Source organism: Candidatus Poribacteria bacterium (genome assembly GCA_028820845.1).
Classification (GTDB): domain Bacteria; phylum Poribacteria; class WGA-4E; order WGA-4E; family WGA-3G; genus WGA-3G.
This window is the reverse complement of sequence record JAPPII010000067.1, coordinates 57,672-115,342: the sequence shown is the minus strand read 5'-3', so window position 1 is coordinate 115,342 and position 57,671 is coordinate 57,672. Positions and strand designations below refer to the sequence as shown.

Genomic DNA, 57,671 nt, shown 5'->3' with positions numbered 1-57,671 from the left:
TGGCACAGTACCTCGTTTCCGACAGGTGGAGAAGGTTCTTTCCAGTCGGTAGCAACAATCTTTTCACGTCGATTATCTGGCAATAATTTGACAACAAGTGCTCTCACGATATTAATAACTCCTTACAAAAATTTTTAATACCGAATCCCGCTTTTTAGTTTATACAAGGCTCTTAGATTTGTCAAGGATTTTCAGAATCTCTATTCTTTAAAAAAAATCCGTTGACAGATTATCAGACTTTCTATAAAATTCAAATTATAAAAAATTGGTTCCGAAACGATCGACCCTTTTTATGTATTGCACCTTCAAAGTAAGGAGAACGGGAATGCCGAAACGCATTAATAAAGCGATCGAGTTACTCGAAAACGATCTGCCTGTCTTCTACACTGGCAGTCACACAGGCGCGGCTCTCAACTATGATGCCGGCGTCGCGATGGCGAAAACTTGGGCAGATTATATCAACGTCGGCATGGAGCACGGGGCTTTTGATCTTGCTGGATTGGATAGTTTCATGCGCGGACTCGTTGATGGTGGACCGACCAATAGTGGACATACAACGCCGGCTATCATTGTTGAGTTACCCGTAGATGGCATCAGTGCAGACGTGATTCGTGCCAACGGTTGGCAGATGCGGCAACTCCTTGCGCGTGGGGTCCACGGTCTCTTGCTTTGCCATGCTGAATCTCCAGAGGCAGTCAAAGCGTTTGTTGAAGCATGCCGCTACCCCTTCCAAACTGTCGGGGTTGGTACACAATTGAATGTCGGACGCCGCGGGTCTGCAGGGCAAGGTTCCGCCGCACCCATCTGGGGCATTTCCGCTAACGAATATCTTGAGGTCGCCGATCCCTGGCCACTGAATCCGAAGGGTGAACTCTTGCTCGGACTCAAATTTGAGAATAAGCGGGCATTAGCAAACGTTGAGATTACCGCACAGGTTCCGGGAATTGCCTTCGCAGAGTGGGGCCCCGGTGATATGAGCATGTCGTTTGGCTACATGAACCCGCCGAGTCCGCGCCCACAAGAATTAGAAGATGCCCGAAATCGCGTCTTTGCTGCATGCCAAGCCTCTGGCATTCATTTTTTGGAGAGCACGTCACCTGATACAATTAAGGAAAGTATTGACGCGGGTGTGCGAATTACCGGGGGTGGCGAAGAAGCTGCACGCATCGGACGTGCGCACGCCGGTAGGGAAATGGCTGTTTAACTGGCTATCAGCTGTCAGGTCGCTTCGCTTTCAGCAAAGTGGCTATCGGAAATAAAGAAAAGAGACATTTTATAACGCTTGCGTCTTTGCTGAGGGCTGACAGCCGATGGCTGATGGCTATAATGCTGACCGCTGATAGCCAGAAAGGAAAATATACTATGGCATTAACAGAACAGGAAATGTTGGCAGAACTCCGTAAATATGATACACCCTCGATTACGAATGTGGTCGCTACGTATCCGACGAGTCCGCTCTGTCTGGGACTTTACAATCCGTGGACAGAAAATTGGTATACAGATACGACTATCCGTTGTATGTACCCTGAACTTGGTGCTGTTGCTGGGTATGCAGTGACATGTGTCTACGGTGTGCCCGATCCGAACTATCCCGGGCTCTCCTTTATGGATGTTATTGATGCGTTAGGTGCCTCCAAGCAGCCAACAATTCTGGCATTTGAGCAAAAATTTCCGCCTGAATTCGAGAACAAGGTCGGCTTGGCAGGCGGTAACATGACTGCAGCGATGAAAGCGATCGGTTGCCTCGGTGCGATCTCAAATGGTCCGTCACGCGACATTGACGAAATCCGTCCTATGGAATTCCAATACCTGTTAAGTGGCATCACACCCGGACACGGCGCGATGGCGGTTCAGGCTGTCAACGTTCCAGTCTCAATAGCCGGTATGGACGTCGCACCCGGCGAAATTATCCACATGGATGAGAATGGCGCGTGCAAGTTTCCCGGTGACAAACTGGAAGCAGTGCTGACAAACGTCAAGGCTTTACTTAAAGAAGAAGGCGATCGGATTGGGAAATTGCTCTCAGGTCCAAAGACAGCAAAGCAGGTCCGCGCAATTTTTAGCGGACACTCTTATGCAGAGGATGATGAGGAATAGACACGTTTTTTGTTAAACTTGTAGTGGCGATCTCAAGATTGAAATCGCCACTCATCTGGAATGGAATCTATGGAGGTACGCATGTCATCTCTTGCGGTACAAACCTATCTGACCCCTGAAGAGTACCTCGCTTTTGAACGCAAGGCGACGACAAAACATGAATACATCAACGGACAGATAGTCGCCATGTCCGGCGCAAGTTTCGCCCATAATTTCATCACAGCGAATATAGTAACGTATCTTAATATTCAATTGATGGATGGAGAATGCCGAGCCGTCGCAAGCGATATGCGGGTGAAGGCACAGCAAACAGAATCCTACTTTTACCCGGATGTTGTCGTTGTTTGCGGGGAACCGCGCGCTGAAGATGATACTTTTGACATTCTCCTGAATCCCACTGTCGTCGTGGAGGTCCTGTCACGCTCAACTGAAGCTTACGATAGAGGTGAGAAATTTGAGCATTATCGGCAAATTGGTTCTCTAAAAGATTACATTCTCATTTCGCAAGATGAGGTTCGCGTTGAACATTATTGTCGTCAAGAGTCGGGGTGGATGCAAACCGAGTTTCGGGAACTTGAGGATGTCCTCTCGCTTTTCTCTATAGGCTGCGAACTCCGTTTACAGGATATTTATAGACGGGTCGAACTCGTCGCCAGTTAATCTCAAAAGTTTGAAAAACGTCTAAAATCTTAAAAAATTATTTGGCAAGGACATAAAAATCTTATATACTATTTAAAAAAAATATAAATTAAGACTGAAATAGGATAAAAAATGCACAACGTTTTTGAAACCCTAAATGAGCGGGGTTTTGTTAAACAGACTACGAATGCAGAACAGGTTGCCCAGCTTCTATCCGAAGGACAGGTTACCTACTATGTCGGTTTTGACCCAACAGCATCCAGCCTGCATGTCGGGAGTCTTGTTCCCATAATGGCGATGGCACATCTGCAACGCGCCGGACATAAACCGATCGCAATCATCGGTGGCGGCACAACCATGATTGGTGATCCAACCGACAAAACCGAGATGCGTCCGATGCTGTCACAGGAAAATATCGCAGCAAATGGAAAAAGTATTCTCACGCAGCTCCAGCGTTACCTAAATCTTGATAACGGCATAGCAGATGTTGATGATTCACAGGATGTCTCGGAAGTAGGGAGATTTCTCAACAACGCTGATTGGTTGCTTTCTATAAATTACATCGAATTTCTACGTGACATCGGTAAACACTTCCGAGTCAATGAGATGATTCGAGCGGAAGGGTATCGACAACGGCTTGAGCGCGAACTCGGACTCTCGTTCCTTGAATTTAACTATCAACTCCTCCAAGCGTACGATTATTTGTGTCTTTTTCGGGAGTATGGATGCCGCCTCCAGTTCGGCGGAGACGACCAGTGGGGTAATATCCTTGCCGGTGTCGATCTCGTCCGCCGGATTGAGGGTGCGCGCGTACATGGACTCACTTTTCCATTGTTGACTACGGCAAGCGGCGCAAAAATGGGAAAAACCGCAGGCGGTGCAGTCTGGCTCGATGCTGAACGGACATCACCTTACGAGTTTTATCAATACTGGATTAACACCGACGACCGAGATGTCTCTCGATTCCTCGCTTATTTCACCTTTCTTCCCATGGACGAAGTCCAAAGACTTGGGAGTTTGAAGGATGAGGCGATTCGGGAGGCAAAAGAAGTCCTGGCTTACGAAACCACACAACTTGCCCATGGAAAAGCAGCGGCGGACAAAGCACAAGCAGCGGCACGTGCCGCATTTAGTGGTGGCAATCTTGATGACATCGCAATGCCGACTTCGGCTATCGCTTCCGAGCGACTTGAGAAGGGCATTCCCATCATGGAGTTGTTTCATGAAGTCGGGTTAGCAAATTCCCGCAGCGAAGCACGACGACTTGTTCAGCAAGGCGGCGCATACATCAACGAAGAAAAATGTGATGCAATAGGTACAGTGATCCATACGGGTCTGCTTGAGGAGAATGCTTTGCTTCTCCGTGCTGGGAAGAAACGGTATCACAGAATTATTATTGAAAAAGAATAATTATAACCGAAGATTTTTATAATAGGCGTGCTTTATGGCGCGCATCATACAATGGTTATCCGGGTTCTCGCTTTAGAAACTGATAACCGTAAAGAGAGGTGAATATGACTGTCGATAATCCCAAGGGAGTTGAAGAGGCGACAACTTCTCCGAAGCATTCTAACGAGGGTGATCGGATGGGACTCACTTTCACACCCCATTTTACGACCCCTGGCGTTCATCCCTACGATGTGTTAGAGTGGGAACGCCGCGACGCGGTCATTTACAATGAAAAGGGTGATGTTATCTTTAAACAGGAGCAGGTCGAAGTACCCGCAAGCTGGACCCAACTCGCGACAGACATCGCCGCGTCAAAATACTTCCGAAAAGCTGGGGTCCCCGGGACAGAAGCTGAAGATAGCGTCCGTCAACTCGTTACCCGTGTCGCACGTACCCTTCGCCGCGCAGGTGAAGAACTTGGGGGCTATTTTGCCACCCCTGAGGATGCACAGACCTTTGAGATGGAACTGACACATATCCTCGTTACACAACGGGGTGCTTTCAACTCGCCTGTCTGGTTTAATTGCGGTTTATGGCACGAATATAATATTGAAGGCGGCGGCGGAAATTACTATTGGGACCGCGACGCGAAGAAAGTCGAGGTCACTACCAATGCGTATGAGCACCCACAAAATTCCGCTTGTTTTATCCAAAGCGTTGATGATTCTCTGGACTCCATGTTGGAGCTCCAGAGATCCGAAGTCCGACTCTTTAAATATGGCAGCGGTACAGGGTCTAATTTTAGTCAAGTACGTGCTAAGGGGGAACTCCTTTCCGGTGGTGGTGAGAGTTCTGGAGTCCTCTCCTTCCTTGAAGGTTTTGATCGTTGGGCAGGCAGCATTAAGTCCGGTGGCACTACCCGACGCGCGGCCAAAATGGTCATCCTTGACATGGACCATCCCGAAATTGTTGACTACATTGACTGGAAACTCCGGGAGGAAGATAAAGCAAAGGCACTCATCGCTGCTGGATATCCCGCTGACTTCAACGGTGAAGCGTATAGCACAGTCAGTGGACAGAATAGCAATAACTCTGTGAGGATCCCTGATGACTTCATGAGTGCTTATCTCCAAGGAGATTCGTGGAAAACTACCTATCGCACAACCCAGGAAGTCGCCGAGGAGTATGATGCCAGAACCCTCATGGAAAAAATTGCTTATGCGGCATGGGCATGTGCCGACCCAGGCGTTCAATTTGATAGCACGATTCAGAAATGGCATACTTGTAAAAATACAGATAGGATTAACGCAAGTAATCCATGTAGTGAATACCTCTTCTTAGACGATTCTGCTTGCAACCTCGCCAGCATTAACCTCGCTAAATTCTTGGGAGATGATGACAGCTTTGACATTGACGGTTTCCGCGCTGCGGTGCGTGTGTTCATCACTGCTATGGAAATTATAGTCGGTTTCTCTGCGTATCCGACCTCACGGATAGCACAACGTTCTCATGAGTATCGTCCTCTCGGACTCGGTTACGCTAATTTAGGCGCCCTTTTGATGCGCTTAGGGATTCCTTACGATAGCGCACAGGCTTGTGCTTATGCTGGTTCTATTACTGCTATGCTGAGTGGACACGGCTACCGGACAAGTGCAGAGATCGCTAAAAGCGTTGGAACTTTTGATGGCTATCCCGAAAATCGGGATTCGATGTTGAACGTTATGCAGCTCCATCGCGATGCTGCTTACAGCATTGATTCCGCTGCGTGTCCACCAAAGCTTCTGGACGCAGCGCAAACAGATTGGGATATTTGTCTTGAAAAGGGTGAGCAGTGGGGTTATCGGAACTCCCAAATTAGTGTTATCGCGCCTACAGGCACGATCTCTTTCCTGATGGATTGTGACACAACCGGGATTGAACCGGAATTCGCTCTCGTCAAATTCAAGAAACTCGCAGGCGGCGGATACATGAAAATTGTTAATCAGAGCGTCCGCGATGCCTTACATAACCTCGGGTATACGCTACAACAGACTGAGGCGATCATTACCTATCTCGTCGGAACGGGGACCTTTGATGGAACGCCTCATATCAATCCAGAGACGCTGAAACAGAGAGGCTTTACCCAAGAGGATATCGCTCGCGTCGCAGAGACGTTACCGAGCGCGTTTGACTTGAATCTCGCCTTTGCTCCCGGTTTCCTCGGGGAAGAGTGCCTGCGACGCTTAGGTATAACCGAGGAAATGGCGGCAGACCCAAGCTTTAACCTGCTTTCTACGCTCGGATTTACCGAAGATGAGATTGTTACCGCAGAAGAGGTCGTCTGCGGCACGGGGACGGTTGAGGGCGCACCGCACCTCTCGCCAACGCACTATCCTGTTTTTGATTGTGCCGTCCAATGTGGTAAGCACGGAACCCGTTATATAAACCACATGGGACCCTTGAAAATGATGGCGGCTGTCCAACCCTTTATTTCTGGTGCTATTTCTAAGACTGTTAATGTCCCAAATGATGCAACAGTAGATGACATCAAAACGCTATATGTGGAAGCGTGGCGACGCGGTGTGAAATGTCTCGCTGTGTATCGCGACGGTAGCAAAGGGAGCCAACCCCTCTCGACCCGAAGCCAACAGGATTCGGAAAGTGAGGGAACAGATGTGACCCTATCGGATGCCGAACAACCCGCTGCCCACCCTGTCAGACGACGTTTGCCAGATGAGCGACGCGCCATCGCACACAAATTCAGTATTGGGGGGCATGAAGGCTACATACACGTCGGGCTTTATGAAGATGGGAGCCCCGGTGAAGTCTTCCTCCGCATGAATAAGGAAGGCTCCGTCATTTCTGGATTGATGGACTCCGTTGCAATCCTCACCTCTGTTGCTTTACAGTACGGCGTTCCCTTAGAATCGCTTGTCAATAAATTCAGCCATGTCCGGTTTGAACCCTCTGGTTTCACGTCTAATTCTGAGATCCCAATGGCGAAATCCATTATGGACTATGTCTTCCGTTGGCTTGGTACCAAGTTCCTCTCTGGGGAACCCCAAGAGAGTCCGGAAATTCCGGACTTTGACGAACAGATGGTACCGCCTGAAGAACTTCATCCCTTCGGACATGGCAGCAACGGTGAAACGGATACTTGGCTGGAGCGTGAGAAACAGATTGTCCTCCAACATGCAGATGCACCCCCATGCCCCGAGTGCGGCGCACTTATGGCGAGAAGCGGGGTCTGCTACCGCTGTGCCAATTGCGGTGCGACGAGTGGTTGCTCCTAATTTCTTTTTTCAACAGTTGGAGGCGCGGTTAAATACCGCGCCTCTTTTCTTTATAAGCGCAGTTAAGAATCCTGCCGGATAACTTTGGGTTGTCAACGTTTTCCTTGCCTCTAAGCTGTCAGATACAGTATAATAGAAAGGCTTGAGTTGAGTAGATGATCGCGTCCCGAATGTAGCTTACAATCGGGATGAGGAAAGTCCGGACTCCGCAGGGCAGGATGCTGGGTAACCCCCAGGAGCGGCAACGCTATGGAAAGTGCAACAGAGAGTAGACTACAACGCCTCAAAGCGTTGTACAGGTGAAACGGTGCGGTAAAAGCGCACCAGTCCATAAGGTGACTTATGGAGCTTGGTAAACCCCATCTGGAGCAAGGTAAATGGCGGAATATAAGGTGTGCTCGCCTTTTCCCCAGGTAACCGCTTGAGGTGGATGGTAACATCCATCCCAGATGAATGATCATCGCATACAGAATCCGGCTTATTCTCAACTCAAGCTTTTTTAACGATAAAAAAACCGCCCCCACCGGGGGTCTCTATCCGAATGATGTCGCCGTTGCTTGTAGAAATAGACACCTTACCCGCCAACGGTTGTGCCTCTCCATCAGAGATAAGCACGTTACGTCCCGGTTGTCCCGGTTCCCCGTCTTGCAAACCATAAGGACCTCGCGTCCGTCGCTCTGAAAGGATTGTAACCTCAGCGTCTGTGAGCATCTGTACTGCTCGAACAACGCCGTCACCACCGCGGAATTGACCCACACCCCCTGTGCCTCGTCGGATCCCATATTCCACCACTTGCATCGGATAGTTCGTCTCAATTGCCTCTATCGGGGTATTCATCGTATTCGTCATGTGCGTATGGATAGCATCAATCCCATCCGAATTCGGACGAGCACCCATCCCACCCGCAATCGTTTCGTAATAAGTAAATTCCTTTCCGCGTGAAGCATCATAACCGCCTATTGTGAGGTTGTTCATAGTGCCAGAACTCGCAGCAGGAATCTGGTCCGGACAGGCTTGTGCTAAGGCACCGAGAAGAACATCAACAATACGCTGCGATGTTTCGACGTTTCCACCCGCAACCGCTGCTGGGAACTTGGCGTTCACAACGCTACCTTCTGGCGCAATGACCTGAATCGGCTCTAAACACCCCGCATTCGCGGGTACATCCGCACCAGCAATGCATCGGAAAACGTAAAAGACCGCCGAGAGGGTGATGGCATAAATCGCGTTGACAGAACCGCGGGCTTGCGGAGCAGTACCCGTAAAGTCAACGACCGCCGTATCCCCCTTAATTTCAATAGCAACGCGGATTTCAATCGGTTCATCAGTGATGCCGTCGTTATCAAGCACATCGGCGTATGCGTAGCGTCCATCGGGAATTTCCCGTAAACGCGCACGCACCATTCGACTTGCATATCCACGCAATTCTTTCATATAGACCGCAATCTCTGTCGTCCCATATTTAGCGACCATCTCTTGTAAACGGCGTTCGCCGACGCGATTGGCAGCGAGTTGTGCCTCTATGTCGCCACGACGTTCCTCCGGGGTTCGTACGTTAGCGAGGATGAGTTCCCAGAGATCAGTGTCCAACGTACCGCCGCGAACGAGTTTGACCGGTGGAATACGGATACCTTCCTGAATGACACTCGTTGCAATCGGCATTGAACCAGGACGCATGCCGCCAACATCTGCATGATGTGCCCGGTTCGCGACGAAAAATACCGGGCGGTGCTTTCCCTGCTTTTCTTTCTCATCTGACCCGCTCCGCAAGAAGGAGCTAAAGACAGGCGCGACCAGTGTAATGTCCGGCAAATGCGTGCCGCCACGATACGGGTCGTTGAGAGCTATCATGTCACCGGGCACCATCTCAGTGTGTGCAATCGCAGCGAGGACTGACAGCGGCATAGAGCCAAGATGCACCGGAATGTGTGCGGCTTGCGCCACCATTTTACCGGTGTCGTCAAACACGGCACATGAAAAATCGAGTCGTTCTTTGATGTTAGGGGAAAATGCGGTGCGTCGGAGCGTTACACCCATCTCCTCCGCAACGGAGGTGAGCATGTTTTTGTAAAGTTCTAATTTGATAGGATCAGTATTCATTTGACGGCGGTGAGTTATGTGGACAGGTTGATGTAGGCAGTAGAAAGCATTATCAAGCGGGTATAATAATGCGTAATCATGACAGCATTTTGCTCTTAATCTTGGTTTTGTCTGTGAGTTGTGGAAATTAGAGCTTGTTTTCGCCGCAATACTTCAGTGAGAGTAATGTTCTCATCTACTATATTGTAAGCCGTAGCAGGATCGATGTCGAATTCTTTAGCAAGTTGTAATGCTTGCTCTCTTCTCGGTTTGCCTTTAACAACCGTATGGTCGGAGAGTTCAACAATAGGAGGATAGCGTTTATCTATTTCGTTAAATAGCGTATTTACTAATGATTGACATAACTTTTTATACTTATATTCTTTTCGTTTATACTCCTCTGTCCTCTGAAAGTAATAATATCTGTAGCAGATAGAAGCAACGAAATCAGCAAACTGTATGAATGGATTTTCATTAGAATGGACAAAAACACAGTTTTGAAAACTTGGACTTTTATTTAAGCGATTGAACGCATCTAATAGTTCGCCCTGTTGACCACGACTGTCTAATTCGTCGTGCAAAATCATAGCACGGTGGTTAGATGGTAAGGGGTCCGCACAGAGCTCAAGCGTTTTTCTAAATAGAGCTAGGCGGAGGTCACCACCCTTACGTCGCATCTTTTTTCTTATCGCTTTTACCCGAATAATCCCAGCATCTTCTATCTTAAAAAAACTCGCCAATAGTGCCCGACATATCTCCTCAGTTTCTTCTCGATAATTTCTATCGAACTCATTCAAAAGAGGTCCATATTTTATTTCTCTACCAGAAGTAGGCACCAAAGGATTAACAATCTGAGGATAAGACTTTAAGAATTCCTGTTGGCTATTAAAAGGCACGCAAATAGCAACATAAATGAATTCAGGATTATCTTCATTGACTCCTGATTCATCTATATAGATACACCATGTTGGCATTTTTTTATGTGAATTTGTTCCACCTAACAAATAGTGGAGGTAGAGTCGGTACTCTCAAAGCATTATAAATGCACCCTTAATTTTTTGAGGACTCAGTGATCCTCTGGTGAATAGAGTCGGTACTCTCTAAAGATCAATGACCTACTCCACCAAAACTTGAGTCAGATTGAAAAATGTAATCTATACGCAGCACTTTTGATTTCTGAAATGTGTCAAAACACGCGCGGAGTATAGGGTATAAGAGGGGGATGATTGTTTCCCCCTCTTTCTTCTCTTAACTAGCTGAGGTAGAGTCGGTACTCTCAAGGCGTTGGTCCGCATCCCTCATTTTTTGAGGACTCAGTGATCCTCTGGTGAATAGAGTCGGTACTCTCTAAAGATCAATGACCTACTCCACCGAAACTTGAATAAGATGACCTCTTTAGATCCTTATTCCTTAAGGACTTACGCAAGACACAGCGAATTGCACGACTACAAACTGCGACTCTTTGGAAAAGCACTTATATTTACAAGAGGTTTGTATTTGTAGTGATAGCGATTTATCGCCTGCCTACGTAAATTTTAAGTGTTATCGCGAAAATACAGCGTTTCAACCCATGTATACTATCAATTCTACACTATATAAACGCTTTTTGTCAAATTAAAATTACAAAAGATTGTGTTTTTTCGGCAAAAAAGTGTAAAATGGAATACTGGTAGTCGGTTAACGGATAAAAAAGGCTTTGTTTAACTCATAACCTCTTCAAACGACAATTGACAACTAGGAACACCTATCTTCTGTAGGCGCGAGCTCTGGCTCGCGACTTTCTATGAAAATCAACCGAAACCACGAAAACGAAATGCCCTTTATTAGGAGGACCCCACATGAAAACAATTAACATCGCCCTAATCGGCGCAGGTGGAATGGCAAATGGCGTTCACTACCCATCTCTCACGGAATGTGAGGATGTGAATCTCGTTGGGTTGTGCGATCTAATCCCATCAAAACTTCAGGCGACAGCAGAACGCTTTGAGATTGAACAGACATTTACAGACTATAAGCAGATGCTTGAAAAGACGAGTCCCGATGCAGTTTATGTCCTCATGCCTCCTCAGCACTTGTTTCCGCTTGTTATTCATTGTCTGTCACAGCAGCACCACGTCTTTATAGAAAAACCGCCCGGTGTTACACTCCATCAGACGAAGGAGATGGCACGCGCTGCGGAAAAGAACGGATGCAAAACGATGGTAGGCTTCAATCGCCGTTTTATTCCACTGTTGCAACGGGTCAAAACGATAGTTGAGGAACGCGGTCCGATTATCCAAGGCATGTCGACTTTTCATAAGAACACCCCAGGGGCACTCTATTACGATGGCGTCATAGACGTTTTGACCTGTGATGCAATTCATGCTGTTGATGCCCTGCGATGGATCGGTGGCGGCGAGGTGAAAGCTGTCGCAAGCGACATTAACAGCTTCTATTCCGAGCGCGAAAACAGCTTCAACGCGATTGTTAAATTTACGAGTGGTGCCTCTGGTTATCTTTGCACCAATTGGGCAGTTGGGGCACGCATTCATATATTTGAGATGCACGCCCGGGAAATTTCTGCCTATATCAATCCTGATGCCGGTGGGAGCGCGGTCCTTCATACACCTGAAGGCATAACCGAGATCACACCTGAAGAAGCAGCTGGGTCTGACGCAACACATAGAGTTTACGGGTTTTATGGAGAGAGTCGGCATTTTGTGGATGCTATCCTGCAAGACCAACAGCCCGACACCTGTTTCGCCGATGCAGTCAAAACAATGGAACTTGTGTCAGCCATCTATCAAAATCGAATAGATGCCTAATCTCACGGCAAATGGCAAAATAAATTGGCATGTTTCTTGCTACATACAGTTATAAGATAACGATTGTATTGAGACGGGGATTATGGATAGACAGCACATACCTGTTTTATGTGACAAGGTGCTTGAATTTCTCAAACCGAAATCGGCGGGTATTTATGTAGATGGCACTGCCGGATTGGGTGGACATAGTTCCGCTATCTTGAACGCCTCTGCACCAAATGGACGCGTCATTGGCATTGATTTGGATTCTGAAGCCCTTGTTATTGCAAAGGAGAGGTTACGCGCCTTCGGTGACCGGTACTGTCTCATTAACGGCAATTTCGCAGAAATGCCTGTTCTGCTTGAGGCGTACTCAATTTGTGCTGTAGATGGTATCCTGCTTGATTTAGGGGTGTCATCGCTACAACTTGATACACCAGACCGAGGATTTAGTTTTAACCATACCGGGCCATTGGATATGCGTATGGGAATTGGACGCAAGTTGGATGATAATCAAGAAGTTATTCCTACAGCGATGCAGGTAGTCAACGATAGTCCAGTGGACACTTTGGTTGATATTTTTAAGCGATATGGTGAAGAAAGGTTCGCGAAACGGATTGCTACCCGCATTGTTACGGCGAGGCAGCAGATGCCTATAACGACAACAACGCATTTTGCCGAGATTGTCAAGGCGGCGGTTCCGCAAAAGACATCCAAGATCCATCCTGCCACCCGCGTATTTCAAGCACTGCGGATTCATGTTAATAAGGAATTGGAAAATCTTGAAGCCGGTTTAGATGTTGCCATATCGCTTTTGAAACCCGGCGGACATCTCTGTGTTATTGCCTTTCATTCGCTTGAGGATAGGATAGTCAAACGGCGATTTCAAACATGCGCGACGACATGTATCTGTCCACCCAAAATCCCAGTCTGTATTTGTAACCATGAACCGTCTCTGCAGATTTTGACAAAACGTCCTGTTGTTCCAGATGTGTCTGCAGTGCAGCATAATCCACGAGCGAGAAGTGCTAAATTGCGTGCGGCGCGTAAGTTGTAATCTGAGATTGTCAACAAAAGCGGTACTAATTGGTAGAAGTAAAAAAATGTACCTTAAATATGAAATTCAACGTTAAATAGATAGGCAGTTGTCACCCTGTAACCATATATTAGGCGTAAGCGCAAAGGAATTGTAACGTGAGGTAAGCGACGGAACTCAACATTCCTATCCATAATTTGGATTGAAAGCGAAATAGATGCAGATATCAGATCAACATTCAGCGCGCATCACGAAACCTGAAGAAACTCAAAGAAAAAAAGGATTTCCGTTGGTCTATACCCTCTTGGTATTGTCCTTCTGCACTTTTGCCGGAAGTATCTGGTTTTCATCTTATGCTAAAAAAGTTGCTTTACAACGCCAACCTGTCTATGAGAGACAGAAACATCGAATTCAGGATGAAATTTATCAGCTTGAATTAGAAGAATCGACGTTAACCTCTGTTCAGAGAATCAGGAAGATTGCTACTGAACTCGGAATGGTTGAACCTACCGAAACCCCACAGATCATTTGGGACAAGTAATTTCGATTTCTCCCTTTCCTGAAAGGACCCGAAACTATCTTGGTTTAATGTATGATAAATAACAAAAATAACTCGCATTTATCTATACGTCGTCTTGTTTTTACATTTATTTTGATGCAGGTCGGGTTTCTGTTGTTAGTTGGCAAACTATTCAAGATTCAGATCTCTGGTGGTGATTTACAGCGGGAATCGAATGAACAAGACTGGCTTTCTCCCCGTACAGCAGAGATAAAACGTGGAAAGATTCTGGATAGACACGGAAACGTTTTAGCACTCAGTCGCCATAGTTTGTCTGTCTATGCCGATCCAAAATATATGAAGATGGATCCACTCACAGCTGCACAAAAGTTGGTGCCAGTTTTAGGGGTGCCCGAGGCAGAACTGCTTTCCCAACTCCGTCGAAAGGATAAGCGGTTTGTCTGGCTAAAGAAGGGCCTTGATTACGGACGGCTTGATGAGATTCGCGCGATTGAGAAGGATATTCGCGGTATAAAATATGAAGTTGAACAGAAGCGATCCTATCCTAAAGACGCTCTCGCCGCTCAGGTCATTGGTCATATGAACGACCAGAATATGGGTGAAGGTATTGAATACCAATACAACAATTATCTGCTAAATGCGCAGGCACGGCAAGCCGCCCATCGCGCAGCTTTGGCTCGCAATGAACCGATAAACTTATTAACTGATGGCAATTCCACGAGTGATTACGGATACAGTGTCGTTTTAACACTTGACGAGTACGTTCAATATGTCGCTGAAAAGGAGTTAGCTGCAGCTTGTCAGCAGTGGAACGCACCACGCGGGACAGTCATCGTCTTGGCATCAAAGACGGCAGAAGTATTGGCACTTGCGAGCTACCCATCTTACGATCTGAATACCTACGCACGTGCCAATGAGGAGGCTAAACGGAATATCGGGGTCTGGTTCGCGTATGAACCCGGATCGATTTTTAAAATTATCGCTTCCTCTGCTGTCCTCAATGAAAGGATCATGACATCTGAGTCGACAGTTTTTTGTGAAAATGGACGCTATCGACTCTCGAACGGTAGAATTATCCGAGATGTTTCAGCAAAAGGATGGCTGACCTTAGAGGAGGTACTACACAAATCCAGTAATATTGGGATGATTAAAGTTGTGAAGCAGTTGGGACATGAGAACTTTGCTACTTACATTGAGAGTTACGGCTTTGGGAAAACAACAGGGGTTGATCTTCCCTATGAACACAGTGGGAGCCTTTTTGCAGTCAAGCGTTGGGACACCCATTCGCTCGGAGCCGTGCCTTTTGGACAAGGAATTATGGTGACACCGCTTCAGATGGTGAGCGCATTGAATGTCATTGCCAACGATGGTAAACTCCTCCGTCCATACATTACACGAGAAATTCGAGACAATAGTGGGAAAGTTTTTAAAAAGATGTATCCGATTGAAGTTCGACAAGTACTGCGTCCGGAAATAGCAAGACAGATGGCAGACATACTCGTTGGGGTTGTTGAAGGCGGGAGCGGACGACGCGCGCGTGTTGAAGGTTATAGGGTCGCTGGAAAGACTGGAACAGCACAAAAAGCTGAACCAAATGGCAAGGGATATCTCGGCAAAGAAATTATGTCCTTTATGGGGTTCTTACCCGCGGAGAATCCAGTGATTTCGGTAATCGTCATGCTTGATGAACCCAAAGGGGCACGCTTCAGTGGTCAGATCGCAGGACCGCTTTTTCAAAAGGTTGCCACCCAGACAATACAATACTTGAAGCAAACTGAATTTTTCGGTACTGCGATTCAAAAAACTTCCCAATACGCGCCTGCTATAACAGAAAAAGTGTCGAAACAGCACCTTACTGTGGAAGGAGGTGGGCTGTGAAACTTCGCACGCTGCTCCACAAATTAAATATTGTTGCTACTACCGGACCACTTGATATTGATATTACCGGTGTCGTCAGTGATAATCGACAGGTCAAACGTGGTAATGCGTTTGTCTGCTATCAAGGTGTCAACGTTGACAGCCACATCTTTATTTCAGATGCGATTCAGAAGGGAGCGGTTGTTGTTATCGGTGAAAAACCGATCGCTGAACTAACGGTGCCAACGCAGCAATTTACATACGTCCAAGTACCTAACGGGCGACGCGCAATCTCCTTGCTGGCTGCCAATTGGCACGGAAATCCCGCAAAACAACTCAAACTCATCGGCATTACGGGCACAAACGGTAAGACATCAACAGCACATCTCATATATGCGATACTCAAAGCGAGTGGGCGAAAGGTAGCACTCATCGGAACTGTTGGACACCGATACACGAACGCCCACGGCACTGAGAAGAAACTACCGGCTTTCCTCACAACTCCTGATGCCTTTGCCCTCCATGCCCTCTTTAAGCAATTCGCTGAAGAAGGTGTCGAATACGTCACGATGGAAACCTCCTCACAGGGATTGGCGCTGCAGCGACTTGCAGGGCTTATTTTCGATACAGCCATTTTTACCAATTTTACACAGGACCATCTTGATTATCATCAGACAATGGAGGAATACCTCAAAGCGAAATTAATGTTGTTTGAGCAACTTGGGGATGACGGGGTCGCTGTTTTGAATGTTGATCTACCTGTAACAAAACGTTTCTGGCATGTTTGTGCAGATTTAAAACGTTTAATGTATGGGTTTAGACTGCAGGCAGATTTACGCCCCGAAGGTGTTGAACTCTCTCGGAACCGATTGGCGTTTACAGCGTTGATGCCGTCTGGCGAATTCCCAGTGGAGCTTCGGTTGCTCGGTGAGTATAATATTTACAATGCCCTTGCTGCGATTGCTGTTGGCATCCGTTATAATTGTTCTATTGCGGCGATTCAGGAAGGTCTCGCTGCGACTGTTGTACCTGGACGGTTTGAACTCGTAGACCGCGGACAAGACTTTGCTGTGATCGTTGATTATGCACATACCCCCGACGGTTTGGAAAATATTCTGATTGCAGCGAAGCATATCACGGAACGTAAACTGATTTCTGTCTTCGGATGTGGGGGTGATCGCGATAACGGAAAACGCCCAAAAATGGGGAATATTTCAACCCGAATCGCAGATTACAGCGTGATTACTTCCGACAATCCGCGCACCGAAGACCCCAATGAAATCATTGCACAAATTGTGTCAAATTTGCCACATGATGCAAAGTATGTGTGTATTTCGGAGAGGCGGGAAGCGATTCAGCACGCCATCGCAACGGCAAAATCGGGGGATGTCATTGTGATTGCGGGGAAGGGGCATGAAGATTATCAGGAAATTCACGGCAAAAGAGTCCCTTTTGATGATAGGGTCGTGGCTGCAGATATTTTGGAGTCCTTGTGATTGCCCTATCTATGGATTGTCCTGCCTTTAGTAAATCTAACCTCCGAAGTTTTTTCAATACGGCATATTTCACGGAAAACCAGACGTAGGCGACGGATGCAGCGTACGGAAATTAACGGTCTCAACATTTCATATCAGGTCGCGGGGGATGGCAAGGTTGTCCTCCTCTTACACGGTTGGGGTGGAGAAGCTGCAAGTTTCCAGCCGGTTTTTGAATGGCTTGCACAATCCCACAAAGTCTACGCCCTGGATTTGCCCGGCTTCGGCGAAAGTCAGGTGCCTCCAACAGCATGGAACACATCCGACTATGCGCAATGTGTTGCAGCCTTTTTGGAGAAAATTGGTGTCCCAAAAACGCACCTCATCGGACACTCCTTCGGCGGTAGAATTTCGATCATCCTTTCAGCCGAGTATCCTGAAAAAGTGGATAAACTTGTTCTTGTTGATAGTGCTGGGATCAAGCCACCCCGAACTGTGAAGTACTATTTTCGTGTAGGTATAGCAAAAATCGGCAGGTTATTGCGCCGGTCTGGAAAGTATGGCGATCGTCTCGCAAATGCCGTTTCTCAGCGCACAGGGTCCAAGGACTACCGAGAGGCTGGCGATATGCGCCCTACGCTTGTGAAGGTTGTCAATCAAGACTTGCGTCCGTTCTTACCACGAATAGTCGCATCTACGCTGTTAATCTGGGGTGAGAACGACAAAGATACACCTGTGTCCTTCGGACGGACTATGGAGAAAGAGATACCTGATGCTGGGTTGGTTGTCCTAAAAGAGGCAGGACACTTTTCCTATCTCGACCAGTTTCCGCAATTTTGCCGGATTGTGGCAAGTTTCTTGAAAATCTAAATTTAAGAGTTAGAAAATGGAAACAATAAATACCACGCTTTTCTACTTCGTAATATTAACTTGTGTCGCGAGAGCGATCATCAGAACAGCACGTGGACTTCATATACTTCAACTCGACGGTTATAAAACAGGTCGATACCTGAAGTGGATGGGGCAGCATCTGAAAAACTGCTTTGAGATCAGAGAGATTCTCATCGTCGGGGGCTTACTGATTCTTACCGGCGTTATATCTGCACTGTATCCACAGTATCACAGCACTTGGTTCTTCCCAGGCGTGTGTATCGCTTGGAGTGGATTCCAAATTTATATGCTCACACGCCGAGAGAACGTTGCGGCGAAAAAGCCTCTCGTTTATACAGCACGCGCGAAACGGGTGTTCGGACTATCAATCGTTCTCCTTATTGGTTTGGCGGTCGTGATTGTCCTCACAATAAAGGAGAGCCCTTGGCGCGTCGCAGCCTTCCTGTTTAGTGAGGTGAGCGTGGTCAATTTAACATTCGCGAACCTGCTTATCTATCCTTTGGAACGGACGATAAATGAGGCATATCTCTTTTCGGCAAGGAAACGGATTAAAGCGTTTAATCCCAAGGTTATTGGAATTACTGGAAGTTACGGCAAGACGAGTACAAAGTATATTTTGCATCGAATTTTGTCCGAAAAATTTAACACTTTAATGACTCCCGATAGTTACAACACGCCAATGGGTATCTGCAAAGTCATTCGCGGGCAACTTGCTCCTGAACACGAAGTATTTGTCGTCGAGATGGGTGCCTATAAGCGTGGCGACATCCGCGAGTTGTGCAATTTAGCCTCACCCCAAATTGGCATTCTCACAGCTGTCGGTCCCCAACACTTGGAGCGGTTTAAAAGCGTAGAGAATATAGCCAAGACAAAATATGAGTTGATTGAGTCGCTGCCATCCGGTGGCCTTGCAGTCTTCAATTGTGACAACGAGATCTGTGCTAAACTTGCTAATAAGCGGGAAGAGGGCGGCAATCCGGTGTCCCGCTATGCTACAGAGCCTTCCAAGGTTGAGGTTTCTGAACACCCGCAGCTAACTGCTACCAACATTCGACACACCAACGACGGACTCGCTTTTACGGTGCATGCATCAGTCAATACCCAGAAGGCTACCGAAGTAGAGATTCGCACGCAACTTTTAGGTAGGCATAACGTATCTAATATCCTTGCCGCAATGGTAGTTGCGATAGCGTGTGGAATGACCCTTGAAGAGATTCGCACAGCAATTGCAAAGGTTGAACCTGTACCACATCGTTTACAGTTGGCATCTGGTGCCGGGGGTATAACAATCATTGACGATAGTTTCAACGCCAATCCTGTCGGCGCGAAGGCAGCGCTTGAGGTGCTCTCTGAGATTGGAAAGGGAAAAAAGGTCTTGGTGACACCCGGTATGGTAGAACTCGGTGAGATGGAGTACGAGAAAAATAAGAAACTTGGTGAACACGCCGCCGATGTCTGTGATCTGGTCATTTTAGTCGGACCTATGAGGACTGTCCCAATTTTAGATGGCTTGAAGGCCTCCGCGTATCCGAGCCAACAAATCATTGTCGCACTCAACTTGGAAGAGGTCAAAAAACATTTAGCAACGCGAGTACAGCCGGGGGATGTCGTTCTTTTTGAGAATGATCTTCCTGACAACTACAATGAGGAAAGAGTCATCTCCTAATATTGATGTTTCAATTGTTAGGTCTGACCTAAGTTTCCGTTCATAGTCCAGAATCGGTTGGAATTAACCTAAAACCACCGTGAAACGTAGTGGAGCGGTGCCCAGATTTAATCGTTAAAAAATGTCAAAACATAATATAGCCCTCATATTTGGTGGATGTACGCCTGAACACGAAGTCTCAATCGTAACCGCACATCAGGTTTACCTCGCTTTAAAAGAAAATCATCATGTCATCCCAATTTACGTCACGAAAAATGGAGAATGGTTAACTGGCAACGCATTACGCGATTTATCCAGTTTTACTGATGGAACACTCCCACATCCTTCCGATTTTGACAAAATTACTATCGAATTTTATCCTGAGCCAAAATTTGTTATTACCAGCAAACACTGGCTCGGCAAGAACGTTCAGAAAAGGACACTTCTTCCTGTAGATGTTGTTTTTCCGTCGATACACGGCATGCATGGGGAGGATGGGACGCTCCAAGGGTTGCTCGAGCTTATGAACCTACCTTATGTCGGCGCGGGTGTTGTCGGTTCTGCTGTGGGTATGGATAAGATTATGATGAAGGCGATTCTTGGTGAGAACACGCTTCCAGTACTTCCATATTTGTATTGGACGCGTCACGACTGGGATACGCGACGCGATGAGGTTCTCAAAGAGGTAGATGCAACGCTATCCTATCCGCTCTTTGTCAAGCCTGCAATGAGCGGCTCAAGCATTGGAGTCAGCCAGGTCAAAAATCAAACTGAACTCTGTGCTGCTGCTGAGGTGGCGGGACAGTACTCTCGTAGGATACTCGTTGAAAAAGCTGTTGAGAGACCTCTTGAGATCAATTGTGCTGTCATGGGACTTGATGAACCGACACCATCTGTTTGCGAGCAACCTGTCTCACAAACTAATTTTCTCAGTTTTGATGACAAGTATATTCATCAGGAGGGCGAAAATGCAGGAATGGCAGGTGCTGAGCGCAAAATTCCTGCACCCATTTCCGAAGAACTAACGTCACATATACAAGGTCTTGCTGTCCGCACTTTTCGGGTCTTGGATTGCGCAGGTGTAGCACGTGTCGATTTTCTCGTGGATGCAGAATATAACGTCTATGTGAATGAGATCAACACTATTCCGGGTTCATATAGCTACTATCTGTGGACCCACCAAGATATTGCATTTCCGAAGTTGGTGTCGGAACTTGTTGATTTGGCATTTAAGGCACACGCAGAGAAGAATGCATTAAACTATACTTATACGACGAACCTCCTAAGCCAAGCTGGCGCGAGTCTCGCGAAATTAAAAAACGGGGAGAAACTTGGGGGCACGGCGTAATGTGCTACCGTAAAATCGCCATCGCTTTTTTGTAGGAAAATATGTTTTACCATCTCCTATACGAAAACCTCGTTGAAATCTTTTCACCATTCAACATTTTTCGTTATATCAGCTTCCGAGCAATTTATGCAACAGCAACCTCCCTCGTCATCGCTCTTGTTTTGGGACCTTTTATGATACAGAGGTTGAAGCAGCTACGCATCGGAGAACATATTCAGGAGGAGGTAGCTAACGCCCAAAAAAGTACTGAAAATCAAAACAAAGCCGGCGTGCCAACTATGGGAGGCGTGCTCATCATCGTCTCTGTGCTGATATCGGTTGTCTTCTGGTCGCGGTTAGACCAGCCTTATATCTACTTGATGATATTGACAACGCTTTGGTTTGGTGGCCTCGGGTTTCTTGATGATTATAACAAACTCGTGAAACAGCAGTCCTTAGGACTTCGTGGATGGCATAAAATTGGACTTCAGATCGTAGGTGCTTTGGCGATTGCAGTGTATCTTTACCAATGGGGGGGTGCCCACGGTGGGGATGTTGTGACACGTTCTTCGCTGAGTTTGCCATTTTTCAAAGAACTACAGCCCGATTTAGGGATATTCTTTATTCCTTTTGCCACATTGGTGATCGTCGGGGCATCCAACGCTGTCAATTTGACAGATGGGATGGATGGGTTGGCGATTGGGTGCACCCTCTTTGTTGCCGGTACGCTCGGTATAGTTGGGTATATGACCAGTCACAGCGAGATTGCCGCGTATCTGAACATCTTTCATCTTCCTGTTAGCGGAGAGGTTACCGCAATTTTCTGTACAGCGTTAGTCGGAGCAGGCTTGGGATTTTTATGGTATAACGGTCATCCGGCACAAGTCTTTATGGGAGATACTGGGTCACTGGCACTCGGTGCTACCCTTGGAACCGTTGCGGTGCTTATAAAGCAGGAATTTCTGCTCCTGATCGTCGGTGCTATTTTCGTCGCAGAGACACTATCGGTTATTATTCAGGTCTGGTCGTTCCGTACATTTGGCAAGCGTGTGTTTAAGATGTCACCGATTCACTACCACTTCCTACTTTCGGGATGGAAAGAATCTAAAGTCGTTATCCGATTCTGGATTGTCGGGTTTATATTGGTCTTGATAGCTTTAAGTACCTTGAAGCTCCGGTGAAATAAACCGTTTGATACACACGGAGCGTCATAGACATCACGCTTTTTGTTAAAAGAAATACACTCGCTGGGTCTTGGAAGAAAAAATGAGGTTACAGGGGAAACATGTTACGGTTTTTGGCTTAAATCGGAGTGGTGTTGCCGCTGCAAAGTTGTTGCATGCACGAGGTGCGGCTGTCACACTTACAGATACGCGTACATCCGAAGTGTTGTCAGCGGAAATTGCTGAACTCAATGCGCTTTCTGAACCAGGCGATATCCAAAAATATCTTGGGGGGCATCCTACAGAGTGCATCGTTGATGCTGATTTCATTGTTGTTTCACCAGGGGTGCCGCTGAATATTCCAATTCTGTGTGAGGCACGGGCGTGGAAAATTCCCATTCTCGCCGAATTAGAAATTGCTGCGAGGGTATGTCCAGCACCGATTGTGGCTATTACCGGAACGAAGGGCAAATCCACCACGACCTTGCTCACAGCAGCGATGTTAAAAGAGAGGGATCGGTTCACCAAGGTCTGTGTCGCAGGAAACATTGGTGTTCCCCTCGCAGCAGAGGTTCAGAACCTAACGGATCGAGACATAGTCGTTGTTGAGGCGAGTAGCTTTCAGTTGGAAAGTACTGTCGCTTTCCATCCAGTGGTAAGTGTTGTGCTTAATTTTTCGCGCGATCATTTGGATAGACATGGAACGATGTCTGCCTATCGCGAGGCGAAACAAAAGATTTCCGAGAACCAGACTTCTGATGACTGGATGGTTCTCAACGGTTCGGATGCCTCTGTCAAGGGTTTCGCTGCATCTACGGCAGCAAGAGTTGTCTATTTTACAGATGAGGTTGTGAGGGAACACTCCTTGTTTTCGGGAACGTTTAAGAACGGTTTAGGACTTTTTGCACAGGACGATGGTGTGCGAGAGAAGATTTGTGATGTAGGGGATATTCCGCTTCCAGGGGCACACAACTTACAGAATATACTCGCAGCAGCGGCAGTCGCACGAATTTTCGGCGTTACAGGAACGCAGATTCAAGCCGCACTCCAAAATTTTGACAGATCGCACCCGGCTTTGGCACACGCTTTTGAACCGGTAGGGACCTTAAATGATATTGAATTCATAAACGATTCAAAAGCGACAAACGTAGCGTCAGTCAAAGCGGCACTTGAATCGATACAGGGGCATCGAGTTATCCTGATAATGGGCGGTTATGATAAGGGAAACGACTATACCCCCCTATCTGAAATCGTTCAGAACCGTGTTAAAGCCGCTGTTATGCTCGGAGAATACACGCAACAGATTGAAAAAACGCTCGCCAATACAACAGACATTGTGAAGGCAAAGACGATGGCGGAAGCGGTGCGGATCGCCTATAGGCACGCTACTGCTGGTGATGTTGTTCTCTTATCCCCTGCGAATGCCAGTTTTGATATGTACACTGACTATAAAGCACGCGGGATAGCCTTTAAGGAAGCAGTTCAGGCACTTCAACGCCTTATTAATTAGAGGATTAAAAAACGCTACAATGGCACTCAATTTCCAAAGACGAGACCGCAATAAGCAGAACTCCCCGGCTAATGTAAAGTCCGGACGCAATTATTGGACGAACACACGCGCTTATAGTGTTGTCGAAGAAAACCAGAGACGGGTGATGGAAGAAACCTCTGCGTCAAGACCTGGACGAATGGATCGAGGCATAATTGCCCTGACTTTCTGCCTCATTGCCATAGGTGTTTTGATGGTCTACAGTTCGAGCCATCTTCTCTCTTCAAGACACTATGACGGCTATAGTTACCGGTACTTGCAGATACACATTATTGCTTGTGCGATTGGTTTAACAGGGATGTTTGTGGCTTCCTATTTACCCTATAGATTTTATGCGAAGCATGCCAATCTTTTTTTGATCCTCTCTTTTGTAGGCTTACTCCTGGTCTTTGTACCGAGTTTGGGCGCAAGTGTGCAAGGGGCAGAGGGTGGGAGGTTTAACCGTTGGATTCGTATAGGGAACTTACCTATTAATTTTCAGCCTGTTGAATTTGCAAAAATAGCATTGGTCATCCATGTAGCGCATTTTATAAGCAGAGATCCAGAGCGCGCCAAGAGTTTCTTTAATGGTGTATTGCCGAATATATTGATTGTTGGTGCCGCTTTCGGATTGGTCGCAAGTCAACCTGATTTTGGTTCTGCTTTCTTATTAGCAGTGACGGTTTGTATCGTCCTTTTTATTGGAGGCATCCGAATTCTGCATGCCCTTGCACTTGCTGGCGCAGGCGTTGGACTCCTCAGCCTTCTCATAATTCGGGACCCTTATAGACTCAAGCGGTTCTTGGACTATTTTGCTATGTTGAAGTCGCCGGATGCAGCAAACTATCAGTTAACCCGATCCTTGGATGCACTTGAAGGTGGTGGATTTCTTGGCGCAGGAATTGACAGTAGTCTACAGAAAATATCGCGGCTCCCTTATCCGCATACAGATTTTATCTTCGCTGTGTTGGGCGAAGAATTCGGATTCATTGGTGCTGTGACAGTAACAATCCTTTTTATGTTGTTTATATGGCGTGGGTTACATATTGCCCGACGTACAAATGATCTCTTCGCGTCTCTGCTCGCTACCGGTCTTACGGTCCTAATCGGTTTACAGGCATTCATCAACATTGGTGTTGTGACAGGATTATTGCCAACAAAAGGCATTACATTGCCCTTTGTCAGCTACGGTGGCTCATCAATTGTCCTCAGTTTGGTTGGGGTCGGTATACTTTTGAATATCTCGCGAACCACCAATCCAGCAAGGGATTAACGTCGTCCTGTGGTTTCGTAGGTTTTTTGTCCCACACGATTGAGTAGATTCTGATAAACTTAACTATGACAGATTCTAAATTTTACGATACAAATTTATCAGACGCAAATAGTCTTTATCAAACAACTGTTGAGGAATGGGCAACAGAGAAAAAAGTCGTTATTGCTGGCGGTGGAACAGGCGGTCATATCTATCCTGCCATCGGAATTGCTCAGGCACTACGACGCTTGGATGCTACGGTGGATATTGTGTTCATCGGCGGTCGAGATCGCTTGGAGTCAAAGTTAATTCCACAGCACGGCTTCCGTTTCATGCCTATTTCTGTTGCCGGTTTTCCGCGACGCTTGACTTTACAATGGGTTCCAGTGCTCTGGAAAGCCTTTCGCGGTCTCCTCCAGTCGTTGCACTACATGAAAGAACTGAAGCCGGACATCGTTATAGGAACCGGCGGGTATGTCTCAGGTCCAGTGCTTTTAGCTGGCCTCCTGTGCCGAATTCCGGTAGCTATTCAAGAACAAAACGCTTCAGTCGGTTTAACAAACGGGGTCTTGGCACGCTGGGCAAAAATGGCATACCTTGCTATGGAGTCTGTTCGTAATAGGAACTCGTTCCGACACACCGAGAGTGTCCAAGTTACGGGAAACCCGATTCGTCCTGCAATCGCCACGTTCCATAAATCTGAAGCGACTTATCGGAAATTCGGATTGTTGCCGGAGCGGAAGACGATCTTTGTGATGGGTGGAAGTCAAGGCGCACACGCTATCAATGACGCAATCGTGGCTGCATTGCCGCATTTACTGGAATTTGCTGACCGACTCCAAATAGTGCATCAGACAGGCGCAGCTGAGGCACAAACTATTCAGGCTGTGTATCACGACAAACTTGAATCACATCCCGAATTTCGATATTGTGTCCAACCCTTCTTTGATACTATTGAGGAGATCTATAGCATAGCAGATGTTATGGTATGTAGGGCGGGTGGAATGACTGTCGCTGAAGTTACTGCTTGTGGCATTCCCGCAATTTTCATTCCTTTACCCTCGCAAACAGGGAATGACCAGGTATTGAATGCTCATGCTGTCGCAGAAAAGGGCGGTGCTGTTGTCCTTGAACAGGGCATGTTTACAGTAGAAGCCCTTGTTCAAAATCTTGTGAATATCGGACTTGATGAAAATACACATGAAAGAATGGTAGCTGCAAGTCGAGCACTCGGTAAACCATACGCCAGTGATCACATTGCCAGGTCTATTCTTTCGTTCACTTAGTTGTTTTTTGTAATTAAGGTTGATTTCTTGCCTCGTAATAGGTTAAAAAATTAAAAGATACTATTAAGTAAGGGCAAAACAACTGTATGTTTGGAAAAACGCGACATATTCATATCATCGGCATCGGCGGTGCTGGCTTAAGCGGTATTGCTGAAATCTTGCTCGACCTCGGATTTAAGGTGACCGGTTCGGATATCAAAAAATCTGATACAACGGAACACCTACGAAACATTGGAGCCACTGTCTTCTATGGACATGCCGCAGTGCAGATGCAAGGTGCCGATGTTGTCGTTGCTTCCCCCGCTATTCCGCCTGAAAATTCGGAGCTCCTCGCTGCACAGGATCAAAAAATCCCTATCGTTAGGGGTGCTGAGATGCTCAATGAAATTACCCGGATGCGCTATAGCGTGGCAGTCAGCGGAACACATGGAAAAACAACTACGACTGCAATGACTGCTACGGTCCTGAGCAGTCTTGATCCAACGGTCGTTGTGGGCGGAAAACTCGTGAACGGCAGCCATGCCCGGAGTGGTGAAGGCGATGTCATGGTAATTGAAGCCGACGAGGCTTATGGTTCTATTGAGATGTTCTATCCGACTGTGGCTGTTGTCACATCGGTCGATGCTGACCATCTCGATTATTATAGTAGTGTTACCGAAATTGGGGAGACCTTTCTCAAATTCATCAATAAGGTGCCTTTTTATGGCACAGCTGTTCTCTGCTTGGATGCAGAGAATATTCAGAAATTTATTCCCAGAATCGAGAAACGCTATCTTACCTACGGGCTTGAAACTGGGGCTGATTTGGTCGCTGAAGGAATCGTTGTTGAGGGACCTACATCCCGCTACCGAATCCGGAAAGATGGACATCTCTACGGTGAAATCCATCTTAAAATGCCCGGACGTCATAATATCTCTAATTCCTTAGCAGCCATAGCAGTCGGACTTGAGTTGGATATCCCATTTGACCAGATTCGCGAAAGACTTGAGTCGTTTGCTGGCGTACACCGGCGTTTTGAAATACTTGGTAAGGCTAATAATATTATCATTGTTGATGATTACGCACATAATCCAGCGAAATTAAAAGCAGCACTCAGTGGTGCCCGAGATGGCTACAAACGGCGTATCGTCGCAGTTTTTCAACCGCATCGCTACCAACGTGTCAGGGACTTGGCAGATGAATTCTCCCGCTCCTTTTATCAGGCAGATGTACTTATTGTTACTTCAATCTACGGTGCTGGCGAAGCTCCTATTGAAAATGTCACCGCTGAGAAATTGGCACAAGCAATACAGGCGCATGGGCATCGACAAGTCCTGTACGTACCAGACACAGATGAAGTTACGAATGTTCTTATGGAGATAACCCAGCCAGACGATATTGTTATTACACTCGGGGCTGGAGACATCAGTAAGGTAGGACGAGAATTTTTAACAAGACTTCAGGCGAAAAATTAATCATTTTCTTCTTGTTTTGTATCTTCTTTTATAATCTTCTCGTTTTTACCTACAACTTTTGACTTAATCGCGCACCGAAAAAATAGAAAATTATTTAGATAGGTCTGCTATTGACCTTGAGCCGAGAACGCATCATTAAAACCAACGACGCACGAATGTTTGCTCGATCACAACGCAAAAAATACGGCACTTATGTGCGCGAGACTTCAATGCCTACAAGGCGACTTGGTAAACATCCTAACGCTAAGGTATACACGTACCGGCGCGTGATTTTTGTCGTCGCTATTCTACTTACTTTCGCTTTTATCGCGAGGATAGTACTCAGTTTTTTTGGCACTGAATATGTCTCTCTTGAATTGTCTGGAAATGTACACTATACAGAAGTACAAATCTATGATATATTGGCTGAGCAGTTGGACAACATCGTTACAGATTCTGAAGGACAAACGGAGAATTATCTCAAAGAAAACCTGAGTTATATTAAAGAGGCACACGTTTCCAAGCATGTCATGAAACGTTTGTTTACTGTTGAAATTACTGAGCGTGAACCTTTTGTCTTACTCAGGTTTTATGAGGGTTTTAAAAATCCGCCTGTCCTCGGTACAAGTGTTGATCAAGATTGTTCGTTTTTCTTGCTGGATGTTGACGCACATGTTTTGGAGCGTATAGAGGTTGGAGAAGCGGGGGTGCCGGTGGAGAAGCGATTTCAAGGAATGGTTATGCTTATTGCAGCGGGTGATAAGTTCCCAAAAGTTGGCACTGTCGTCCAAACTTCTGGAGTCCCCGTGGCTGTGAAAGTCTTAAAAAGTGCTGTGATACAGCAACCCGAACTGGCCAAACAAATAGAAACTATAGACGCGAGCCGTCCACAGCAAATTAAAATGCAAATTGAAACGTTACCTCTGCCAGTTTGGATTGCATCGGATACGGTTGAAGCCGGACTTCATCATGTTGCGTTGCTTTTGAAACAGCATAGGGGTCGTATACTCGAACTTCTCAAAGTGCCTCCAGATGCAACGCAACCGTACTTGGACGCGAGATTTGAAGATTCGATCTACTTAGGCGGTTATACGCAAAAGCAATAACGTCTATCTCGTAAATACTGGATCGTGCGGAGTGTGAAATCTCCACCTCTCAGTCGTATTCAGAAAAGAGAAAAGGGGGTGAAAACTTATATGCCTAAACAGAATGTTATCGCGGGACTTGATATCGGCTCGAGCAAAATTTCGGTAATCGTTGGGAACACGCTGCACGGTAGTGGTGAAAAAATAGGAATCGTTGGTGTCGGTCACGCGCCTTCCAAGGGACTTAGAGGTGGTGTTGTTGTTGACATCAATCAGACAGCCGAAGCTATCCGCAAAGCCATCTCCAGCGCAGAATTGATGGCGGGTGTCAAAATTGATTCTGTCTGTGTGGGAATCTCTGGGGAACATATCATTGGTCAGACTTCGCATGGGGTCGTTTCTGTTGCCAATACTGAAATTTCACATGAGGATGTTGAACGAGCAATGGTGGCGGCGAAGGCAATCTCTATTCCTTCCGACCGTGAAAATTTACACGTTATTCAACAGAGTTTTGTCGTTGACGCACAAAGCCGTATCAGGGAACCTGTTGGGATGTCAGGTGCACGCCTTGAAACCTATGCCTATATTATTACGGGTGGAACAACGGCTATTCAGAATTTGCTCAACAGTATTGAAAAGGCTGGCGTGCCGATCGTCGAAACGCTCGTCGCGGCACCGCTCGCGGCATCTCAAGCAGTCCTCTCAAGAGATGAACGGGAAGTCGGAATCGCACTTGTTGATATCGGTGATGGAACAACTGAAATCATCGTCTATAAAGAGGATTCTATCCAACATACAGCCGTAATTCCTGTCGGAGGGCAGCACATCACTAATGACATCGCTCAATACCTAAAGGTTACCCTCCCGGAAGCTGAAGAACTAAAAATTCACCGAGGATGCGCATGGACGGAATTGGTCACAATGGATGATGTACACCCGATTCCCGTCGCTACGGATGCAAAGCCGCGTTTCATTGATCGATATGAACTCGCACAAATTATCGAATACCGTATGGCAGAAATCCTTGAGATCATTGCTTATGAATTAGGGGATACACCGCTTCCGGGCGGACTCGTATTCACGGGTGGAACCGCACTCATCGATGGACTGCAAGAACTTGCTGAGGCTATGCTACAACTTCGTGTTCAGATCGGATACCCCAAAGGAATACAAGGATTAACCGATCGCGTAAATCATCCAATGTACGCTGCTGGCATCGGACTCGCTCTTTACGGTGAGAGCCTCAGACAACAAGAGCATGAACACCACATGCGCCAACGCGGTAATACCTTTGGGGCACTCCTACAACGCGTCAGAGAGTGGTTCGGGTATTAAATCCACGGTTTTATGGGCTGATCTTGATCCACGCTGAATGTGTAAGGTAATTTAGTTTGTCTCTAATTTCGGTCTTTTGTTCAAACCTCTTTTTGTAAGAAGGATTCTCCAATCCCGACGCTTCTTATAGGAACGATTTCCTAATCGCAACTACTTTTGTAGAGGCGACAGAAACCTAAAACTGAATGACCTAAACTTACAGGAATACTTGACTTAAGTCGTCTATTAGCGTATAATTTAACATGAAAAAGCGGATTCAATGAAAGTTATTACGGAACCTCAACCTGGAAATTGAGGCTATAACGATAGGAGGAATTAGGTTGCTGTGGCTTACGGATAGTAACTGAAATCCAACATGATAGAATTTGAACAAGAAGAATTTGAAAACTTACGTGCCAAAATCAAAGTCGTTGGTGTCGGTGGAGCGGGTGGGAACGCTGTCAAACGGATGATTGAAGCAGGACTTACCGGCATAGAGTTTTACGCCGTTAACACAGACCAGCAGGCACTCCTGACCTGCCGAGGGGCTACGCAAATCCAGATTGGTGTTAACACCACTGAGGGTTTAGGGTCCGGAGCTAACCCTGATATCGGTAGAAAAGCCGCTGAAGAAGACAGAGAGCATCTGCAAACTATCGTCGAAAATGCCAATATGGTCTTTATCACCGCTGGTATGGGGGGCGGCACTGGGACTGGCGCAGCGCCTCTCATCGCTTCCCTTGCCCGCGAACGTGGCGCACTTACTATCGGCGTTGTCACTAGACCCTTTAACTTTGAAGGACAGCGTCGCGCAGACCAAGCCGAAGCAGGACTTGACGAACTACGCGCCGCAGCCGATTCTGTAATTGTTGTACCAAATCAACGTCTCATTGACACAATGGACAGGAAACTCCCAATTCGGGATGCATTCCGTATCGGTGACCAGATTCTCCTCCACGGGGTTCAGAGTATTTCTGATATTATCACCGAAGCTGGCGAAATTAACGTTGACTTTGCGGATGTTGAGTCCATTATGCGCGAAGCCGGTAGCGCACTCATGGGAATGGGACGCGCAACGGGTGATAATCGCGCACAAATCGCCGCAGAACAAGCAATCAGCTCTCCACTCCTTGAACAGACCAACATCGCCGGGGCTATCGGGATGATCGTCAACATTACTGCCCCCCCGGATTTCATGATGCATGAACTTGATGAGGCGATGCAGGTCATTAAAGATACCGCCACCGATGCACAAATCATCTTTGGGCTTGTTTACAAAGATGAATTGGAACTCGGAGATGAAGTCCTTGTAACTGTCATTGCAACAGGTTTTGATGCGGATGCGGATGATGTTTTCGGTGCTCAAGACAGAGAATACGGCTCGCGGTATGATGATGTGGAGGCTTATCAAAGGCAGCCATTGTCCCCACAGAAGCAACGTGTACCGACTCCCGGCAGGACCAGACCTGGTGCTGGCAGAACACTACCCAGCAGGTCTGTTGCGCCAGTCCGTGAACGCAGACCAAACGTAGAACCACCAATGGAGCAAGAGGAACAGCCGCCGCAGCCGCGGCAAACCAGATCAGCGCGTGGAAAAGAAAATACACGGCAGCGCGGTGGTACGGATTGGGAAATCCCAGCATTCCTCCGTGTTCAAAAAAGAGGGCAGAACAACAAATAGAAATTACCTCTATATTTTCTTCCTATCAGTGCCGCTTTTTTTAATTAAGTGGGGTTTGTAATCCCCGCGCGTAAGCCTAAAGTAGCCTCGATAACGGGATCGAGGCTACTTCATAGATTGAAATCGCATTGCTTTTTCTTTCTCGGCGCGTCTTTTATTCGCACCCTACTATGCCCAAGGATAACTGTGAACTTACGTCAACATTACCAACATCTCCGTAGCCAAGAACAGGGCGGATATAATAATTTCAGGAAACCGAACAAATTTGCACTCGTCTATCCGAGTACCTATGAACTCGGAATGTCGAGCCTTGGTGTTCAGGTTATCTATGCTACCCTCAACAATCGAGCGGATACCGCTTGCGAGCGTGTCTTTGTGCCTGAATCTCAGTATCTTCGCCAGTTGGTTACTCAAAAAAGTCCGCTTTTCTCATTCGAGACGCAGACAGCACTCAATAGATTTAATATTATCGGATTTTCCGTCTCCTTTGAATCGGACTATGTGAACATCCCGCGGACGTTGGAGCTCGCAAATATCCCGCCACTTGCCGAAGAGCGCACAGAATGGGACCCGCTCATCATCGCTGGTGGTATTAATATCTCTTACAATCCTGAACCCATTGCTGATTTTGTGGATGTCTTTGTTGTCGGGGAGGCGGAGCTTGTCGTTCATCAACTCATGGCACACTTTGACGAGTGGAGGCAACGTGGGGCACCCAAAAGCGAATTGCTTGAAACGCTTGCAACTGTTCCAGGGCTTTATGTACCCAGTTTCTATGACGTAACTTATAGAGATGATGGGACTATTGACGCTGTCTCTCCAAAACCCGGCGTGTCACCGCAGATTCGCGCCGGTGCCGTTCCCAAACTTGATGATGTTGAAACTTGCACACACATCCATACCCCAAATACTGAATTCTCAAATGCCCATCTTATTGAAATTGTGCGAGGCTGCGGGAGACAATGCCGTTTTTGTGTTGCCGACTATGCACGCCGGTGGCCACGGCACCGTTCCGTAGAGAATACCCTTGCCCTTGCAGAACGGGCACGGGGTATTACTGATAGAATTGGACTCGTCGGTGCCTCTATCTCTGACCATCCCGAAATTGATGAAATTGCTTCAGGTCTCGTCGCGCGTGGGTTCCGTATCTCTTGTGCTTCGCTCCGTGCTGAAACCGTCCGTGCCCCTTTGCTCGATGCACTCGCTGACAGTGAACAGGGGACAATCACGATTGCACCCGAAGTTGCAACTGAGGAACTCCAGAAGGTAGTCAATAAGGCGATTCCACGTGAACGTCTTTATCACGTCTTTGAAGAAGCACTGAAACGCGATATTCTCAACCTCCGTCTATATTTTCTTATCGGTGTTCCGCAGGAAACCCCAGCGGATGTTGAGGCTATTGTTGATATGGCGAAGGAGATGCGAACCATATTGCTGCCGCACGCAAAACGGACCGGCAGGATGGCTCGTATCAGTTTTACTATTTCTCCGATGGTGCCAAAACCGCATACGCCTCTCCAGTGGGTAGCGATGGAATCCCCCAAAACCATTGCCCGAAAACTTGACTTTTTGAAACGCGAAATTAACCGTCTCGGTAGCATAAAAGTCGGATCCGCAAGTGCAAGACTCGCACACCAAGAAGCCGTTTTCGCACGCGGCGATCGGCGACTCGGAAAGGTTATATTAGAACTCGCACGCGGGACATCATGGAACCAAGCCTTCCGTAAATGCGGGTTGTTACCTCATTTTTACGCCACGCGTGAGCGTCCACTGCATGAGGTCAATCCGTGGGACCACCTCGACCTCAACGTCAAACCTCAATTTTTACAACTTGAATTCCACAAGCAGGAAAAAGGTTTTATGACCAGTGCCTGTGACACAACCGTCTGTAAAAAGTGTGGTGCTTGCTAATTTCTCGTGCTGCACCGCTTAACCTTGCTGAATCCGATTTGCTATCTGGTAAATTTTAATGTTTTCTTAGGAGGAATTCACTATGGGCAAATTCAGACAATTTATAGGAGTGTTTGTTACAATATTTGTGGTGCTAACCTTTACGGCTCCTTTGTATGCAGGGTTAGATGATAAATCCCTCGTTTTATACCTCTCCTTTGATGAAGGGAAGGGAGGGAATGCTGCAGACGGTTCTGTACACGGTCATGACGGTGAGCTTATCGAGGATCCCGCGTGGGTAGATGGACAGTTCGGCAAGGCTTTAGAGTTTGATGGCACGAAGCAACAATACGTCATTGTGCCTATCAACGACACTTTACAATTAAGAGAAGAATTCTCTGTCGCTTTCTGGGTTAAGCGGGACAAAGCCCAAATTCGAGATTGGAATTATATGGTGGCTGCTGGAAGTTTGAAATGGGCAACGATTTTTCAGAATGCCAGCAGTAATACTTTTTTCTGGTCAACATCGGGTGGTGCGTGGGCACAGAAAGCCGTCAGCGACGATATTCAACCTGAAGATTGGGTCCATTTGGCAGTCACACACGATACCGGATCAAAGGTCACCATCTACAATGACGGGAAAGTAGCCGGTGGTGGTGCTAAACCGCCGCCTGTTGATGAGATTGACGGTTCTATTATGGTCGGTGCTCGCCATCCCGGTCAAGAATTTTTCACTGGGATCATTGATGAGGTATTTCTCTTCAACCGGATTATCACCGATGCGGAAATCAGCGACATTATGAACGGCGATTTCCTACCCGTTGAACCCGCAGAGAAACTCACAACGACATGGGGGAGTATTAAAGCAGATCGCGATTAGTTATTCGCATACCGCTGTTCGCGATTCGCGTACCGCTGTTCGCGTCTTTTGTACCACACGCCAAATGCCCGGGGAATGCCACACGGCATTCGTACCCCGGTGAAGCCCACACGGGCTTCATACCGTTGATTTCATGCCATAAGGCATGAATACCGTTGATTCTGATTTACGCGCATTTGGCGTTGATTCCTGTTAGTCTGTGTCGGACAGTCTGCGGTCTGCGGTTCGCTATCCGCTTATCGCGATTTGCGGTAGACGGTTCGCGGGAAACGGAAGCGTATGTTGAAAATTATTTTTATCATATATCTTCTCTTCACCACTTTTGAAATCTCTGCCTTATCTAATCCCTCACCCGCTGAAAAGCATTATCAGAACGCCTCCGCTTATCACGCTATTGGCGAGTTTGAGCAAGCCGTCGCCGAGTACAAGAAAGCCATCGCTCTTGCACCAAAATCTCCTGTCTTTTATAACAGGCTTGGTATTGCGTATTCTGAACTGAAGCAGTATGAGGCCGCGCTTGATGCCTATCAGACGGCGTTGGCATTATCTCCTATGACGGCTGAGCCACACTATAATGTTGGACTCGTTTACCTCAAGAAGGGGAGCCTACCTGACGCTACTGAGGCGTTTAAGCGAGCGATTGTCGTCGATTCAGAATGGGAGGATGCTTATGTCGGACTCGGTGAAGTCCACTTGAAACAAGGGGATTTTGAACAGGCCACCCTTGCCTATAACAAAGCCATCCGTCTTAACCCGAACGATGCTGGCGCAATTTTAGGATTGGGTAAGGTTTATCTTAAACAGGATCACTTAGATGAGGCAATTACTGCCATTGAGAAGGTGATCGAAATTCAGGTTGATAATACAGAAGCACACTACCAACTTGCACAGGCATATATCAAGCAAGGCAAAAAAGAGAAAGCCGCCTCAGCGATGGGGTTTTTCAAAGTCCTCCGGCAGACAGATCCGCTTCTACAGGAAGCCGAGATGTGGGTAAAACGACATCCTAATGACGCAAGAGGCTATAACAATCTCGGTATCGTTTACCTTGCCCGCCATCGCTTTTCGGACGCAATTGCGAACTATAAGCGTGCGATCTCTCTTGATCCAGCCTTAGCCACTGCGCATTACAACTTGGGGCATGCTTACCATAAACAGGAAAAAATTAAGCTCGCTATCGCAGCGTATCGAGCCGCACTCGCTATTGATACCACACTCGCCATTGCGCATAATAATATTGCTGTCTGCTATATCGAATCAGAATCTGACCTTGATAAAGCCCTGCTTCATGCTCGAACAGCTATCCAACTTGCCCCTACTGAGGCTAACTATTGGGATACACTCTCCCAGATTTGCCACCTCCTTGGATTGGAAGATGAAGCGCGCCATGCCCGTGAGAAGCAGAAGGAACTTTCTCAAGAAGAATGAGATACCTCTGTTACATTCTCTTTTCTTTTAACTTTATCCCTTACATCTCTGCCGAAGTCCAATTCCTTGACGTAACGACCGCTGCAGGAATCAACTTTCAGCATGTTGATGGCAGAACCGGTGAGAAGTATCTCATTGAGACCCTTGGCTCCGGCGCACTCTTTTTTGATTTTGATACTGATGGGCACCTCGACCTTTATATAGTCAATGCTACGCATATCCCGCCGCCGCTCGACGGAAAAGCCAGTCAAATAGAAGAACTTCCCGAAAACAAACTCTACCGGAACAACGGCGACGCCACCTTTACTGACGTTACCCACAAAGCAGGGGTTGCGGATACCGGTTACGGTGTCGGATGCGCTGCTGCCGATGTCAACAACGATGGCTATCTCGACATCTACATAACGAACTTCGGACCTAACCGACTCTATTACAACAACGGCGATGGCACTTTTACAGATGTGACACAGAAGGCAGGCGTTGGCGATGAGCGTTGGGGAACAAGCTGCGCCTTTCTTGATTACGATTTAGACGGAGACCTTGATTTGTACGTCGTCAACTATATGAAGTTTTCTATTGCTGAAAACCGATGGTGGGAGACCCGCGGAATCAGAACCTATTGTAGCCCAACAGATCAGATTGCGGGGAGCCATTTTGTCAGTGAACCTGATATTCTCTATCGTAATAACGGAGACAGTACCTTCACCGATGTCACCGAAAACGCAGGTATTTCGCATCGTGCCCTCGGTCTCGCAGTCGCAGTCGGAGATTATGACAATGACGGTTACCCCGACATTCACATCGCTAACGATATGGAAGCCGATCTGCTTTACCACAACAACGGTGATGGCACTTTCACCGAAACCGCTGACCTGACGGGGACAGGTTACGATGGAAACGGTTTCCCGGGAAGCGGGATGGGAAGTGCCTTCGGTGATTACAATAACGACGGCTATCTCGATCTTGTCGTCAGTAACGCCTCTGATTTACCAGTTGTCCTCTATCGAAATGAGGGTGCTGCCTTTTTTTCGGATGTCTCTTTTATCTCAGGAATTGGCGCAGCCACGCTTCCCTATTTTAAATGGGCAGCCGAATTCTTCGATTACAACAACGACGGTCTTCTTGACCTCTTTGTTGCGAATGGACATCTTCAGGAGAACATCTCGCTTTTCTCGGACAGCACGTATCCGCAGTCAGACTTACTTTTCCGCAATACGAGCCAGCAGGACGGCACATATCACTTTACCGATGCTTCTGCCGAAGTTGGTCTCACGCAACTTCCCAGGAAGGTTAGTCGTGGTGCGGCGTTCGGGGACTATGACAATGACGGTGATATTGATGTGTTCCTTAACAACTCCAATCAACCGGCGACTCTTCTCCAAAATGACGGAGGGAACAGCAATCACTGGCTCACGGTCCAACTTATCGGGACACAGAGTAATGTATCAGGTATCGGTACAAAGGTGTTTGTAAAGGCAGGGGATCTATCTCTTTTCAGGGAGGTTCGTAGTGGCGCGAGTTACCTATCCCAAAGCGATCTCCGCATTCACTTTGGACTTGGAGAGAACTTGACAGTTGATACCTTAGACATTCATTGGCAAAGCGAACAGAGGGATCAATTTTCTAATCTAAAGTCAAATCAGATTTTCCGTGTTAAAGAGGGACATGGGTTGATACTTCCGTCCACAAACTGAAAGTTTGTGCTACAAGACCGGACCGCAAACTGCTATTTTGCGTCCGTGCTCATAACCTTTTCTGCTCTCTGCTGGAATTATCCCTCTCCATCCGGAATCTCTGGCCAATTATGTTCCGGTGAATACCCCAATTCCACGTTCCCCGGCTTCCATGCGAAACGAGAATCAGCACGTCCCGCAACGGCGTTATAAGCACCGTACTTTACCGTCTCCGTCTGAATCGCACACGCAACACACTGTGCGACATCTCTCGGATCCACATAAACAAACCAAGGATCCGTCACAACATCAGGAGCTTTCGGACCCGGATTCTGTCCATCACCCGCAATAACACCCGGACGCACATGGATTACGTCCAATCCGTGCGCCTGATGATATGCCGCGCCGATCTGCTCACCGAGATACTTCGCCAGCGAATAGTAGAGATCCCCCGGACCAAACACGAAGTCGTCACCTGCCTCATAAGGCAGTTTTGCACCCGGCGCAGGATGACACGCCGAGATACTGGAGATGTTCACCAGTTTTTTCACACCTTGCTGCACACAGGCTTCTGCTACATTCCACGTCCCTTTCACCATAACATCTGCAAATAACGAGGCAGGTTTACCAGACCGTCCCCGCACCAAGGCAACCAGATGCACAACAACGTCCTGTCCAGCACACGCCGCTTCAATTTCATCAGGATTTGTCACATCCGCCTTGATAAAAGTCGTGTCTGGAAATGGATGCTCGGGTTCAACGATGTCCGTTAGCGTGAGCTGATACGCGCCGCGCAACCGATCAATAATAAATTGCGCCAGGTACCCGCTTGCACCCGTAATTAGAATCTTTTCAATAGGCATCCGTGTCTGTCCTTCCGCGGTTCGCGATTCGCGGTTCGCTATCTGCTAAACAAAAGGGGCTTCCGTCTCGTAAAGCGTAGCGTTATAGCCGACAAGAAACACATCACCCGTTCGCACTGTCGGGGCGCGGAGACTACCGCTGCGTCCAAGCACGGCTTTTAGGATTGATTCTTGAGGGTCTTCCGTTGGCACAAAAGTTTCGACGCGCCTCCCTTTTGCGACAACGATCCGTTCTGCACCGACCATTAATTCCCATACCGCCGCTGCCTCCATTTTCTCTTTTCGGGCATCCGTGCGACTTTCTGGTTGGAGGTTCTTTGTGTCAAGCACCGCTTGCACTTTTTTGCATGAGTTTCAGCCATTCCGAAAATAGATCCAATCTATCATCACAATTCCTCCTTGACCCCTCTTTTGTACCGCAAACTGTTAGTTTGCGTGCCCACTACGCACAAACTGACCATTTGTGCCGCAAGTTCCACATACGTTGAGGTCTTACTATATTTGAACAAATCTACTCGTTCCACGACTCTGGACTGCCGCATCAATGAGTGCAAGTGTCTGAAGCGCGTCAGAAAACGGTGAACGGATAAGTGTTCTATCTCCCGTTTCGATAGCACGCAACCATGCCCCGATTTTGTCTAAATTTGAACTGTCGTTAGAACCCACCGGCTCATTAACAGTTTCACCATTCAGATAACCACGAATCGCGTTCTCTACCATATTTGCTTGTAATCGTAGATGTGGGCCGACAACTTCAACCTCAAAACTGAATTTCTCGGTGCCGCAGTGGTTCATGTGCGTCCCAAAAACCCCGTTGTCTAATTGGTACGTCATCTGGATAGCGTTTTCGGCATCGAATTCCGTGCGTTCCAACGCCATATTCTTTATCGCAAGGGCGTGCGCCTGCAGGGGTTTCGGGTTCCCCATAACGAACCGGGCGCAGTCTAACACATGCACTGCCTGTTCCGGTAGTGGACCCCCGCTTATCTCATACTGCAAAAACCACGGTGCCGCTCTGAAACTCAGGTAATAATCAACTGTGCAAACCGTTCGCACCAGATGCACTGTCTCCGAAGCGATCAACGCCTTCAGACGTTCATAGAGTGGGTGATAACGGAGTTGAAATCCGACAGCAGCGATAACACCCGATTCCTCAATGCAGGCAAGACACTTCCGACCTTCAACCATATTCAAGGCGGGTGGTTTCTCGACCATCACCGGAATACCGCGATCGCACGCCATCCGAATAGGTTCCAAGCGAATAGGGGGTGGCGTTGTAATCACCACTCCGTCCATCTCTACATCAAAAAAGGCACCTAACTCAGTGGTCGCAAGTTCAGCATCCGCATGTGAGGCGAGCTGGCGCGCCGCCGCAAGCCGTAGATCATGGACAGCAACGACGCTCGCGCCGTAGTTGATTATTGCTCCCTGATGATGTCTGCCCATATTACCAGCACCGATGATGCCGATTGCTAACGATTTTTGACTCGTCATTATTTTTTCAAATTTCCCCACGTTGTCGTAAGTTTCTCGTGTGGTTCAACCGCCATCGGGTCTCTGCCCCCGTAAATCTCTAACTCATCAACACGCGCACCGCCATTCGCGCGTATATGGAGGCGCAACCAACGAGCTTCTACATCCTTAAAAGTGAACTCAGTGGTTTCGCTAATCGGATCCCCTTTGTGTGTGTAGACCTTTTCCCATGTGTTCGCATCCGAATCTGGATCCGCTTTCGTGGTCGCCACGAGAATATCGAAATCAACAGTTGTCCGATCCACAAACCCTTGTGAGTGATCGCTACCGAATATGATCCGATTCACATTCGCGACATCGCCCATATCAATCTGCGCCCACCCCGGTATTGCACCGATGATCCAACTCCGGCAGTTATTATAGAAACCGTCGTTGAGGTATTCAGTGCAGTGCCGCCGTGGACACCAGCCTGCTATCTGTGAAGACGCTTCCGCCGTCGCATCTTTCAGGAGTGCCAAGTTCGGTTCATCATCTCGAACCGTCGGCACGAATTCCGGTCCCGGCTTACCACCCGCCTCACAAGCATCCGTTGCCGCTTTGATATCCTGCTCCTTGAATTCGTAACGTCCGAATTTTTCAGGTCCCTTATCTTCTTCGTGAAGTGCGAAACCAGTAGGTATGCCTATTAGCATTACCACTATCGCAATACCGCAATATGTTACCCATCTCATTGGGCATTCCTCCATTTATCTTTTGTTGGTGTGATTTCCAAATCCCGACCAAGAGGTAGTACGTGCTATACATATAGGACTTACGCATGCTGCTCTTTTGTAGCACAAACTTCCCAGTTTGTGGCAGGCGAACGCTGTGGTTTCGGAAAATTCGCATCTCACAGAACGGACTGCAGTCAAAATTGCGTAAGTCCTAACATATTATCACATATCCGAAATTATCTCAAGAAAACCATTTTCGGGTCCTCAGATACCAATCTTCCACCTTTCCGCAGCACAACAAAAAATAATTTGCTTTCTTAACAAATTTATAGTATAATTAACAAGAAACAATCCCCAATGTAAAAAAACAGAATTTGGCTTCTAACTGCACCGATAAACAGGATTTTGTTGTCGCACAAACTGTTAGTTTGTATCCTTTGCGGATAACCTTTAAATCAAACTCACGTTAGGAGAATCCCATGCGATCCCAAGATGCCATTGAGGAACAGTATCGCGAGGCTGCGAATACGCTCGTCGAAAAAGTTCAGAAGGATCCCTATATCCTCGCTGCGATTGTCGCTGGTAGTTTTTCCTATGCGCAGGTCTGGGAAAAGTCCGACCTTGACGTTGAACTCATCGGCAGAGACGCAATTCGTCCCACACAATCCTTCTTCTCCCTCGTCGAAAACGGTGTCAACATCCACGCCAATATAACACCCCGAAAGGCTTTTAAACAGAACATAGAGCGCGCGCAACAAGGGTCTTTCATGCACTCCTATTTCTCGCACAGCACGCTCCTCTTTTCGCGCGATGCCTCTATTGAGGAGTGGTATGATAAAAACGCCGACCGCAACAGCATCGGCGAACGCGATAAGCAGCTCCAAATTCTCAGCGTTGTCGCCAGTACCTTGCCAAGCCTGCTATACGCCGAAAAACAGTTTTACGTCAATCAGGATTGTCTCACCGCTTTTCTCTCCATACTTGACGCAGTCCAAGGATTGGCACGGGTAGAAGTTCTTTTAAATAATCAAATCCCCGCACGCGAGGTCATCCAACCCGCCCTTGAGTACAATCCTGACTTCTTCAACAGCGTCTATACCGATCTCATCAACTGCGAAAAGAATGAATCTGTTATTCAGGGCGCGCTTAATGCAGTTAACGCCTATCTTGATGAACGCCAGTTTATCTTCCAACCCATTCTCGATTATCTTGAAGAGCAGAAGACACCCCGCACTGGCACCGAGTTAAATGCCGACTTGGGACACAATCCACACGGTGAAAGTGAAGAGGAACCAGAATTTGACGAAGAATCACTCGACCTTGTGTGCCAATGGCTCACATGGAAAGGGATCATCAGACAAGTCGCAACCCCCGTAAATCTCACAGTCAAAAGCCAAATCGCCGTCGAAGAACCCGCCTACTACTACGACAGCACCCTTGTAGGAGCGAGTTCCACTCGCGATCCTCGCGATCCCTCTGATCCTGTAGGAGCGAGTTCCACTCGCGATCGCGAAGACATCCACACGCAGATTCACAACGCACTAAATAATTTAACAGACACACTCGAACGGGACCGCTACATCCTCGCTGCCGTTCTCACGAACAACCTCGCCCAAGACAACGTCTGGGAGAAGACTGCCGTTCACATAACATTGATCCTCCGAGACGGCACAAAGTTCAGGCGAAAAGAATTTCAACTCATCGAAGACGGCATCCCGTTCCGGGTCGAACTCTACACCCGCAGCGATTACAAGAAATTATTGGACAGAACACTGCAAGGCAGCCGACTCCATTCAATCCTTGCTGAGAGTCGTGTCCTCTTTTCCAAAGACAGCCTTTTTGCTGTGGACAGCGATGTGAGTTTTCCTGTTGGTGATCCTTCTTGTCTGCAGGTCGGGGACAGAGATAAGCAGTCCCAACTTTTCAATACTGCCGCTAACGTAACAGGCATCCTCGCCAAAGCCGAGAAGTGGTTACACCTCAAACACGACATCGATTATACCTTTCTCTACCTAAAATACGCGATTACGAATCTGGCACGTATTGAAGTCCTCAAACACGGCGAAACCCCCAGGCGCAAGGTTATCTATCAAGCACGCAAACACAACCCAGACTTTTTCAACGCTGTTTTCATTGACCTCATAGACAAACCCAAAACTGAAGTTATGCTCCGCGAGGCACTCGAACGCGTCGATCGGTATTTGGAGGACGATTTGCAGCTCCTATTCAAACCGTTGCTTGACTTCTTAGAGGCATCCGGTGAGGAGCGGACGATCACCGATCTCTACACACATTTCGGCAAACGCGAACTCACCCTTGGCATGGCGTGCGAATGGCTCGTGCAAAAGGAAATTATCGAACAATTCTCCGCACCCGTCCGTCTGACAATGGACAGCCAAGTTTCCGTAGAGGAACCCTCATATTACTTCGACGCAAACAATCCGTTTCTGTGATATGAATAGACACATTCCTTCAGCGGTAGGGTTTTTGCTTGGGGTGTTTTTGCTTGGGTATTTCTGCGGATTTCTTCACGGTTTCTAACCGCACCCGCGCGCATTCTGACGTTGATTCGCTGAATGTCTAATTAATGCTAAGGTTTACCAGAGTCTGGGAATAGATTCTGGTGGATCCTGAAAATAAATACACATGTTCTTCTCGTCGCTGGCGAGGTTTCCTAACCTCGTCGGTGCAGAGTGTCCAATTAATTCTAATACCATTTCTAAAAGTTTATCTCGCATTAACCGAACCCACTCACACCACACCCGGTAGGTGCGGTTTCTAACCGCACCGAGCAGTGCTGAAAAATAGTCAACCTTTTAAGAGGAATTATCAATTAGAATTGGTATTATAACCCCTGACGGCTGACTGCTAATCGCTAACGGCTACTCAAAATGACCCTATATAAATGCATAAAAAAACTTGACATCTATCCAAAAATATGGTATAATTATACTATACTAAAAATAAGTTTGACGCTAATTTTGAAAAACCCACAATAGCCAAAATGTTACACTTTTCGCCAAATTACGTTTTTTGCACACACGAAAAAATCAAAAGAAAAAAGCCTATAAACCCTTACGGCCATTGAGTTTTCTACAGATTAGATAACAGGTTATCAAATGTTAAGTTGTGTAACATTTAGTGTAACATTTTTAACGTAAATCCGACTTAAACAACGCATGAGGCGCGCTGAAATAATTCGTTGCTATTCGACATGTAATAACGTTATAAATTAGAGTGAATTCCGTAATTATATTCGACACTTCTATTGTACCGCAAACTGTTAGTTTGCGGGTCCTCCGAATACCAAGAACCAAAGACCAAGAACCAAGAACTATAATGGAGAGGAGACATGAGACAAACCGTCGCTGTTAAAGGTGCCCGCGAAAACAATCTACAAAATATTGAAGTCGAAATCCCACGGAACCAACTCGTTGTCGTCACAGGGATCAGCGGCTCCGGTAAATCCTCGTTAGCATTTGACACCGTCTATGCCGAGGGACAACGCCGATTCCTCGAATCCATGTCCACGTACGCCAAACGCTTTATCACGCAGCTCAAAAAACCCGATGTCGATTTCATTGACGGATTATCGCCTGTTGTCTCTATCGAACAGAAAACAATCACCATGAACCCGCGCTCCACCGTCGGCACAATGACCGATTTGCAGGACTACCTCCGTATGCTCTTCGCAACCATCGGTGTCGCCCACTGTCCGTATTGTGAAGCCGAAATTCCGATCCGTTCACACCATCAAATCTTAGAGCGTTTGCTTGCATTGCCAGAGGGTTCCGAGGTGGAGATTCACGCACCCGTCTTTAAAATCTACGGCGAGGATTATGATTACCTCTTCGACGACATCCGTACGAAAGGCTGCAGACACGTCAGAATTGACGGGATTGAACACGACATCAGCGAAGAAATCGAACTCGACCCCGACCTCGAATACGACATACAGGTCATCGTTGATAAATTCTTTATCAAAAAAGATATTGACAGACAGGTTCTCGCCTCTCTTGAACATGCCATGCTTGTCGGTGAAGGTTTCATGCGGTTTGATGTCAAATTTCCTGATGATGCCGAAGCGGATGCCGTAGAACTTTTAGAGGACTTCGGATGCCTGAAACACGGCGTACTCATGGCTGAACTTGGACCCCACCACTTCACCTTTAATGAACCGACCGGCGCATGTGTAACCTGTTCCGGACTCGGCACTTACTTACAGGTACATCCGAACTTATTGGTCCCTGACAAGAGCCGGAGTATCGCCGAGGGCGCGTTCGTCCATCAAGCCTTTAACTACGATCCTGATCGATGGGACGGCAGGACAATGTACAGCCTCGCCGCGCACTACGACTTTGACTTGCACATGCCTTTTGCTGACTTGCCCGAAGAGGTCGTTGATATTCTCTATTACGGCACACACGGCGAAGAATTTCCCATCTTACAACCCGAAGGCGGGCGACCCGTCGAAAAACGCCACCTCGGTCGAAAAATCCGTTTTGACGGAATCGCCACCCGCATTGATAGGCACTATCGAAACTATCGAAAACGCGGGGAGGCGCATTCCGGCATGGAAGAGTATCTCCGAAAAGTGATGGTAGAACGCACCTGTCCCGATTGTGATGGTGCGAAACTCAAAAGACAGCGACTCCTCGTTACGATTGAGAGCCAGACAATCCACGAAGTCGGTGAACTCCACTTTGAAGAATTGCGAGACTTCTTATTGAGTATCACAGATATGCCCGAAAAACAGCGGGAAGCAGGAGAGCGGGTCGTCAAGGAGCTTGTTGCCCGAATTAACTTACTCCTCGGCATCGGACTCGACTATCTCAACCTCAATCGGCGTTCCGCGACCCTTTCTGGCGGTGAATCGCAACGTATCCGTCTCTCTACGCAGATTGGCTCCGGATTAATGGGAATGCTCTACGTCCTTGATGAACCCAGTATCGGCTTGCATCCCAAGGACAATGCGAAGATGATAGAGACGCTAAGAAAATTGCGGGACATCGGCAACACCGTTATCGTTGTTGAACACGATGAAAGCACAATCCGTGCCGCCGATCACATCATCGAACTCGGACCAGGACCAGGGGTCCACGGTGGGCATATCGTCGTCCAAGGCGACCTTGAAACAATCCTTGACTGTACCGACTCTTGGACAGGACTCTACATGAGTGGCAGACGTGAAATCTTACTACCAGAACAACGGCGCGACTTAAACGGCAAATTCCTAAGCATCACCGGAGCACGGGAAAACAATCTTAGAGACATCGACATTGATATTCCGCTCGGTGTATTTATTTGCATTACGGGTGCCTCTGGTTCCGGCAAAAGCACACTCGTCAACGAGATTCTCTACAAGAAACTTTATGCACTCTATCACGACAGCCGAACTCTCTACGGCGCACACGATGAATTGGAAGGACACGAACATATAGACGATGTTATCAACATAGACCAGTCGCCCATAGGTCGCTCGCCACGTTCTAATCCTGCAACCTATATCAAATTTTACGATAACATCCGAAAACTTTTTGCCAGCACACCCCTCTCCGCTGCAAGAGGCTACACCGCCTCCCGATTCAGTTTCAACGTCAAAGGGGGACGGTGCGAAGAGTGCCACGGTGAAGGCACCATTACCACCCAACTCCATTTTATGCCGGATGTTGAAGTCGTCTGTCCAACCTGTAAAGGGGCGCGCTACAATGAGGATACGCTTGACGTTACCTACAACGGCAGAAATATCTCCGAAATCCTTACGATGTCAATTGAGGAAGGCGTTGAATTCTTTGCCGATCAGCGGTTAATCCATCACAAGCTGAGCGTCCTCAATCAACTCGGCATGGGGTATCTCCAAATTGGGCATCCCGCCACGATCCTCTCCGGTGGCGAAGCGCAGCGAATCAAGTTGGCAAGTGAATTGGGTAAAATCAAGCGCGGAAAGCATAACCTCTATATCTTGGACGAACCGACCACCGGGCTTCATATCGCCGACGTGCAGAAACTCTTAGACAGTCTCAATCGTCTTGTGGATACCGGACACACTGTCATTGTGATTGAACACCATCTGGATGTCATCAAGACTGCCGATTATGTGATTGATCTCGGTCCAGAGGGTGGACATAAAGGCGGAGAGGTCTTAGCACAAGGCACCCCCGAAGAAATCGCCAACGCCAAAGCCTCTTTCACCGGACAATTCTTGAAGGACTATCTTATCTAACTTCCGTTTTCCCCAAAAATAGGTAGGCGAGGTTTCCCAACCTCGCCACTGACTGCTGACCGCTGATAGCCATTAAAATATTTCCCCTTGCAAAATTAATCCCAAATTGTGTATACTTTATAGCATGAACGACACCCTATTAAGATCTCTAAATGATGTCCAGCGCGAGGCAGTCCAACACACCAACGGACCGCTCCTTATTCTATCCGGTGCCGGTAGTGGCAAAACGCGCGTCATCACACACCGAATCGCTTACCTCATAAAACATCACGATATTTCCCCGTTCCGTATCCTCGCTGTCACTTTTACGAACAAGGCAGCAAATGAGATGAAGGAGCGTTTAGATACACTCGTTCAAGGCAGCGTTGGCCGAGATCTCTGGGTGGCAACTTTCCATGCAACCTGTGCCCGTATCCTTCGCCGAGATATTGAGAAATTAGGTGCGGGGAGAGAAACTAAAAACGTAACCCGACCGGGAGATCACGCCTATACCCGCAACTTTACTATCTACGATACAGGGGAACAAGCCACGCTCGTCAAAGATGTCCTCCGACAACTCAACTATAGCGATAAGCAGTTTCACCCGCGCGCGATCCTTAGCAATATCAGTCGTGCCAAAAACGAGTCTATCTCACCGGCGGACTTCCGAAATATGGCAGACGGCTATTTTGACAGGGTGGTTGCAGAAATCTACGCACTTTACCAAGACGCCCTCCGTCTGAACAACGCCCTTGATTTCGATGACCTGCTTCTCTTCGCGGTAGAGATTTTACGTCAAAATCCAGAGGTCTGTCGGTATTATCAGAACAAATTCGAGTATATCCTTGTTGATGAGTATCAAGATACCAATCGCTGTCAATATGAACTTGTGCAGTTGCTCACTGGAGCGAAGCAGAATATCTGCGTTGTTGGGGATGATGACCAATCCATCTATGCCTTCCGCGGTGCCGACATTAGGAATATCCTCGATTTTGAGAAGGATTATCCGAACACGTGTGTTCTCCGTCTCGAGCAGAACTATCGTTCTACACAAAATATCTTAGATGCCGCGTGGGGTGTCGTCCACAACAATACGGAACGGAAGGCGAAGAAACTCTGGACTGAAAATAACATCGGTGAACTCGTTACCTGCTATGAGGCGATGGACGAAAACGATGAAGCGGGGTACGTCGGAACCCAAATTGAGGATTGGCATACTGAGGGAGTTGATTACAAAGACTTTGCCATCTTTTATCGAACCAACGCACAGTCCCGAATTTTTGAGGAGGCGTTCCGAACCGCGAATATCCCGTATCAGATTGTCGGCGGTGTCGGCTTCTATGACCGGATGGAGGTCAAAGACCTGCTTGCCTATCTCCGTGTGATGTGTAATCCGAGTGATTCTATGAGTCTGAGACGGATTATAAACGTGCCGAGTCGTGGCATCGGGAGTACCACCCTTCAAAGGCTCGTCGATTTTGCGGTTGAAGAGGGCATAACCCTCTTTGACGCTGTCCATCGGGTTGATGAGATTTCCACAATCAACCGCGGACTTCAGGCGAAGGTCCGTCGTTTTGCGAAAATCTTTGATGACCTTGACGCAACGATCCTCCCTGCAGACGCGCTGGATTATGTCCTACAAGAGACCGGGTACCTCAAAAATTTGCGGCAACAAGATTCGATTGAGGCACAGAATCGCGTCGAAAATATTGAGGAACTCATTAACGCCGTTATCGACTATGAACAAAATCACGCCGAACCGACTCTCTCGGACTATTTGGAGAATGTCGCACTCATTGCGGATATAGATACCATGGAAACGGACACCACCGATATGGTAACTTTGATGACCTTGCACAGCGCGAAAGGATTGGAATTCCCGTTCGTTTTCATCGTCGGTATGGAGGAAGGCTACCTACCGCATCAACGCTCGCTCGGTACCCAAGAGGAGTTAGAAGAAGAACGTCGCCTCTGTTACGTCGGTATCACACGCGCAATGGAGCAGCTCTATCTCTTACATGCGACTTCGCGAAGAACGTATCGGGAAATAGAATATCGCACGCAGTCTCGCTTTATCTCCGAGATCCCAGCGCATCTCATCAAGCAGGTTGACCGTTACCGCTCTCCATTCCGTGAAACAACGGGTTTGTATGAGGTGGTTTCTGAAGAAGATTCTCCAGACTACTATGTGGATCAGATTGTTCTTCACCCGAAATTCGGAAGGGGTAAGGTAACGAAAGTCAATGAGACTGGACACGACGTTTATGTTACCGTTCGATTTAGTCGTGCCGGTACGAAACAACTTGCAACTTCTACTGCACCGCTGCAAACCCTATCTGATTCATAAGGAGACGCAATAAAACGATGGCGACCATTACTACCGAAGGCGTACGCCATGTCGCAAATCTCGCACGCCTCGAATTTAATGACGAAGAGACAGAACATTTTACCGAGCAGCTCGCCCGAATTCTTGACTATATCGGGAAATTGAACGAGCTTGACACAGATGATGTGCCGCCAACATCGCACATTCATCCACACCAAGTTGTTATTATAGGTGGCTCACAAACGGAAGCCGCTCATGTCGCGAAGCCGGATGTCGTCAAGCCGTCGTATCCACGCAAGGAAGTCCTTGCGAACGCGCCTGAACCTGAAGAAGGATATTTCGGAGTCCCCAGAGTCGTTGATCGCAGCCACTAAATGGCTATTGGCTGTTGGCTGTTAGCGATTGGGTATAATACTGTTTCTGATAAATATTCTCTCTTTTGTACCACAAACTGTATGAACATTAAGAATTTAAATCGGTAATTCCAATTTTCCCCAAACTCAGTAGGTGCGGTTTGTAACCGCACCGGACCTTACCGAATTATTTATTTAAACTTCATTTAGTTTGTGTGCTTTTGTAGCGCAAACTGTTAGTTTGCGCCTTCCGAGAGTTAATCATTGTTAAAAATCCTTGTCAAATCCAAAGAAGGTTAGAACGCACCGAAAACCACCGTGAAACCGTAGGGGCTGGGTTCCCCAGCCCGTACAGAACGGTGAACAGATTAAATAGTTTAAAAATGCTTTACGAATTAACGGCACACGCACTACATGAAAAACTCAAGACGCGGGAAATTACCGCTGTCCAACTGGCAGAATCTGTCTATGACCGTATTGACGCTGTTGAGCCTCACGTCAAAGGCTATCTAACGCTTACGAAGGACATCGCCTTGGAACAGGCGCACACTGCGGATGTTAGGTTTCAAAACGGGGACGCTATGCCGCCTTTGGCTGGCATCCCGATTGCCATTAAAGATGTAATCTGCACCAAGGGTGTGCGCACGACATGTGCCTCCAAAATCCTTGAAACCTTCGTTCCACCTTACGACGCGACCGTCATGACCAAACTCCACGAACAAGGAGTCGTTATGCTCGGTAAGACAAACATGGACGAGTTCGCGATGGGGTCGTCTACCGAGAACTCGGCGTATCAGATTACGCACAATCCGTGGGACCTTGACACTATTCCTGGGGGTTCCAGCGGTGGGTCTGCTGCAGTGGTCGCGGCGGATACGGCTATCTGTTCTCTTGGTTCAGACACTGGCGGTTCAATTCGCCAACCCGCTGCGCTCTGTGGGGTCGTCGGTATGAAACCGACGTACGGACGCGTCTCCCGATACGGTTTGGTCGCATTCGCCTCCTCACTCGATCAGATTGGTCCTTTTACAAAAGATGTTACCGATTGTGCACTGCTGCTCAATGCTATCTGTGGCAGCGATGCCATGGATGCAACCTCTGTTGATGTGCCTGTCCCTGATTTCACACAGGGTCTCATCGACGATGTGGAAGGTATGAAAATCGGCATACCGAAAGAGTATTTCACACCGGCGTTAGATACGGAAGTCGCAGACCGCATACAGACGGCTGTTGCTGTTCTTGAACGACTCGGGGCGACGGTTGAAGAGATCTCTTTGCCCCACACGGAGTATGCCATCGCGACGTACTACATTATTGCACCCGCCGAAGCCAGTGCGAATCTTGCACGGTATGACGGTGTACGCTACGGATATCGGCAGGAAAACCCTGAAGACCTGATTAACATGTATAAAAAGACGCGCAGTAAAGGATTCGGTGAGGAGGTAAAACGTCGGATTATGCTCGGTACTTTTGCACTGAGTGCGGGGTATCAGGATGCCTATTATAAAAAGGCACAGAAAGCGCGGACGCTCATCAAATCTGATTTTGATGCTGCGTTTGAGCGGGTTGATGTTATCGCAACGCCTACCTCGCCGACGCCTGCCTTTAAAATAGGCGAGCGAACCGCAGATCCGTTGCAAATGTATCTTTGCGATGTGATGACGACCCCCGCAAGCCATGCCGGACTTCCCGGTATCTCTGTTCCGTGTGGGTTGGTGAAAGACGGGTTGCCTGTCGGGTTGCAACTGCTCGGCGCGCCTTTCGCAGAAGAAAAAGTTTTACGGGTTGCCTATACCTTCGAGCAAAATACGGATCACCATCTGCAGAAACCGCAGATGGGTGTGAATGGAGATGTTTCATCATGAATGCTGTAACTGCACCGTTTGGTGGACTGCTCGGCGCAGCGATAGGTGGCGTGCTGTGGGCAAAGTATATCCAATGGACTGGACGCACAGCTGGTTTTGTTGCTATCGGTATTGGGGTGCTCACTGGACTCGGCATACTTTTCACGAGTAGCCGGAGCCTCGCGCGCGATGCAAAAACGATGTGGCGTGTGGTCAGTGCTGCTGCCGCACTTTTCGCGATACTCGGTATCTTTATCGGGAAGTATCTTGATGTCCAGTGGAACGCAGTCGCGCAAATCGCAGCGCAGCTCCAACAAGAGAATAATATATCATTAGAACAAGCGATGCCCATCGCTACAACCCTGTTTAAAGGGCAGTCTGTCTGGGAGTTGATGCAGTCACGCATGAGTCGCATCGATCTGCTTTACGGTGCTGTTGCTGCCTTTATCGCTTTTCGTATTCCGAGTATCAAAAGGCTACGCAACTATTTTTATTAGGAATTATGTACTTCAACTGTAGGTGCGGTTTCTAACCGCACCGATCCTGTGTGTGAAAATATACTCCTGCTGGCGAGGTTTCCTAACCTCGCCACTGTAAAGTTGATTATGGGTTCCACTAAAATTAAAACTGATGCCTATCGGAGGAAACAAAACATGAAACATTTGATAATACCTTTTCAAAACCCACAAGCTACGACAAAAAACTGTTTTCGCATCTTGTTATCTATATACCTTATCTGTGCCATGCTGCCACTCGGTTGGAGCTCAGATGAAGACGAGAAACTCGTCGAAAACCTTGCACTTTTCTCACAGATATTGGCGTATGTCCAACAGTCGCATCTCGACACCCCGGACACCAAAGAACTCATGGAGGGTGCCATCAACGGCATGCTTCGCAAGTTGGACCCGTACAGCCAATTTATTCCAGACTATACCAAATTTCAGACCGACAACCGCGGCAATTACGGCGGACTCGGCATGACGATCGGTATGCGGGAGGATATGCTCACTGTGATTACCCCTTTTAAGGATCGCCCGGCAGCACTCGCGGGTGTCCAAAACGGCGATGTCATCAGCCATATTGAGGGTGAATCGACGGCACTCATGTCCTTGAACGAGGCTGTTGAGCAGTTACGGGGTGAACCCGGAACACCGGTTTCTATCACAATCATCCGTGAAAACGAGGGGGTACCCATTGAGGTTACCGTCACGCGTGAGGTGATCCGGATTCCGAGCGTGGAAACAGACATTATTGGTGATAAGGTTGGTTACATCAAAATCAATCAATTCCTTCAGACCACGGCTTATGACGTAGATAAAGCATTTGTTGATTTCAAGGAACAGGGTATCCGAGGCGTTGTTCTCGATCTCCGTCTGAACCCGGGTGGGTTACTCTCTTCAGCTGTTGATATCGCCAGTGATTTTCTGAGGCCCGGTCAACTCGTTGTTTACAGTAAAGGGGTTGAGACGCGTGAGGATTTTGTGGCGAAAGGTGAGAAAAGGGAGGAATTTCCATTAATTGTCCTCGTTAATGGCGGGAGTGCAAGTGCCTCAGAAATCGTCGCGGGTGCCATCAAGGACCATGGGCGCGGACTCGTCATGGGTGCTAAGACATTCGGGAAAGCATCTGTCCAGCGTGTGTTTCCGCTGAGAGGTACAAAGGCTGCCGTCAAATTAACCGTCGCACGCTACTATACACCCAACGGTGTCGATATTGACAAAATCGGCATCATGCCCGATGTTGAATCCCCATGGTTTAGTCGTTCCGAGCAGCAGATGCATGTGAAACTCCGTAATCACGAAAAACTCAAAACCTTTGTAGAGGAAAACGGCGATGATGTCTTGAGCCAACTCAATGTTGCCTTTCATGCCTCCCGTGATGATAGACAGGCAGCAAAACTCCGACGGAGTTACCAACGTCTGTCGGATGCACTCGTTGAGGAGCAGATTGTGCTGAGCGATGTCGGCATTAAATACGCGCTGGCACAGATTACGGAAACCTCTCAGGACGAACTGGAACATGACCCACAAATCGTCGCTGCTATGGAGCAATTAAAAGTCCTTGAACTTTTCGCAAAGTAGAACTAAAGGAGAAAACCCCATGCCTGAAGCCAATCCGCCGCAAGCCTTATCCGATGTCCAAACGCCACTGCTGAACTACGTTGACAACAGATGGCAGCAGTCCACGACAGATGAATTACTGGACGTTACGAATCCAGCGAATGGGGAAGTCCTCACACAAGTCCCGCTTTCGCAGGCTGAAGAGGTCCATGAAGCCGCCACTGCTGCTGCCACTGCACTCCAAGACTGGCGGCGGACACCCCCCGTCGAACGTGTTCAATATTTGTTCAAGTTGAAAAATCTCTTAGAGGACAACTTAGACGACATCGCGAGAACCATTACGCTTGAGTGTGGCAAAACGCTTGATGAGGCAAAAGGCGAAATGCGGCGCGCCATTGAGAACGTCGAGGTCGCCTGTGGTATCCCCACGCTCATGCAAGGCACGAATCTTGAGGACATCGCAACCGGCATTGATGAATTCATGATCCGCCAACCTGTCGGGGTTTGTGCTGCCATCGCACCTTTCAACTTTCCGGGGATGATTACCTTCTGGTTTCTACCGTATGCCATCGCTTGTGGGAATACCTACATCGTCAAACCCTCTGAGAAAGTACCCGTCACCATGCAAAAGGTGTTCCAACTCTTGGAGCAGACGGGACTCCCGAAAGGCGTTGTTAATCTGGTCAATGGCGGTAGGGACACTGTAGATGCTATCTTAACGCATCCCGATGTTCGTGCGGTTAGTTTCGTCGGTGCGACCGCAACGGCGAAAGCCATCTATGCGAAAGCCGCGGCAAACGGAAAGCGCGTCCAGTGCCAAGGCGGTGCGAAAAATCCGCTCATCATTCTTCCCGATGCCGATCCGCAATTCACGGTTAACGCCGCGACGGAGAGTGCGTTTGGGTGTGCTGGGCAGCGCTGTCTTGCCGCCTCCCTTGCCTTCACCGTTGGTGACGCACAGGGTTGGTTCACAGAAGCCATCGCTGACACCGCCACTGACCGCGTCGTCGGGAACGGATTGGAAGACGGAACCGAGATGGGACCCGTCATCACCACCGAAAGCAAGACCCGAATTGAGGGGTTGATTCAAGCGGGTGCTGATGAAGGTGCGCGGCTTCTTGTTGATGGTAGGTATCCGAGTATCCCCGGGGGCGAAAATGGAAACTTCATCCGTCCAACGGTTCTCAGTAACCTCGATCCGAAGGGCGATATTGCCGGCACTGAAATCTTCGGACCTGTTCTCGGACTTATCCACGTTGAGACGATTGACGATGCGATCGCACTCGTCAACGATGGACGTTACGGGAATATGGCATGTCTCTTTACAAGTAGCGGCGCATCCGCCCGCAAGTTCCGTTATGAGGCAGAGATCGGAAACATCGGCATTAACATCGGTGTCGCTGCCCCGATGGCATTCTTCCCCTTCAGCGGCTGGAAAGACAGTTTCTTCGGCGACCTCCACGGTCAGAGTTGGGATGCCGTAGACTTCTTCACCCAAAAGAAGGTCGTTGTTGAACGCTGGGCATAGTCTCCAACCATAGTAGGCGAGGTTTGATAAAGTTTAGGAATTTAATCAGGTAATTTCTTAACGTGCGATAAATCGCGTTACTACGAACCAGTCTCCTGTTTGTAGTAGGGCAATTCATTGCCCGTCAATTATCGAATTATTTTATTAAACCTCATTAACCTCTTCTGACCGCTGACCGTAAAAAAAAGAGCCGGGCGTATGCACCCGACTCAATTTCATTGTAGGTATATCTTAACGGGATCTACGGGATTCCCTCTGGTTCCGTCGGGACTGATCACCACGCCGCCGTGTTTCCGTCCGTCGTTTCTGTGTCAACTCCGTCAATTTCGTCATCTGATCTTCCGTCAAAATTTCCTTAAGACCTGCGTTAAGTTTTGCGTTTGTTTCTTTGACGGTTTCGCGTATTTTTCTCACAGTCTCGCGATTGGTATCCGCTTTACGTGCTTTGTTAATTTGTGTTTGAAGTTTCTCGCGGGTCTCCAGATAGATTGGACGTGCCTTAGCCAACGTTTCATCATCCACTTTCACACCGAAGGTCAGAGCGATCCAAGACTGGTGCAATGCGGACACAGGATTTACCGTCCTTGCCATCCTATCACGATTTACATTACGAGATTCCCGTCTGTTCCGAGCAGGTTGATGTGCTGCTGCTATGTTTTCCAAAACAAACATGCCGACCATCGCGATGACTGCGATTGCGCTGAGTGCGAACCATTTCCGTTTCATTTTTCTATCTCCTATGAGTTTTTTAATTTTGTGAATGCCCATTTATTTTCATCAAGGGCGTTCCATTTTGCTTTTGCTTTTTTAGTCAATTCTATCCAGAAAAGGTTCGTGTTTTTTTAATTCTATATCAAAAGCGTTTGATATTTGGACAGGTGTTATGCTATAATTATCGCAGCTGTTACCGATTATCGAACTCACGTTACTATAGAAAATTATTAAGCAAAGTCTGGATATACGTGTGCAGACCGATTTGCAGTTCTGGAAAATTTATCTTGATACATGTTGTCTCAGTCGGCTTTTCGATCCGCCTACGCAGGAACGGATTATTCAAGAAGCTGGGGCTATAGGGCGGACCCTCACTTATATTCGTAGAGGTGATTGGGTTTGGATCTCCAGCGATGTTTTGACAAATGAGGTTAATCAAACTCCGGATCTGAGAAAACGCCTTGAAATGAAAGGTCTGCTAACTCGTGCGCATAAGACGATTTACACTCAGGCAAACGAAAAATTAAGAGGCAAACAACTTGAGTTACTAGGATTCAAGCGTAGAGATGCTTTGCATATTGCATGTGCTGAGAGTGACAAGGTGGATATTTTTCTAACAACTGATGACAGGTTACTCAGAAGAGCACAACGCTATTATACACAACTTCACGTCCGAGTTGAAAACCCGTATACATGGTTACAAGAGGTGGATTAAGATGAACGTTTTAGAGATGACGGATCTTGAGATTTACGAAGCGGCTATTGCAGAGCTAACGGCACAATTAGGATCTGCGCATACAGATCAGTTCCTCCGTCAGTGTAAACCGAACGAGTATGATTATTCTGTTGAGCGGCATAAGTGGTTAGACGATGAACCAGATATTGACACGATTGTTGCGCGTATCCGGCAGAGAGAAGCAGAAGAAAAGAAAGAAGAACGTATCAAAGCCGAGAGGGTTGCTAAGTGGCGTAAGGGCTTATTAGAACTCACCGATATCGAAATCTACGAGGTTGGGCTTAAAATTCTTATAGACAAATTTGATGCCTATGGATATGTCAGATTTTTCCAACAGCATTTCAAACGCCTCAGCGATGTTCAACCCGCCGATCAACCGCCGGTACCCGATAACAACCTGAATGTGATACCTCCAAAGCGGATACCCGCAGCCGAAACACAGGATTAACAAGAGCACCCATGTAAGTTGGATTTACCAGTGCCGGAATGCAAAAAAATAATAACACACAAGCCCAATGATGCCAAAACATATTACAATCTTGGCATGGCTTACTACAAAAAATGCGAATACGACAGAGCCATCGCAGCGTTTAGTGAGACCATAAAGCGCGATCCTGATCATTTTGAAGCCTACCACAATCGCGGCAATGCTTATTGTGATGAACTTGATTTTGAGAAAGCCATCGTAGATTATACCAAAGCAATAGAGATCAAACCTGATTATGCTGAAGCCTACTACAGTCGCGGTAAAGTTTACACAGAGTACGATGCGCGTAACAAAGCTATTACAGACTTTGGCATGGCTATAAAGTTTGACTCTGAACATGCCGACGCGCACGGTTATCGCGCGGATCTTTATCGTGAAAAAGGTGAATATGACAAAGCCATTGAGGGATATAGCATGGAAGTAGAACTCCGACCCGATTATGCCGAGGTTTACTTCGATCGCGGTACTGTCTACCTGAAAAAAGGCGAATATGACAGGGCCCTTGAAGACTTCAATAAAGCTGTAGAGCTCATTCCGACGTTTACAAAGGTTTATGCGAAACGCGCCCGAACTTACTCTCACCTGGGCGAATTTGAACTGGCTGTTCAAGATTATAACAAGTGCTAACTTTTGAGCCGAAACGTCTATACATAATTTTAACTCGTAAAGGAAAGTGAATGTCAAACTCTTGTTACTCGTTACACCAATATACTGTTGATACATTATTGAATTGGATTAAGACTGAGGATATA

At 47.6% G+C, this 57,671-nt stretch carries 45 protein-coding genes and 1 other RNA gene (2 of these 46 cut by a window edge); 38 read left to right on the top strand and 8 right to left on the bottom strand.

All coding sequences use genetic code 11. The features are described 5' to 3' along the window. Positions 1–107, bottom strand: partial view of a zinc-binding dehydrogenase gene (locus OXN25_13950; protein MDE0425959.1) — the start only. Its footprint begins 844 nt before the window's first position; the window shows 107 of its 951 coding nt (coding positions 1–107); its start codon is at positions 105–107; the stop codon falls past the left edge of the window. Between the two features lie 218 nt (positions 108–325). Between OXN25_13950 and OXN25_13945 the strand changes: the two genes are divergently transcribed. The 6 genes from OXN25_13945 (at position 326) to rnpB (ending at position 7,893) form a co-directional block, all read left to right on the top strand. Continuing rightward, positions 326–1,204 (top strand): aldolase/citrate lyase family protein, encoded by an 879-nt coding sequence (locus OXN25_13945; GenBank protein ID MDE0425958.1) that lies wholly within the window; start codon positions 326–328, stop codon positions 1,202–1,204. 158 nt (positions 1,205–1,362) lie between these two features. Further along, entirely contained in the window at positions 1,363–2,097 is a 735-nt protein-coding gene (locus tag OXN25_13940) for an RraA family protein (protein MDE0425957.1), read from the top strand. 81 nt (positions 2,098–2,178) lie between these two features. Continuing rightward, positions 2,179–2,757 carry a Uma2 family endonuclease gene (locus OXN25_13935; GenBank protein MDE0425956.1) on the top strand — a complete coding sequence of 193 codons (579 nt, stop codon included), beginning with the start codon at positions 2,179–2,181 and terminating at the stop codon, positions 2,755–2,757. A 111-nt stretch (positions 2,758–2,868) separates the two neighbouring features. Next, complete coding sequence (gene tyrS / locus OXN25_13930; protein MDE0425955.1) at positions 2,869–4,146, top strand: tyrosine--tRNA ligase; 1,278 nt, start codon at positions 2,869–2,871, stop codon at positions 4,144–4,146. 104 nt (positions 4,147–4,250) lie between these two features. Then, positions 4,251–7,397: a vitamin B12-dependent ribonucleotide reductase gene (locus OXN25_13925; protein MDE0425954.1), complete on the top strand. Its 3,147-nt coding sequence runs from the start codon at positions 4,251–4,253 to the stop codon at positions 7,395–7,397. A 143-nt stretch (positions 7,398–7,540) separates the two neighbouring features. Continuing rightward, positions 7,541–7,893, top strand: an RNA gene (rnpB, locus tag OXN25_13920) — RNase P RNA component class A. Here the strand turns inward: rnpB and OXN25_13915 are convergent. Together OXN25_13915 and OXN25_13910 are read right to left on the bottom strand one after the other, a co-directional pair. Continuing rightward, on the bottom strand, positions 7,887–9,497 hold the full coding sequence (locus OXN25_13915) for a hydantoinase B/oxoprolinase family protein (protein MDE0425953.1): 1,611 nt from the start codon (positions 9,495–9,497) through the stop codon (positions 7,887–7,889). The genes rnpB and OXN25_13915 overlap by 7 nt on opposite strands. A gap of 95 nt (positions 9,498–9,592) precedes the next feature. Further along, on the bottom strand, positions 9,593–10,480 hold the full coding sequence (locus OXN25_13910; GenBank protein ID MDE0425952.1) for a DUF3800 domain-containing protein: 888 nt from the start codon (positions 10,478–10,480) through the stop codon (positions 9,593–9,595). 834 nt (positions 10,481–11,314) lie between these two features. Between OXN25_13910 and OXN25_13905 the strand changes: the two genes are divergently transcribed. The 20 genes from OXN25_13905 (at position 11,315) to OXN25_13810 (ending at position 37,644) form a co-directional block, all read left to right on the top strand. Beyond that, complete coding sequence (locus OXN25_13905; protein ID MDE0425951.1) at positions 11,315–12,280, top strand: Gfo/Idh/MocA family oxidoreductase; 966 nt, start codon at positions 11,315–11,317, stop codon at positions 12,278–12,280. An 82-nt stretch (positions 12,281–12,362) separates the two neighbouring features. Next, positions 12,363–13,316, top strand: a complete 954-nt coding sequence (gene rsmH / locus OXN25_13900; protein MDE0425950.1) for a 16S rRNA (cytosine(1402)-N(4))-methyltransferase RsmH — start codon at positions 12,363–12,365, stop codon at positions 13,314–13,316. 196 nt (positions 13,317–13,512) lie between these two features. Further along, the gene (locus OXN25_13895; GenBank protein ID MDE0425949.1) at positions 13,513–13,836 is read left to right on the top strand and encodes a cell division protein FtsL; all 324 of its coding nucleotides are present in this window, start codon (positions 13,513–13,515) and stop codon (positions 13,834–13,836) included. A 132-nt stretch (positions 13,837–13,968) separates the two neighbouring features. Next, entirely contained in the window at positions 13,969–15,693 is a 1,725-nt protein-coding gene (locus OXN25_13890) for a penicillin-binding protein 2 (protein MDE0425948.1), read from the top strand. Continuing rightward, on the top strand, positions 15,690–17,168 hold the full coding sequence (locus OXN25_13885) for a UDP-N-acetylmuramoyl-L-alanyl-D-glutamate--2,6-diaminopimelate ligase (GenBank protein ID MDE0425947.1): 1,479 nt from the start codon (positions 15,690–15,692) through the stop codon (positions 17,166–17,168). The genes OXN25_13890 and OXN25_13885 overlap by 4 nt, the downstream gene beginning before the upstream one ends. Positions 17,169–17,264: 96 nt before the next feature. Continuing rightward, the gene (locus tag OXN25_13880) at positions 17,265–18,017 is read left to right on the top strand and encodes an alpha/beta hydrolase (protein ID MDE0425946.1); all 753 of its coding nucleotides are present in this window, start codon (positions 17,265–17,267) and stop codon (positions 18,015–18,017) included. A gap of 16 nt (positions 18,018–18,033) precedes the next feature. Further along, a complete protein-coding gene (locus tag OXN25_13875) occupies positions 18,034–19,704 on the top strand; it encodes a UDP-N-acetylmuramoyl-tripeptide--D-alanyl-D-alanine ligase (protein MDE0425945.1) in 1,671 nt (556 codons plus the stop codon). A 121-nt stretch (positions 19,705–19,825) separates the two neighbouring features. Then, the gene (locus OXN25_13870) at positions 19,826–21,031 is read left to right on the top strand and encodes a D-alanine--D-alanine ligase (protein ID MDE0425944.1); all 1,206 of its coding nucleotides are present in this window, start codon (positions 19,826–19,828) and stop codon (positions 21,029–21,031) included. Positions 21,032–21,072: 41 nt separating this feature from the next. Beyond that, positions 21,073–22,191, top strand: a complete 1,119-nt coding sequence (gene mraY, locus OXN25_13865) for a phospho-N-acetylmuramoyl-pentapeptide-transferase (GenBank protein ID MDE0425943.1) — start codon at positions 21,073–21,075, stop codon at positions 22,189–22,191. An 85-nt stretch (positions 22,192–22,276) separates the two neighbouring features. After that, complete coding sequence (gene murD, locus OXN25_13860; protein MDE0425942.1) at positions 22,277–23,683, top strand: UDP-N-acetylmuramoyl-L-alanine--D-glutamate ligase; 1,407 nt, start codon at positions 22,277–22,279, stop codon at positions 23,681–23,683. Between the two features lie 19 nt (positions 23,684–23,702). Continuing rightward, complete coding sequence (gene ftsW, locus OXN25_13855) at positions 23,703–24,974, top strand: putative lipid II flippase FtsW (GenBank protein ID MDE0425941.1); 1,272 nt, start codon at positions 23,703–23,705, stop codon at positions 24,972–24,974. Between the two features lie 65 nt (positions 24,975–25,039). Beyond that, complete coding sequence (murG, locus tag OXN25_13850; GenBank protein ID MDE0425940.1) at positions 25,040–26,239, top strand: undecaprenyldiphospho-muramoylpentapeptide beta-N-acetylglucosaminyltransferase; 1,200 nt, start codon at positions 25,040–25,042, stop codon at positions 26,237–26,239. A gap of 86 nt (positions 26,240–26,325) precedes the next feature. Beyond that, positions 26,326–27,693, top strand: coding sequence for a UDP-N-acetylmuramate--L-alanine ligase (gene murC / locus OXN25_13845; GenBank protein ID MDE0425939.1), 1,368 nt, complete (start codon positions 26,326–26,328; stop codon positions 27,691–27,693). A gap of 155 nt (positions 27,694–27,848) precedes the next feature. Beyond that, the gene (locus tag OXN25_13840; protein MDE0425938.1) at positions 27,849–28,778 is read left to right on the top strand and encodes a hypothetical protein; all 930 of its coding nucleotides are present in this window, start codon (positions 27,849–27,851) and stop codon (positions 28,776–28,778) included. Between the two features lie 90 nt (positions 28,779–28,868). Then, positions 28,869–30,092, top strand: a complete 1,224-nt coding sequence (gene ftsA / locus OXN25_13835; GenBank protein MDE0425937.1) for a cell division protein FtsA — start codon at positions 28,869–28,871, stop codon at positions 30,090–30,092. A gap of 355 nt (positions 30,093–30,447) precedes the next feature. Continuing rightward, positions 30,448–31,752, top strand: a complete 1,305-nt coding sequence (gene ftsZ, locus OXN25_13830; protein ID MDE0425936.1) for a cell division protein FtsZ — start codon at positions 30,448–30,450, stop codon at positions 31,750–31,752. Between the two features lie 186 nt (positions 31,753–31,938). Beyond that, complete coding sequence (locus OXN25_13825) at positions 31,939–33,663, top strand: radical SAM protein (protein MDE0425935.1); 1,725 nt, start codon at positions 31,939–31,941, stop codon at positions 33,661–33,663. 82 nt (positions 33,664–33,745) lie between these two features. After that, positions 33,746–34,522 carry a LamG domain-containing protein gene (locus OXN25_13820; protein ID MDE0425934.1) on the top strand — a complete coding sequence of 259 codons (777 nt, stop codon included), beginning with the start codon at positions 33,746–33,748 and terminating at the stop codon, positions 34,520–34,522. A gap of 279 nt (positions 34,523–34,801) precedes the next feature. Continuing rightward, positions 34,802–35,950, top strand: coding sequence for a tetratricopeptide repeat protein (locus OXN25_13815; GenBank protein MDE0425933.1), 1,149 nt, complete (start codon positions 34,802–34,804; stop codon positions 35,948–35,950). Further along, on the top strand, positions 35,947–37,644 hold the full coding sequence (locus OXN25_13810) for a CRTAC1 family protein (GenBank protein MDE0425932.1): 1,698 nt from the start codon (positions 35,947–35,949) through the stop codon (positions 37,642–37,644). The genes OXN25_13815 and OXN25_13810 overlap by 4 nt, the downstream gene beginning before the upstream one ends. 77 nt (positions 37,645–37,721) lie before the next feature. Here the strand turns inward: OXN25_13810 and OXN25_13805 are convergent, their stop codons facing one another. The 4 genes from OXN25_13805 to OXN25_13790 form a co-directional block, all read right to left on the bottom strand. Next, positions 37,722–38,486, bottom strand: a complete 765-nt coding sequence (locus OXN25_13805) for an NAD(P)-dependent oxidoreductase (GenBank protein ID MDE0425931.1) — start codon at positions 38,484–38,486, stop codon at positions 37,722–37,724. A gap of 45 nt (positions 38,487–38,531) precedes the next feature. Beyond that, the gene (locus OXN25_13800) at positions 38,532–38,825 is read right to left on the bottom strand and encodes an ArsC family (seleno)protein (protein ID MDE0425930.1); all 294 of its coding nucleotides are present in this window, start codon (positions 38,823–38,825) and stop codon (positions 38,532–38,534) included. 156 nt (positions 38,826–38,981) lie between these two features. Continuing rightward, positions 38,982–39,980, bottom strand: coding sequence for a Gfo/Idh/MocA family oxidoreductase (locus tag OXN25_13795; protein MDE0425929.1), 999 nt, complete (start codon positions 39,978–39,980; stop codon positions 38,982–38,984). After that, positions 39,980–40,690: a hypothetical protein gene (locus OXN25_13790; GenBank protein MDE0425928.1), complete on the bottom strand. Its 711-nt coding sequence runs from the start codon at positions 40,688–40,690 to the stop codon at positions 39,980–39,982. The genes OXN25_13795 and OXN25_13790 overlap by 1 nt, the downstream gene beginning before the upstream one ends. Positions 40,691–41,151: 461 nt before the next feature. Between OXN25_13790 and OXN25_13785 the strand changes: the two genes are divergently transcribed. From OXN25_13785 to OXN25_13750, 8 genes are all read left to right on the top strand, one after another. Beyond that, entirely contained in the window at positions 41,152–43,125 is a 1,974-nt protein-coding gene (locus tag OXN25_13785) for a hypothetical protein (protein MDE0425927.1), read from the top strand. Positions 43,126–44,024: 899 nt separating this feature from the next. Then, complete coding sequence (uvrA, locus tag OXN25_13780; protein ID MDE0425926.1) at positions 44,025–46,895, top strand: excinuclease ABC subunit UvrA; 2,871 nt, start codon at positions 44,025–44,027, stop codon at positions 46,893–46,895. 124 nt (positions 46,896–47,019) lie between these two features. Then, complete coding sequence (gene pcrA, locus OXN25_13775; protein MDE0425925.1) at positions 47,020–49,221, top strand: DNA helicase PcrA; 2,202 nt, start codon at positions 47,020–47,022, stop codon at positions 49,219–49,221. A gap of 17 nt (positions 49,222–49,238) precedes the next feature. Next, positions 49,239–49,574, top strand: a complete 336-nt coding sequence (gene gatC, locus OXN25_13770; GenBank protein MDE0425924.1) for an Asp-tRNA(Asn)/Glu-tRNA(Gln) amidotransferase subunit GatC — start codon at positions 49,239–49,241, stop codon at positions 49,572–49,574. Between the two features lie 362 nt (positions 49,575–49,936). Next, the gene (gene gatA / locus OXN25_13765; GenBank protein MDE0425923.1) at positions 49,937–51,418 is read left to right on the top strand and encodes an Asp-tRNA(Asn)/Glu-tRNA(Gln) amidotransferase subunit GatA; all 1,482 of its coding nucleotides are present in this window, start codon (positions 49,937–49,939) and stop codon (positions 51,416–51,418) included. Then, complete coding sequence (locus OXN25_13760) at positions 51,415–51,894, top strand: hypothetical protein (protein MDE0425922.1); 480 nt, start codon at positions 51,415–51,417, stop codon at positions 51,892–51,894. Before gatA ends, OXN25_13760 begins: the two co-directional genes overlap by 4 nt. Positions 51,895–52,050: 156 nt before the next feature. Next, on the top strand, positions 52,051–53,478 hold the full coding sequence (locus OXN25_13755; GenBank protein MDE0425921.1) for a S41 family peptidase: 1,428 nt from the start codon (positions 52,051–52,053) through the stop codon (positions 53,476–53,478). 19 nt (positions 53,479–53,497) lie between these two features. After that, positions 53,498–54,985, top strand: coding sequence for a CoA-acylating methylmalonate-semialdehyde dehydrogenase (locus OXN25_13750; GenBank protein MDE0425920.1), 1,488 nt, complete (start codon positions 53,498–53,500; stop codon positions 54,983–54,985). A 231-nt stretch (positions 54,986–55,216) separates the two neighbouring features. Here the strand turns inward: OXN25_13750 and OXN25_13745 are convergent, their stop codons facing one another. Continuing rightward, a complete protein-coding gene (locus OXN25_13745; GenBank protein ID MDE0425919.1) occupies positions 55,217–55,711 on the bottom strand; it encodes a hypothetical protein in 495 nt (164 codons plus the stop codon). 238 nt (positions 55,712–55,949) lie between these two features. On the opposite strand from OXN25_13745, the gene OXN25_13740 reads away from it, so the two are divergent. The 4 genes in view from OXN25_13740 to OXN25_13725 are tightly spaced (at most 50 nt apart) and all read left to right on the top strand, a layout consistent with a single transcriptional unit that may run on beyond the window. Next, complete coding sequence (locus OXN25_13740; GenBank protein MDE0425918.1) at positions 55,950–56,411, top strand: PIN domain-containing protein; 462 nt, start codon at positions 55,950–55,952, stop codon at positions 56,409–56,411. Between the two features lies 1 nt (position 56,412). Next, positions 56,413–56,880: a hypothetical protein gene (locus tag OXN25_13735; protein MDE0425917.1), complete on the top strand. Its 468-nt coding sequence runs from the start codon at positions 56,413–56,415 to the stop codon at positions 56,878–56,880. A gap of 30 nt (positions 56,881–56,910) precedes the next feature. Then, complete coding sequence (locus tag OXN25_13730) at positions 56,911–57,546, top strand: tetratricopeptide repeat protein (GenBank protein ID MDE0425916.1); 636 nt, start codon at positions 56,911–56,913, stop codon at positions 57,544–57,546. Positions 57,547–57,596: 50 nt separating this feature from the next. After that, a protein-coding gene (locus tag OXN25_13725; protein MDE0425915.1) for a DUF262 domain-containing protein crosses the window boundary here: on the top strand, positions 57,597–57,671 show its 5' end (the start). Its footprint extends 1,698 nt past the window's final position; 75 of the gene's 1,773 nt are visible here — the first part of the coding sequence; its start codon is at positions 57,597–57,599; its stop codon lies beyond the right edge, outside the window.

Coding starts and splice junctions, on each gene's coding strand:
- ftsA (MDE0425937.1), top strand. CDS start 28,869: ATGCCTAAACAGAATGTTATCGCGGGACTTGATATCGGCTCGAGCAAA.
- OXN25_13870 (MDE0425944.1), top strand. CDS start 19,826: ATGTCAAAACATAATATAGCCCTCATATTTGGTGGATGTACGCCTGAA.
- OXN25_13735 (MDE0425917.1), top strand. CDS start 56,413: ATGAACGTTTTAGAGATGACGGATCTTGAGATTTACGAAGCGGCTATT.
- OXN25_13760 (MDE0425922.1), top strand. CDS start 51,415: ATGAATGCTGTAACTGCACCGTTTGGTGGACTGCTCGGCGCAGCGATA.
- OXN25_13875 (MDE0425945.1), top strand. CDS start 18,034: ATGGAAACAATAAATACCACGCTTTTCTACTTCGTAATATTAACTTGT.
- OXN25_13880 (MDE0425946.1), top strand. CDS start 17,265: ATGCAGCGTACGGAAATTAACGGTCTCAACATTTCATATCAGGTCGCG.
- gatC (MDE0425924.1), top strand. CDS start 49,239: ATGGCGACCATTACTACCGAAGGCGTACGCCATGTCGCAAATCTCGCA.
- murG (MDE0425940.1), top strand. CDS start 25,040: ATGACAGATTCTAAATTTTACGATACAAATTTATCAGACGCAAATAGT.
- OXN25_13895 (MDE0425949.1), top strand. CDS start 13,513: ATGCAGATATCAGATCAACATTCAGCGCGCATCACGAAACCTGAAGAA.
- murD (MDE0425942.1), top strand. CDS start 22,277: ATGAGGTTACAGGGGAAACATGTTACGGTTTTTGGCTTAAATCGGAGT.
- OXN25_13915 (MDE0425953.1), bottom strand. CDS start 9,497: ATGAATACTGATCCTATCAAATTAGAACTTTACAAAAACATGCTCACC.
- OXN25_13805 (MDE0425931.1), bottom strand. CDS start 38,486: ATGCCTATTGAAAAGATTCTAATTACGGGTGCAAGCGGGTACCTGGCG.
- mraY (MDE0425943.1), top strand. CDS start 21,073: ATGTTTTACCATCTCCTATACGAAAACCTCGTTGAAATCTTTTCACCA.
- tyrS (MDE0425955.1), top strand. CDS start 2,869: ATGCACAACGTTTTTGAAACCCTAAATGAGCGGGGTTTTGTTAAACAG.
- OXN25_13755 (MDE0425921.1), top strand. CDS start 52,051: ATGAAACATTTGATAATACCTTTTCAAAACCCACAAGCTACGACAAAA.
- ftsZ (MDE0425936.1), top strand. CDS start 30,448: ATGATAGAATTTGAACAAGAAGAATTTGAAAACTTACGTGCCAAAATC.
- uvrA (MDE0425926.1), top strand. CDS start 44,025: ATGAGACAAACCGTCGCTGTTAAAGGTGCCCGCGAAAACAATCTACAA.
- OXN25_13935 (MDE0425956.1), top strand. CDS start 2,179: ATGTCATCTCTTGCGGTACAAACCTATCTGACCCCTGAAGAGTACCTC.
- OXN25_13790 (MDE0425928.1), bottom strand. CDS start 40,690: ATGAGATGGGTAACATATTGCGGTATTGCGATAGTGGTAATGCTAATA.
- OXN25_13810 (MDE0425932.1), top strand. CDS start 35,947: ATGAGATACCTCTGTTACATTCTCTTTTCTTTTAACTTTATCCCTTAC.
- OXN25_13940 (MDE0425957.1), top strand. CDS start 1,363: ATGGCATTAACAGAACAGGAAATGTTGGCAGAACTCCGTAAATATGAT.
- OXN25_13750 (MDE0425920.1), top strand. CDS start 53,498: ATGCCTGAAGCCAATCCGCCGCAAGCCTTATCCGATGTCCAAACGCCA.
- ftsW (MDE0425941.1), top strand. CDS start 23,703: ATGGCACTCAATTTCCAAAGACGAGACCGCAATAAGCAGAACTCCCCG.
- OXN25_13745 (MDE0425919.1), bottom strand. CDS start 55,711: ATGAAACGGAAATGGTTCGCACTCAGCGCAATCGCAGTCATCGCGATG.
- pcrA (MDE0425925.1), top strand. CDS start 47,020: ATGAACGACACCCTATTAAGATCTCTAAATGATGTCCAGCGCGAGGCA.
- OXN25_13945 (MDE0425958.1), top strand. CDS start 326: ATGCCGAAACGCATTAATAAAGCGATCGAGTTACTCGAAAACGATCTG.
- OXN25_13905 (MDE0425951.1), top strand. CDS start 11,315: ATGAAAACAATTAACATCGCCCTAATCGGCGCAGGTGGAATGGCAAAT.
- OXN25_13795 (MDE0425929.1), bottom strand. CDS start 39,980: ATGACGAGTCAAAAATCGTTAGCAATCGGCATCATCGGTGCTGGTAAT.
- OXN25_13820 (MDE0425934.1), top strand. CDS start 33,746: ATGGGCAAATTCAGACAATTTATAGGAGTGTTTGTTACAATATTTGTG.
- murC (MDE0425939.1), top strand. CDS start 26,326: ATGTTTGGAAAAACGCGACATATTCATATCATCGGCATCGGCGGTGCT.
- OXN25_13815 (MDE0425933.1), top strand. CDS start 34,802: ATGTTGAAAATTATTTTTATCATATATCTTCTCTTCACCACTTTTGAA.
- rsmH (MDE0425950.1), top strand. CDS start 12,363: ATGGATAGACAGCACATACCTGTTTTATGTGACAAGGTGCTTGAATTT.
- gatA (MDE0425923.1), top strand. CDS start 49,937: ATGCTTTACGAATTAACGGCACACGCACTACATGAAAAACTCAAGACG.
- OXN25_13840 (MDE0425938.1), top strand. CDS start 27,849: ATGTTTGCTCGATCACAACGCAAAAAATACGGCACTTATGTGCGCGAG.
- OXN25_13925 (MDE0425954.1), top strand. CDS start 4,251: ATGACTGTCGATAATCCCAAGGGAGTTGAAGAGGCGACAACTTCTCCG.
- OXN25_13785 (MDE0425927.1), top strand. CDS start 41,152: ATGCGATCCCAAGATGCCATTGAGGAACAGTATCGCGAGGCTGCGAAT.